Source organism: Flavobacterium xanthum, assembly GCF_900142695.1.
GTDB lineage: Bacteria > Bacteroidota > Bacteroidia > Flavobacteriales > Flavobacteriaceae > Flavobacterium > Flavobacterium xanthum.
Genome location: NZ_FRBU01000006.1, coordinates 1 through 57671, shown reverse-complemented (window position 1 = coordinate 57671; position 57671 = coordinate 1). Strand labels below are relative to the sequence as shown.

At 35.1% G+C, this 57671-nt stretch carries 57 protein-coding genes and 1 pseudogene (1 of these 58 running past the window's edge); 37 read left to right on the top strand and 21 right to left on the bottom strand.

Going from position 1 to position 57671, the window contains the following annotated elements; translation table 11 throughout:
* The 9 genes from BUC11_RS04000 to BUC11_RS03960 all read left to right on the top strand — a co-directional run.
* Positions 1 to 1547: the 3' portion of an energy transducer TonB gene (locus tag BUC11_RS04000; protein WP_073352243.1), read on the top strand. It extends 577 nt beyond the left edge of the window; only the last 1547 of its 2124 coding nucleotides appear in the window; its start codon lies off the left edge, out of view; the stop codon is at positions 1545 to 1547.
* Positions 1548 to 1652: 105 nt separating this feature from the next.
* On the top strand, positions 1653 to 2555 hold the full coding sequence (cyoE, locus tag BUC11_RS03995; RefSeq protein WP_073352140.1) for a heme o synthase: 903 nt from the start codon (positions 1653 to 1655) through the stop codon (positions 2553 to 2555).
* A 2-nt stretch (positions 2556 to 2557) separates the two neighbouring features.
* A complete protein-coding gene (locus BUC11_RS03990) occupies positions 2558 to 3145 on the top strand; it encodes a cytochrome c oxidase subunit 3 (RefSeq protein WP_073352137.1) in 588 nt (195 codons plus the stop codon).
* Positions 3146 to 3187: 42 nt separating this feature from the next.
* Positions 3188 to 4165 (top strand): cytochrome c oxidase subunit 3, encoded by a 978-nt coding sequence (locus tag BUC11_RS03985; protein WP_073352135.1) that lies wholly within the window; start codon positions 3188 to 3190, stop codon positions 4163 to 4165.
* Between the two features lie 18 nt (positions 4166 to 4183).
* Positions 4184 to 4534, top strand: a complete 351-nt coding sequence (locus BUC11_RS03980) for a cytochrome C oxidase subunit IV family protein (protein ID WP_073352133.1) — start codon at positions 4184 to 4186, stop codon at positions 4532 to 4534.
* A 78-nt stretch (positions 4535 to 4612) separates the two neighbouring features.
* The gene (locus BUC11_RS03975; RefSeq protein ID WP_073352131.1) at positions 4613 to 5254 is read left to right on the top strand and encodes a hypothetical protein; all 642 of its coding nucleotides are present in this window, start codon (positions 4613 to 4615) and stop codon (positions 5252 to 5254) included.
* Between the two features lie 12 nt (positions 5255 to 5266).
* Positions 5267 to 5953, top strand: coding sequence for an SCO family protein (locus BUC11_RS03970; protein WP_073352129.1), 687 nt, complete (start codon positions 5267 to 5269; stop codon positions 5951 to 5953).
* A gap of 1 nt (position 5954) precedes the next feature.
* A complete protein-coding gene (locus BUC11_RS03965; RefSeq protein ID WP_073352127.1) occupies positions 5955 to 6539 on the top strand; it encodes a DUF420 domain-containing protein in 585 nt (194 codons plus the stop codon).
* Complete coding sequence (locus BUC11_RS03960) at positions 6529 to 6777, top strand: hypothetical protein (RefSeq protein ID WP_073352124.1); 249 nt, start codon at positions 6529 to 6531, stop codon at positions 6775 to 6777. The genes BUC11_RS03965 and BUC11_RS03960 overlap by 11 nt, the downstream gene beginning before the upstream one ends.
* A 28-nt stretch (positions 6778 to 6805) precedes the next feature.
* On the opposite strand, the gene BUC11_RS03955 is transcribed toward BUC11_RS03960, so the two are convergent.
* Entirely contained in the window at positions 6806 to 8215 is a 1410-nt protein-coding gene (locus BUC11_RS03955) for a DUF4403 family protein (RefSeq protein WP_139259419.1), read from the bottom strand.
* A gap of 193 nt (positions 8216 to 8408) precedes the next feature.
* Here BUC11_RS03955 and BUC11_RS03950 point away from each other — a divergent pair, with 193 nt between their 5' ends.
* The 3 genes from BUC11_RS03950 (at position 8409) to tsaB (ending at position 11913) form a co-directional block, all read left to right on the top strand.
* Positions 8409 to 9845 (top strand): TolC family protein, encoded by a 1437-nt coding sequence (locus BUC11_RS03950; RefSeq protein WP_073352122.1) that lies wholly within the window; start codon positions 8409 to 8411, stop codon positions 9843 to 9845.
* A gap of 6 nt (positions 9846 to 9851) precedes the next feature.
* On the top strand, positions 9852 to 11159 hold the full coding sequence (locus BUC11_RS03945) for an efflux RND transporter periplasmic adaptor subunit (protein ID WP_073352120.1): 1308 nt from the start codon (positions 9852 to 9854) through the stop codon (positions 11157 to 11159).
* Positions 11160 to 11241: 82 nt separating this feature from the next.
* Positions 11242 to 11913: a tRNA (adenosine(37)-N6)-threonylcarbamoyltransferase complex dimerization subunit type 1 TsaB gene (gene tsaB / locus BUC11_RS03940; RefSeq protein WP_073352118.1), complete on the top strand. Its 672-nt coding sequence runs from the start codon at positions 11242 to 11244 to the stop codon at positions 11911 to 11913.
* Positions 11914 to 11936: 23 nt separating this feature from the next.
* Here the strand turns inward: tsaB and BUC11_RS03935 are convergent, their stop codons facing one another.
* From BUC11_RS03935 to BUC11_RS03920, 4 genes are all read right to left on the bottom strand, one after another.
* Positions 11937 to 12791, bottom strand: coding sequence for a mechanosensitive ion channel family protein (locus tag BUC11_RS03935; RefSeq protein WP_073352117.1), 855 nt, complete (start codon positions 12789 to 12791; stop codon positions 11937 to 11939).
* Between the two features lie 80 nt (positions 12792 to 12871).
* Positions 12872 to 13708, bottom strand: a complete 837-nt coding sequence (locus BUC11_RS16895) for a hypothetical protein (RefSeq protein ID WP_073352115.1) — start codon at positions 13706 to 13708, stop codon at positions 12872 to 12874.
* Between the two features lie 382 nt (positions 13709 to 14090).
* Positions 14091 to 14291: a dodecin family protein gene (locus tag BUC11_RS03925; protein ID WP_066080331.1), complete on the bottom strand. Its 201-nt coding sequence runs from the start codon at positions 14289 to 14291 to the stop codon at positions 14091 to 14093.
* Between the two features lie 111 nt (positions 14292 to 14402).
* Positions 14403 to 15302, bottom strand: coding sequence for a NifU family protein (locus BUC11_RS03920; protein ID WP_073352112.1), 900 nt, complete (start codon positions 15300 to 15302; stop codon positions 14403 to 14405).
* 171 nt (positions 15303 to 15473) lie between these two features.
* Between BUC11_RS03920 and BUC11_RS03915 the strand changes: the two genes are divergently transcribed.
* Both BUC11_RS03915 and BUC11_RS03910 read left to right on the top strand, forming a co-directional pair.
* Entirely contained in the window at positions 15474 to 16472 is a 999-nt protein-coding gene (locus BUC11_RS03915) for a PorP/SprF family type IX secretion system membrane protein (RefSeq protein ID WP_073352110.1), read from the top strand.
* A 14-nt stretch (positions 16473 to 16486) separates the two neighbouring features.
* The gene (locus BUC11_RS03910; RefSeq protein WP_073352108.1) at positions 16487 to 17005 is read left to right on the top strand and encodes a gamma carbonic anhydrase family protein; all 519 of its coding nucleotides are present in this window, start codon (positions 16487 to 16489) and stop codon (positions 17003 to 17005) included.
* Between the two features lie 9 nt (positions 17006 to 17014).
* Here the strand turns inward: BUC11_RS03910 and murI are convergent, their stop codons facing one another.
* The 8 genes from murI to BUC11_RS03870 form a co-directional block, all read right to left on the bottom strand.
* Positions 17015 to 17794, bottom strand: a complete 780-nt coding sequence (gene murI, locus BUC11_RS03905) for a glutamate racemase (protein WP_073352106.1) — start codon at positions 17792 to 17794, stop codon at positions 17015 to 17017.
* A 108-nt stretch (positions 17795 to 17902) separates the two neighbouring features.
* On the bottom strand, positions 17903 to 18403 hold the full coding sequence (locus tag BUC11_RS03900) for an OmpH/Skp family outer membrane protein (RefSeq protein WP_073352104.1): 501 nt from the start codon (positions 18401 to 18403) through the stop codon (positions 17903 to 17905).
* Between the two features lie 21 nt (positions 18404 to 18424).
* The gene (locus BUC11_RS03895; protein ID WP_073352103.1) at positions 18425 to 19435 is read right to left on the bottom strand and encodes an OmpH family outer membrane protein; all 1011 of its coding nucleotides are present in this window, start codon (positions 19433 to 19435) and stop codon (positions 18425 to 18427) included.
* Between the two features lie 36 nt (positions 19436 to 19471).
* Positions 19472 to 22201: a BamA/OMP85 family outer membrane protein gene (locus BUC11_RS03890; protein WP_073352099.1), complete on the bottom strand. Its 2730-nt coding sequence runs from the start codon at positions 22199 to 22201 to the stop codon at positions 19472 to 19474.
* Positions 22134 to 22874 (bottom strand): isoprenyl transferase, encoded by a 741-nt coding sequence (locus tag BUC11_RS03885; protein ID WP_073352097.1) that lies wholly within the window; start codon positions 22872 to 22874, stop codon positions 22134 to 22136. Before BUC11_RS03885 ends, BUC11_RS03890 begins: the two co-directional genes overlap by 68 nt.
* Positions 22875 to 22878: 4 nt before the next feature.
* Positions 22879 to 23553 (bottom strand): type IX secretion system protein PorG, encoded by a 675-nt coding sequence (gene porG, locus BUC11_RS03880; protein ID WP_073352095.1) that lies wholly within the window; start codon positions 23551 to 23553, stop codon positions 22879 to 22881.
* Between the two features lie 167 nt (positions 23554 to 23720).
* Positions 23721 to 24605 carry an NAD kinase gene (locus BUC11_RS03875; RefSeq protein WP_073352093.1) on the bottom strand — a complete coding sequence of 295 codons (885 nt, stop codon included), beginning with the start codon at positions 24603 to 24605 and terminating at the stop codon, positions 23721 to 23723.
* 78 nt (positions 24606 to 24683) lie between these two features.
* On the bottom strand, positions 24684 to 25343 hold the full coding sequence (locus BUC11_RS03870; protein WP_073352091.1) for a CBS domain-containing protein: 660 nt from the start codon (positions 25341 to 25343) through the stop codon (positions 24684 to 24686).
* Between the two features lie 114 nt (positions 25344 to 25457).
* On the opposite strand from BUC11_RS03870, the gene BUC11_RS03865 reads away from it, so the two are divergent.
* The 22 genes and pseudogenes from BUC11_RS03865 to BUC11_RS03760 all read left to right on the top strand — a co-directional run bounded on the left by BUC11_RS03865 (position 25458) and on the right by BUC11_RS03760 (position 48860).
* Positions 25458 to 26171 carry a pyridoxine 5'-phosphate synthase gene (locus BUC11_RS03865; RefSeq protein ID WP_073352089.1) on the top strand — a complete coding sequence of 238 codons (714 nt, stop codon included), beginning with the start codon at positions 25458 to 25460 and terminating at the stop codon, positions 26169 to 26171.
* 83 nt (positions 26172 to 26254) lie between these two features.
* Complete coding sequence (locus BUC11_RS03860) at positions 26255 to 27013, top strand: alpha/beta fold hydrolase (protein WP_073352085.1); 759 nt, start codon at positions 26255 to 26257, stop codon at positions 27011 to 27013.
* A 53-nt stretch (positions 27014 to 27066) separates the two neighbouring features.
* Positions 27067 to 27411 carry a phage holin family protein gene (locus BUC11_RS03855; protein WP_073352083.1) on the top strand — a complete coding sequence of 115 codons (345 nt, stop codon included), beginning with the start codon at positions 27067 to 27069 and terminating at the stop codon, positions 27409 to 27411.
* Between the two features lie 85 nt (positions 27412 to 27496).
* Positions 27497 to 27868 (top strand): hypothetical protein, encoded by a 372-nt coding sequence (locus BUC11_RS03850; protein WP_073352239.1) that lies wholly within the window; start codon positions 27497 to 27499, stop codon positions 27866 to 27868.
* Between the two features lie 151 nt (positions 27869 to 28019).
* Positions 28020 to 28895 (top strand): DUF3347 domain-containing protein, encoded by an 876-nt coding sequence (locus BUC11_RS03845; RefSeq protein ID WP_073352081.1) that lies wholly within the window; start codon positions 28020 to 28022, stop codon positions 28893 to 28895.
* Between the two features lie 21 nt (positions 28896 to 28916).
* Complete coding sequence (locus BUC11_RS03840) at positions 28917 to 29387, top strand: TlpA family protein disulfide reductase (RefSeq protein WP_073352079.1); 471 nt, start codon at positions 28917 to 28919, stop codon at positions 29385 to 29387.
* A gap of 6 nt (positions 29388 to 29393) precedes the next feature.
* The gene (locus BUC11_RS03835) at positions 29394 to 29924 is read left to right on the top strand and encodes a heavy-metal-associated domain-containing protein (protein ID WP_073352077.1); all 531 of its coding nucleotides are present in this window, start codon (positions 29394 to 29396) and stop codon (positions 29922 to 29924) included.
* Positions 29924 to 30733, top strand: a complete 810-nt coding sequence (locus tag BUC11_RS03830) for a hypothetical protein (protein ID WP_073352075.1) — start codon at positions 29924 to 29926, stop codon at positions 30731 to 30733. The genes BUC11_RS03835 and BUC11_RS03830 overlap by 1 nt, the downstream gene beginning before the upstream one ends.
* 34 nt (positions 30734 to 30767) lie before the next feature.
* Complete coding sequence (locus tag BUC11_RS03825; RefSeq protein ID WP_245793729.1) at positions 30768 to 31478, top strand: DUF3347 domain-containing protein; 711 nt, start codon at positions 30768 to 30770, stop codon at positions 31476 to 31478.
* The gene (locus BUC11_RS03820) at positions 31479 to 31949 is read left to right on the top strand and encodes a heme-binding domain-containing protein (protein WP_073352073.1); all 471 of its coding nucleotides are present in this window, start codon (positions 31479 to 31481) and stop codon (positions 31947 to 31949) included.
* 5 nt (positions 31950 to 31954) lie between these two features.
* Positions 31955 to 35179, top strand: a pseudogene (locus BUC11_RS17135) (efflux RND transporter permease subunit).
* The gene (locus BUC11_RS03805) at positions 35166 to 36419 is read left to right on the top strand and encodes a TolC family protein (RefSeq protein WP_073352066.1); all 1254 of its coding nucleotides are present in this window, start codon (positions 35166 to 35168) and stop codon (positions 36417 to 36419) included. The pseudogene BUC11_RS17135 and the gene BUC11_RS03805 overlap by 14 nt, the downstream one beginning before the upstream one ends.
* A gap of 2 nt (positions 36420 to 36421) precedes the next feature.
* Positions 36422 to 37666, top strand: coding sequence for a heavy metal-binding domain-containing protein (locus BUC11_RS03800; RefSeq protein ID WP_073352064.1), 1245 nt, complete (start codon positions 36422 to 36424; stop codon positions 37664 to 37666).
* Positions 37667 to 37668: 2 nt separating this feature from the next.
* The gene (locus BUC11_RS03795) at positions 37669 to 38883 is read left to right on the top strand and encodes an efflux RND transporter periplasmic adaptor subunit (protein WP_073352061.1); all 1215 of its coding nucleotides are present in this window, start codon (positions 37669 to 37671) and stop codon (positions 38881 to 38883) included.
* Between the two features lie 164 nt (positions 38884 to 39047).
* Positions 39048 to 39527 (top strand): DUF305 domain-containing protein, encoded by a 480-nt coding sequence (locus BUC11_RS03790; RefSeq protein ID WP_073352059.1) that lies wholly within the window; start codon positions 39048 to 39050, stop codon positions 39525 to 39527.
* A 46-nt stretch (positions 39528 to 39573) separates the two neighbouring features.
* Positions 39574 to 40092 (top strand): helix-turn-helix domain-containing protein, encoded by a 519-nt coding sequence (locus BUC11_RS03785; protein ID WP_175547725.1) that lies wholly within the window; start codon positions 39574 to 39576, stop codon positions 40090 to 40092.
* An 85-nt stretch (positions 40093 to 40177) separates the two neighbouring features.
* Entirely contained in the window at positions 40178 to 42991 is a 2814-nt protein-coding gene (locus tag BUC11_RS03780; protein WP_073352055.1) for a heavy metal translocating P-type ATPase, read from the top strand.
* Positions 42992 to 43150: 159 nt separating this feature from the next.
* A complete protein-coding gene (locus BUC11_RS03775; RefSeq protein WP_073352051.1) occupies positions 43151 to 43600 on the top strand; it encodes a universal stress protein in 450 nt (149 codons plus the stop codon).
* A gap of 761 nt (positions 43601 to 44361) precedes the next feature.
* Entirely contained in the window at positions 44362 to 47010 is a 2649-nt protein-coding gene (locus tag BUC11_RS03770) for a multicopper oxidase domain-containing protein (protein ID WP_245793726.1), read from the top strand.
* Between the two features lie 616 nt (positions 47011 to 47626).
* A complete protein-coding gene (locus BUC11_RS03765; RefSeq protein WP_073352050.1) occupies positions 47627 to 48280 on the top strand; it encodes a membrane or secreted protein in 654 nt (217 codons plus the stop codon).
* 26 nt (positions 48281 to 48306) lie between these two features.
* Positions 48307 to 48450 (top strand): hypothetical protein, encoded by a 144-nt coding sequence (locus BUC11_RS16890; protein WP_175547724.1) that lies wholly within the window; start codon positions 48307 to 48309, stop codon positions 48448 to 48450.
* Positions 48451 to 48497: 47 nt separating this feature from the next.
* On the top strand, positions 48498 to 48860 hold the full coding sequence (locus BUC11_RS03760; RefSeq protein ID WP_073352048.1) for a DUF302 domain-containing protein: 363 nt from the start codon (positions 48498 to 48500) through the stop codon (positions 48858 to 48860).
* Between the two features lie 73 nt (positions 48861 to 48933).
* Here BUC11_RS03760 and BUC11_RS03755 read toward each other — a convergent pair whose 3' ends face one another.
* From BUC11_RS03755 to BUC11_RS03735, 5 genes are all read right to left on the bottom strand, one after another.
* Positions 48934 to 50382 (bottom strand): flavin-containing monooxygenase, encoded by a 1449-nt coding sequence (locus BUC11_RS03755; RefSeq protein ID WP_073352047.1) that lies wholly within the window; start codon positions 50380 to 50382, stop codon positions 48934 to 48936.
* A gap of 163 nt (positions 50383 to 50545) precedes the next feature.
* Entirely contained in the window at positions 50546 to 51682 is a 1137-nt protein-coding gene (nhaA, locus tag BUC11_RS03750) for a Na+/H+ antiporter NhaA (RefSeq protein ID WP_073352045.1), read from the bottom strand.
* Between the two features lie 370 nt (positions 51683 to 52052).
* Positions 52053 to 52805, bottom strand: a complete 753-nt coding sequence (locus tag BUC11_RS03745; RefSeq protein WP_073352042.1) for a COG4705 family protein — start codon at positions 52803 to 52805, stop codon at positions 52053 to 52055.
* A 180-nt stretch (positions 52806 to 52985) separates the two neighbouring features.
* Positions 52986 to 53384 (bottom strand): NUDIX hydrolase, encoded by a 399-nt coding sequence (locus tag BUC11_RS03740; protein WP_073352040.1) that lies wholly within the window; start codon positions 53382 to 53384, stop codon positions 52986 to 52988.
* 128 nt (positions 53385 to 53512) lie between these two features.
* Positions 53513 to 54130 carry a DsrE family protein gene (locus tag BUC11_RS03735; RefSeq protein ID WP_073352038.1) on the bottom strand — a complete coding sequence of 206 codons (618 nt, stop codon included), beginning with the start codon at positions 54128 to 54130 and terminating at the stop codon, positions 53513 to 53515.
* 316 nt (positions 54131 to 54446) lie between these two features.
* On the opposite strand from BUC11_RS03735, the gene BUC11_RS16740 reads away from it, so the two are divergent.
* The gene (locus BUC11_RS16740) at positions 54447 to 55982 is read left to right on the top strand and encodes a hypothetical protein (protein ID WP_073352037.1); all 1536 of its coding nucleotides are present in this window, start codon (positions 54447 to 54449) and stop codon (positions 55980 to 55982) included.
* Between the two features lie 450 nt (positions 55983 to 56432).
* Here the strand turns inward: BUC11_RS16740 and BUC11_RS03720 are convergent, their stop codons facing one another.
* The 3 genes from BUC11_RS03720 to BUC11_RS17070 all read right to left on the bottom strand — a co-directional run.
* The gene (locus BUC11_RS03720; protein ID WP_139259418.1) at positions 56433 to 56798 is read right to left on the bottom strand and encodes a hypothetical protein; all 366 of its coding nucleotides are present in this window, start codon (positions 56796 to 56798) and stop codon (positions 56433 to 56435) included.
* A 139-nt stretch (positions 56799 to 56937) separates the two neighbouring features.
* Positions 56938 to 57486: an REP-associated tyrosine transposase gene (locus BUC11_RS03715; protein ID WP_073352032.1), complete on the bottom strand. Its 549-nt coding sequence runs from the start codon at positions 57484 to 57486 to the stop codon at positions 56938 to 56940.
* Positions 57470 to 57671 (bottom strand): hypothetical protein (locus BUC11_RS17070; protein WP_217651034.1); only part of this gene is annotated, 202 nt, incomplete at its 5' end. The genes BUC11_RS03715 and BUC11_RS17070, both read right to left, overlap by 17 nt.

The following is a 57671-nucleotide window of genomic DNA, read 5'->3' as shown; positions in this document are numbered from 1 at the left end:
ATTATGCGCAATTTGATGCTTCGTTAAATCAGATGGGTAGTAACAACCACACTGCTTCAAAACCCTATACGTATGCTGAAGTATCAAAATATTATAATCTAAAAGAGGTACAGGAAAAGTTAAAAAAGAAAGCTACCACTTGGTGGGCACGCAAATTATGGAATGAAAATACAGTAGAAATTCAAGGGGATGACTATTGGTTTACGTTGAATCCTATATTTGATCTACAGGTTGGCAAGGCTTCAGGAAGCGAAGCTTCTTACACTTACGTAAACACACGTGGAATTAATTTTCGTGGTGGACTGGGCAAAAAGCTCAATTTTACCACGACCGTTTTTGAAAGTCAGGGTCGTTTTGCAGATTATTACAATCGGTATGCAGAATCGATAAAGCCAGCAGGAGGAAATCCTGCGATTATTCCCGGGATGGGAATTGCAAAAGATTTCAAAACAGATGCGTATGATTTCCCTTTGGCAGAAGCCAATTTAACTTTTGCTCCAAGCAAATATATTGATTTGCAATTGGGTTATGGTAGGAATTTTATTGGAGATGGATACCGCTCTTTATTAGAAAGTGATGGCGCTAGTCCGTATCCTTACTTTAAATTGAATACTAATTTTTGGAAAATAAAATATACCAATACATATATGTGGCTCAAAGATGTTCGTCCAGAGGTTACATTAGAAAGAACGTATGCTACAAAGTTCATGGCAAATCACTATTTAAGTTGGAACGTCTCCAATAGATTGAATCTGGGTTTCTTTGAATCAGTGATTTGGACGAATACCAATGACAGAGGATTTGATGTGAGTTTTGTAAATCCAATTATTTTTTACCGTTCTGTTGAATTTGCTTCTTCGGCTAGAAGCGGAAATGCTATTCTAGGGTTAACCTATAAATACAAATGGAGCAATCAGATTAATTTTTATGGCCAGTTTATCTTGGATGAGTTTTCTTTAGGAGATGTTAAAAAAGGAGATAATAGTTGGAAAAATAAATATGGATATCAGTTGGGAGTCAAATATTATAATGCTTTCAAAATGGATGGTTTACTGCTGCAATTAGAGTACAATCATGTTCGACCATACGTCTATTCTCACAGCATGCCAATTACAAATTACGGGCATAATAATCAAAATATTGGACATCAATGGGGAGGTAATTTTAAAGAGTTGATCGCTATTGCACGCTATAATAAGGGAAGGTATTTTGCTGATGCAAAAATCACTGCGGGAACACGAGGATTGGATTTTGATTCAATCGAAAATGGTTTTAATTATGGAGGGAATATTTACAAGGATTACGATGAAAATAGACCATTTGATAGTGGGGTAAAAGTAGGGCAAGGAAATAAAACTGCTGTCTTTATTGCTGATTTTCAGGGAGGATACTTAGTAAATCCGACAACTAATTTAAAATTATTTGGAAGTTTTATTTATAGAAGTTTTGACCCAACTAAAAACACAGCGACTGCTTTTAGTGAAAGCACGAATTGGCTCACTGTAGGGTTGAGAGCGGATATCTTTAATTGGTATTTTGACTATTAATTGTTATTTTATTGTTTAGTACTCTTTTTATGAATTGTTTTTTGTCAAATCCCTTTTGATAGCCTACTTTTGCAAAAGTTATTACAAAGTAAATAATCCTAAACATTGAACGCAACACAAAGTACACTTTCTTTAAAATCCGTTTATATTGATTTCCGCGAAATCACTAAAGCACGGCTTGCTATTAGCGTTGTTTTTTCGTCTATAGCTGGATATATGCTTGGGATTAATGATTTGCAATCTTTAGGTTGGATCACACTTTTGAAATTAGCTGTTGGTGGTTATTGCATGGTGGGAGCTTCTAATGCTTTTAATCAAGTTATTGAAAAAGATTTAGATGCCTTGATGGATCGAACAAAAAACCGTCCGGTTCCAGCTGGCAGGATGTCTCGCGGTACCGCTGTGGTTATTGCAAGTCTTCTGACGATTATTGGGATTGTGTTGCTTTATACAATCAATCCGAAAACGGCCATGTTTGGTGCCATTTCAATATTTTTATATACGAGTGTTTACACACCTTTAAAAACCATGACTTCGTTGTCTGTTTTTGTCGGTGCTTTTCCAGGGGCAATTCCTTTTATGTTGGGTTGGGTTGCGGCTACTGGAGAATTTGGAATAGAAGCAGGAACGTTATTTTTAATACAATTTTTTTGGCAATTTCCTCATTTTTGGGCGATTGGCTGGTTTTTATATGAAGATTATGAAAAAGCAGGTTTCTTTATGTTGCCTACAGGTAAAAAAGATAAAGGAACCGCAATGCAAGTCATTCTATATACAGTCTGGCTTATTTTAGCATCGATTTTGCCAGTTTTTGGATATACGGGACGTTTGTACATAACGCCAATTGCAGCTGTTGTTGTATTTTTACTAGGGTTGTGGATGTTGTTTTACGCCGTTCAATTGTATAAATTAAGAACTGCAAAAGCTGCCCGAACCTTGATGTTAGTGAGTGTGTCTTATATTACGTTATTGCAGTTAGTTTATATATTAGATAAATTTTTAAGATAGTTATGGAAATGATAATGACAGTAGAGGAACAAAAATCCAGAACAGCACGATCATACAAATTGATTTTGTTGTTTGCAATGGTGAGTATGACCATGATGTTTGCGGGACTTACGAGTGCTTTCGTAGTGAGTAAATCCAGAGCAGATTGGTTGAAAGATTTTCAATTGCCAACCGCTTTTTATTACAGTACAATTGCCATTATAGGGTGTAGTGTGACTTTTCACTTAGCTAAAAAGGCAATTCAAAAAAACAATCAAAGTAAAACGACAATTTTTCTTTTGACTACATTAGTTCTAGGAATTTTGTTTGTAATTTTGCAGTTCGTAGGTTTTGGACAAATAGTAGATAATGGGTATTATTTCACGGGAAGTGGAAGCTCAATAACAACTACTTTTTTATATGTAGTTACTGTTGTGCACTTGATTCACCTTGCTGGTGGCGTGATTTCACTGCTAATTATAATTTATAATCATTTTAAACAAAAATACAATTCATCTCAAACCCTTGGAATTGAACTTGGTGCAATGTACTGGCACTTTCTTGACTTATTATGGGTTTATTTGTTTTTGTTTTTATATTTCTTTAAATAAGAAAAAAACGTAAATTTGGGAACTTTTTAACGAATAACTTTTATGGAAGCGACAGTTACTACTGCTAATAGTGAAGAAAAAACTTGGGGAGGCGGCAATGAGCCAATGGGAGCAAGTTATGGTAAATTAATGATGTGGTTTTTTATCGTATCAGATGCCTTAACGTTCTCTGGATTTCTTGCAGCTTATGGTTTTTCTAGATTTAAATTTATTGAAACATGGCCATTGGCTGACGAAGTGTTCACTCACTTTCCGTTTATGCATGGAGTATCTGCTCCGATGTATTATGTTGCATTAATGACTTTTATTTTGATTTTTTCATCTGTGACAATGGTTTTGGCCGTGGATGCAGGGCATCAAATGAAAAAAAACAAGGTAGTTCTTTATATGTTTTTGACCATTATCGGTGGTTTGATTTTCGTAGGATCTCAAGCTTGGGAATGGAAAAATTTCATAAAAGGGGAATATGGTGCTATTGAGACAAAAGGAGGTAGTTTACTTCAATTTGTTGATAAAGAAGGACACCGTGTAGCTCTGGCTGATTTTGCAATGACTTTGCCAGAAGAAAGAGAGCAATTGACAAGAAGTAAAGGGAAATGGTTCATGAGTGAGGGATCTTTACCCTCTTATTCTGTAGCTGAAGTGCAAGCAGGTTTTAAAGCCCACCCAGAACTTTTGATTAGAACTGAGGTTGTAACCAAAGAAAAGCAAAAAACAATTCTTTCGAGAGAAGAATCGGTGGCAAGATTAAGTCAGGCCCATTATGTCGTTGAAGGGGCTAATTTGCAACGAAACGAGTATGGAAGTAAATTATTTGCTGACTTCTTTTTCTTTATCACAGGATTTCACGGGTTTCACGTTTTTTCTGGAGTGATTATAAATATTATTATATTTTTCAATGTGCTTATTGGAACATATGAAAAAAGAAAAAGTTATGAAATGGTTGAGAAAGTTGGTCTTTATTGGCATTTTGTCGATTTAGTTTGGGTATTTGTATTCACCGTTTTCTATCTAGTTTAATTTCAAAAAGTAATTATCATGTCACACGAACACGTATCGAACATAGGTAGAATCTGGAAAGTTTTCGGAATATTGTCTGCCGTTACAGTAGTAGAAGTTTATTTGGGGATTTTAAAACCAGATGTTCTTTTTATGAATGATTTTTTAAGTATGAACTTACTTAATTGGATCTTTTATGCCCTTACTATTTTTAAAGCATATTACATTGTATGGGCATTTATGCACATGGAAGGTGAAAAAAGTACCTTAAAAAGTGCAGTTGTTTTTCCAGTAATTTTTCTGATTTTATATATACTCTTCATCCTTTTAACCGAAGGGGATTATATTTACGGGGTTTTTAAAAATTCTACTATCAAATGGAATTTTTAACAAGATATTAATTCAAAAATAGGGTATCCGTCTTGGCGGATACCTTTTTTATTTTATAGTAATAATTGAAACAGCATAATGAAAAAAAATATTGTTCTTTTCGTTCTATTTATTTTACCTATCGTTGCTTATCTCTTTTTCGCCTCCGGCGTGAATGGTTTTACCAAACTTCCAACTGTTACACCTAATACAGCTGATTTAGGTAATTGGCACTCTTTAGATGGTAAAAAAGTTACTTTGAATGGTAAAGTAACTGTTCTTGGTTTTTCTGGAACAGAACTTTTAAGAAATAGAGGTAATTTTTTTAATCTAAATCAAAAAATTTATCAAACGTATCACACGTTTAAAGATGTACAATTTGTTGTCATTTGTCCAATTGGAACTGAAGCAGATGCTAAGAAAGTAGTAGATGCATTAGCTGCTTTTACGGATGTTGCACAATGGCGTTTTGTATTTGCCTCGCCTGCTGAGATTACTTCTTATCACTCCCAATTAAAATTGGTTGAAAAATTAGACGATAAATTTGGAACTCCTAAAGTCTATATCGTTGATAAAAAAAGAAATCTTCGAGGTAGAAAACTGGTGAAAGATACTAAAGAAGGATACAACACTTTTCATCCGGCAGAGTTGAGTAATGAGATGCTAGATGATTTTAAGGTTATTCTTTATGAATATCGCGCTGCACTCAAGAAGAATAATAACGCTACTAGAAAAATTTAATTTTAACTTACGATGCTTAAAAATAAATCATACATAGGTATTTCATTTATTATTTTAATTTTTGGTATTTATGCCGTTCCTAAAATAGTAGAAAGAATAAAGAATGATAAGGTGGTTCAAGGCGACCGATTAGACCGAGTGAATCCAATAACGGCTAATGAGGATCAATTGATCAAAATAGGGCCAGCTCCCAAATTTGAATTAATTAATCAGGACAATCAGAAAATAACTAACGAGTCCTATAAAGGGAAAGTATATGTGTTGGAATTCTTTTTTTCAACCTGTCCAACGATTTGTCCCAAGATGAATCAAAGTATGCTTCTTATTGAAAAAAAATTCTTTGGTAATCCAAATTTTGGAATTGTATCTATTACTATCGATCCTGAACACGACACGCCACAAGTATTAAAAGATCACGCAAAATTATTGGGCGTTAAGTCTTCAAATTGGAATTTTTTAACTGGAGACAAAGCGTATATTTTTAATTTAGCCAATAAAGGGTTCAATCTTTATGCCGGTGAAAATAAAAAAGTAGTTGGTGGTTTTGAACATTCAGGGTTATTTGCCTTAATTGATAAGAATGGTAATATCCGATGTAGAAATGATGATTTCGGAAATCCCATTTTGTATTATGATGGTTTAGATAAAAAAGGAGTTAGAAACATTCAACAAGATATTAATATTTTATTAAAAGAGTAAAATGAAAGAGCAATCTTTAGAAAAGAAATATAGTAAGTTAATTGTAGCGGTATCTATCATAATACCGGTTGCTGTCGCTATTCTTTTTGGAGTTAAATTAAAGGATTTTGGTTATATTGTAGAACCTCTTTCTTTTTTACCTCCTATTTACGCTACTACAAATGGAATAACAGCTGTGTTGTTAGTTGCTGCAGTTGTTGCAATTAAAAATGGCAATAGAAAAATTCATAGTATTTTAATGAAAAGTGCTATTGCTTTGTCTCTTGCATTTCTTGTAATGTATGTGGCTTATCACATGACTAGTGATTCAGCTGTGTTTGGGGATTTAAATCACAACCGCATCTTAGAAGATACTGAAAAGACAAGCATAGGATCATTGAGGATTGTTTATTTGCTAATTTTAGTTACTCATATTATTTTATCAATTGCTATCATTCCAATGGTGCTGATTACTTATGTTAGAGCATTGGCACAAAATTTTGAGATGCACAAAAAAATAGCTCGGATTACTTTTCCAATCTGGTTGTATGTTGCCATTACAGGAGTAGTTGTATATTTAATGATTTCGCCTTATTATGTATATTAAAGTAAAAAATAAAGCTCAGAAGATCGTAGTTTGCGTATCTCTTTTTGTTTTCAGTCTCCTTTCAGTTACTGCAAATGCACAATGTGCCATGTGTCGTGCTGCATTAACTAGTGAAGGAAATACGGCAAAAGCAGCGGCTGTAAATGATGGAATTGTGTACTTAATGGTAATCCCTTACATTCTTGTTGCAGGGATAGGATATGCTATTTATCGTATGAAAAAGAATAAATCAAGTTAAGAATTTCGTCTTCTTTTTTTTTCTAAAATTACTTTAGTCCATTGATGGTTACGTTGGCGCTTCCATTAATTTTTATGAAGGCAATAATAGCTTGATTTGTTAATTGAATTTTTTGAAATTGAATCTCCTCCATTTTACCGTTTATAAAAACTCCTTGCATAGGAGAATAATTTTTTAAATAAGTCATCATATTTTTTTGACCTTCTTCTAGATTTTCTTTTACAGAGTAACGGCAACTTTGTTCGATTTTTTTAAGCACTATTCCCTGTGCTAGCCAATTAGCTGTTTGCATTAATTTGTTTTTAGTGTCTAAAGCATAACTTAATTGATCAAAAAATATTTCTTTGGTTTGTTCATTATATTTTGGAAATCCGGAAAGATAAATCGTTCCGTTTACGGATCCTAAAAGATCTAGGGCAATTATCATTTTTCCGTTTTTATGCCAAATAGCTACATTTTGAACTTTTACCTTCTTTGAACCTGATCCAAATTCCTGTCCAGAAAAATTGTTTGTCATAATTTTAGAGGCTTCTTGATAGGTTGAAATAGCGACAATGTTTGCGGAAAGATTTTCGGGGATTTTGGTAACTGTCTTCAAGGTGATTTTGGATGCGTTGAATTTTGTTTCTGGTTTTTTTCCAATTAATGTTTCCATGTTACACTTCATCCCCATTTCTAGTACGAAACTGTCATTTTTTAATTTAGCAGTAGTGGAATATATTTCAATTGGAACAATTCGCAGCCAACTTTCATAGGTATCATTCATTAAAAATGGCGTGCAAATTTTTTCTATTGCAGTCAGAACATTGGGTTTGAAATCCATAGATTTTGAGATAGCTTCGTCAATTTTTCGTTCTATTTTTGATTTAAATAGTTTTATTGCAGGATTGATCAAATAAGTAACAGTAACATTTTTTCCAAAAACAGTCATTGTAGGGCTTTCATTCCACTCTAGTGATTTTAGCTCTGTTTTTGTATTTAGTTTCCAATTTGTCAAGGCAACATCGCTTACTAAGTTGACAACACCATCAAGATGAAATTCACGGGTATCATACATTTCTATCCCCATTTTTTTGGTGCCAATTCTATATTTAATAATAGCTTTTAATGGTAAAATAGTACTTATTTTTTCGCCTTTTCCATCGAGATTGTTTTTTATTGTAATTGGAGCAAGTTTCCAAACCTTCATTTCTATGTCGTCATCCTCGATAGTGTTGTCTTCGTAAATTAAACCATTTAAGAGCACATTGGTTTGATTCTCGATATCTTTTATTTTGACCGTGATGGGTAAATTTATGTATGAAATTACGTTTTCATATTGCAAAGGGGTAGCGTCATCTGGTTCTGGTTTTAATGCCGCTATTTTAGTGGTTGTACCGCAACTTGAAAGGAATAAAAAAATAGAGATCACGAGGACATTGAGATTGAATTTCAGCATTTTTAATTTGGTTTAAAGTAGCAAAATTAACAAAAGAATTCTTTTTTTATGATTTTTTGTAACAAATGGTAATTTCGAAAGTCTAATTGTTTTGTAATGGATTTAGAAAAGTAAATTTTTATTTTATTTCATGGATCTATAGTAGAAAAAGTTAAATTTGTTTGCAGTATACTGCACTTTTATTCAAAAATGTATGAAAATAGGAAGTTTTCTCAGTTTAATTACCTTACTATTTTGTTGCTTAACAAGTCAGGCACAAAATAAAAAGTGGACCTTAGAAGAGTGTGTACAATATGCTGTCCAGAATAATATATCCATAAAACAGACCGAGCTGGATTCTAAAACAGCACTTATCGACAAGAGGGGAGCAATTGGGAACTTTTTGCCTTCTTTGAATGTTAACGCGTCTCACTCATGGAATATTGGTTTAAATCAGGATATTACTACTGGTTTGCTTCAAAATCAAACCACCCAGTTTACCTCGGCTGGTGCCAATGTTGGGATAGACATCTATAAAGGTATGCAAAACCAAAATACGCTTCGTAGAGCAAATCTTTCCATAGTAGCTGCCAAATATTCATTGTTAAAAATGCAGGAAGATATAGCGCTGAATGTAGCAAACGCTTTTTTGCAAGTGCTTTTTAACAAAGAGAACCTAAAGGTTCAAAAGCAACAGCTAGGAATTAATGAAAAACAATATGCTCGTTCTGAAGAGTTAGTGAATGCAGGATCGATTCCTCGCGGTGATTTATTGGATATTAAAGCTACTGTAGCATTGAACAATCAAAATGTCGTAGCTGCCGAGAATGTATTGCTAATCTCTAAATTGAGTTTAGCCCAACTATTACAATTAAAAGATTTTGAGAATTTTGATGTGGTAGACGATAGTGATTTTGGAGATGAAAATAATATTTTGGCACAAACTCCAAACGCAATTTATGATAAAGCTTTAGAAGGTAGAACCGAATTGAAAATTGCTAGAACTAATTTGGAAATTGCGGAGAAAAATGTAGCCATAGCTAAAGGCGCGTACCAACCTACATTACAAGGATTTTACAGTTTTAATTCTAGAGTTTCCTACAGCGACAGAGTGACAGGTGTAGCACCTAATACTGCAAATCCTACTTCAATTTTAGGTTTTGTAGAAGGCACAAATCAAAATGTTTTGAGTCCAAATTTCACAAGGGTATTGGGAGGTCCAGCACCATTTTTTGATCAATTTAGCAACAACAAAGGACAATCTTTTGGCGTCCAGTTATCGATTCCAATTTTTAATGGATTTTCTGCTCGTAATAATGTAGAGCGCTCTAAAGTAAGTTTAGAAAGATCTAAAATTGCCGTTGAACAACAAGACCTTGACTTGCAGAGAAACGTTTTTACAGCTTTTGCAGATGCTAAGGGCTCGCTTAATGCAAATGAAGCAGCTGTTGTGGCTCTTGAAGCAAGACAGGTAGCCTATAATTACGCTAAAGAAAAATACGATGTAGGTTTAATGAATTCCTTTGATTTCAACCAATCGCAAACCTTATTGACTAATGCGCAGTCAGAAGTCATTAGAACAAAGTACGATTACATTTTTAAAATTAAAATCTTAGAATTCTATTTTGGAATTCCTCTCATCAAAAACTAATTTATTATGTCTAAAAAAACAATTTATATCTTAATAGGCGGAGCAGTAGTGATCATTGCTGGACTTATAGTGCTTTCAAAATCAGGAGTAATCGGTAATAAAGATAAGGGAACTGAAGTAGAAATAGCTCAAGTTATCCCTACAACTATTGTTGAAACTGTTTCGGCTACAGGGAAAATCCAACCAGAAATTGAAGTGAAAATTTCATCAGAAGTTTCAGGAGAGATTATTTCATTAAATGTAAAAGAAGGTCAAGTCGTTAAAAAAGGAGATCTGTTGGTTAAAATAAATCCGGATTTATATACTTCAGGTTACAATCGTTCGGTTTCAAATTTATCTGGAACTAGAGCTAATTTAAGCCAAGCAGATGCTTCTTTCAAGGAATCAAAATCCAATTATGACCGAAATAAAACATTGTTCGAAAAAGGAATTATTTCAAAAGCAGATTGGGATAAAGCTGTTGGCTCTTATGAAGTAGCAAAAGCATCGAAACAAACGGCTTATTTTAATGTTCAAAGCGCAGCAGCAACTGTAAATGAAGCTAAGGATAACTTAGGACGTACCACAATTTATGCGCCTGCAGATGGAACTATTTCCATGTTAAACGTCGAATTAGGTGAGCGGGTTTTAGGGACACAGCAAATGACAGGAACAGAGATCCTAAGAGTAGCCAATCTCAATAACATGGAAGTTGAAGTAGATGTAAATGAAAATGATATTGTAAAAATTAAAGTAGGAGACGAAGCAAAAGTGGAAGTGGATGCGTATTTGAAAAAACAATTCAAAGGAATCGTAACTAGTATTTCTAATTCAGCAAGTTCTGCTCTTACAGCTGATCAGGTGACTAATTTTAAAGTAAAAGTGAGAATTCTTAAGGAATCGTATGAAGACTTATTAGAGGGAAGACCAGATACGTACTCTCCTTTTAGACCCGGTATGACTGCAACAGTAGACATCATTACCGATACAAAAAGTAATGTATTGTCAGTGCCAATCAGTTCTGTTGTAATAAAATCGGATACAGCGGCTGTAAAGGAGATTAAAGTGGTTGATCCCAATGAAGATCAAAAAGGAGCTGCGCCTAAGAGCGATAAAAAGTTCGAGTGTGTTTTTGTGAAAGTTGGTGATAAAGCTAAAATCAGAATCATTAAAACCGGAATTCAAGACGACACAAACATCGAAGTTTTGGCTGGTCTTCAAAAAGGAGACGTGGTTATTACAGGCCCTTATTCAACGGTTACTAAGGATTTGAATTCAGGTGATAAAGTGGCATTACTAAGTGATAAAGATAAAAAAGGCGAAAGTAAAAAATAAGCCTTAGCATAATAATTTTGAAATCACAATCATAAAATATAATTTTGTGATTGTGATTTTTAATTTTAAATAAAAACTAGTATTGGGCTATATATTAAACATTGAGACGGCAACGAAGAACTGTTCTGTTGCTCTTGCTAAAGAAGGGAAAACGATTTTTTATAAGGAAATAGCTGAAGAAGGATATTCACACGCAGAACGTCTCCATGTATTTATTGAACAAATAATTAAAGATGCAGGGATTACATTGAATGATCTTTCTGCTATAGCAGTAAGTCAAGGTCCTGGTTCTTATACTGGATTGAGGATTGGAGTTTCAGCAGCAAAAGGCCTTTGTTATGCCTTAGATATTCCACTAATTGCTGTAGATACTTTGCAAGTATTGGCTTCACAAGTGACTATTTCTGATGGATTAATAATTCCAATGATTGATGCAAGAAGAATGGAGGTATATAGCGCCATCTTTTCGCCTAATTTTGAAAAAAAACGAGAAGTTCTCGCTGAAATTATTACTGAAAATTCCTTTGACGATTTAGAGGATACACTCTATTTTGTGGGAGATAGTACTGAAAAATGTAAGTTGGTTTTAACGAAAGGGAATTGTATTTTTCTAGAGGATATAAAATATCCTTCTGCTCAAGAAATGAGTGCATTGAGTTATGCAAAATTCAAAATAAACGACACCGTGGACGTCGCTTATTTTGAACCGTATTACCTGAAGGATTTTTTGGTTACTGCTCCTAAAAAACAATAAATCTTTCTACTACGAGCTATTTTTTAATTTTGCTGTTTTGGGTCAACTGCAGTACTGGTTTTGGTTGTCGATTCCTTTACAAACGGTTGGAAACAAATACCTGCTGCATCAAAAGCTTGTTTGCAATTTTCTAAAGTGTCTGAGTAAACATCCCAAAAGTCTTCATTTGTAGCCCAAGGCCTCACCGCTAGTTGTATGCCGCTGTCTGTTAAGCCTTTTATGGATACTTGGGCAGCTGGTGTTTGTAGTATTTTGGGATTACTGTTTAGAACGGAGGTTATTATATCTTTTGCCTTTCTAATATCGGTGTCATAGGAAATGGATATGGTTAAATCTGCTCTTCTTGTGTTTTGAAGAGAGTAGTTGATGATGTTTCCATTGGATAATGATCCGTTGGGTATAAAAATGGTTTGATTATTAAAAGTGATTAGTTTGGTTACGAATATTTGTATTTCGCAGACTGTTCCTGTTACTCCCTGTGCTTCAATCGTATTTCCAACTTTAAACGGTTTGAAAAGTATAATCAACATTCCCCCAGCAAAATTAGATAAAGAACCTTGAAGTGATAAACCTACTGCAAGTCCCATGGCACCAAGAATAGCTACAAAAGAAGAAGTTTCAATCCCTAACTTGGAGATAAACGAAACAAATAAGATGACTCTTAATACCCAAAGTAAGATATCTGCTAGGAATTTAGTTAATGTTGGTTCCAAGTCTCTTTTAACCATTAACCTTCTGATGAATCTATTAATGAGTCGGATGATATAGAGTCCTGCAAATAGAATAATAAAAGCAGAAATTAATTTTGGAGAATAGTCAACTAGTACTTTTATAAAAGTGTTGGCGTAATCTGTAAGTTCCTTCGGGTTTAGATTCATTTTATTTAAATAAAAAACCTTCTCAAAGGAGAAGGTTATGTTTGAATAGCAAAAATACAAATAAATTATTTTTTAATAAATTAATCTGCGTCTTCTTCTATTTTATTTATTGCTTTTGCGGTAATTATTTTTGCTTGATCATCGGAATCCTCCACAAAAGTGCTTGTTTTTTCAACACTATTTTCAACAATATCTGAAATAGTTATTTTAGCAGTATCAACTAAGTCCTCTGTTTTTTGAATAGTTGGATCGGTTTTTTCTTCTATTGTGTCCAAAGTATCTGAAAAATTCGTCGCTAGGTCTTTGGATACTTCTTCTGTTTTCATACCTATTGTTTCCGTTTTTTCTTTTACTATTTCTATGGTATCGGATAGAGCAGTTTTGGCTTCACTGGACAGATTTTCTACTTTATCTGTTGTCAATTCTGCCGTTTCTTTCAAGGTATCTTCCGCAGTTTCTAATGCGTTACTTGATGTACTGGAATAGTGACCCACAGTTTCTTTATCTTGAGTGGCAAAATTTTCTACTTTCTCGGCAATTGGAGTAGTTGTTTCTTTTACTTTTTTTAGGGTATCTTCAGCAAAATTTTCTGCTTTTTCAAAATAAGGCGTTGCTGTTTCCTTTACTTTTCCAAATGTTTCCTCTGCAAAATTTTCTGCTTTTTCAAGGTAAGGTGTTGCCGTTTCTTTTACTTTTTCAAATGTTTCTTCCGCAAAATTTTCTGCTTTTTCAAGGTAAGGTGTTGCTGTTTCTTTTACTTTTTCAAATGTTTCCTCTGCAAAATTTTCAGCTTTTTCCAGGTAAGGTGCTGTCGTTTCTTTGGCTTGTTCAAAAGCAGTATCTGCTTTTTCTGCTAAATCGCTTGCTGTTTCTTTGGCTGAGCCAAATAATTTTTTAAAAAATGAAGGTAGTCCCATATTGTTTTTATTTAATTTGCCTTACAATAGTAGTCATTTTTTTTTAAGATTTCCTACTTCGGGTATTAATAATTTGTTTATAATCAGCAAATTGCGTTTAAAGTATTTAGTTTCACTTTGGATAAAACTAAATTTTTCGGGAATAATAGCAGTTATTTATGAAAGTGAAGTGAAGCTTTTTTGCACGGTCCACTAAAACAGTCTTTATAATTTAGGGGCTTTCTGTGGTTTGTGTTATATCTAAAGCAGCTTTTCAAGAAATAAGGAAATTATTCTAAAGGCTCGAAATAATAAAGGACAATCAGACAACCGAAAGATTTAAGTGGTAACAAATAAAAAAAGCGTTTCTAATGAAACGCTTTTGTTTAGTTTTTGTATTGATCTATTCGAGTTCGAAAGTTAATTTTAAGTTGACCCTAAATTCCGTAACAGCGCCATTATTGACCACTGCGCTTTGTTCTCGAACATAGACCGAACGAATGTGTTTTACGGATTTTGCGGCTTTAGCCACTCCCTTACGAGTAGCATCTTCCCAACTAATTTCTGAGTTTGAAAGTACTTCTATTACTTTTAATATTGACATGATTTCTAGGTATTTAGTGAAGCATAAATTTACCTATTTTTTTTGAATTCAATCTTTAAAAGAGAATTTATTTTTAGTAACTATCAATAAAACAGTAGTTTATGAGTTTGTTTAGGCGTTTATGGCTTCAACTTTGATGCTTTCGTCGTTTAACATGCTTTTCAGCATATTTTCGATTCCACTTTTTAACGTGAAAGTGGATGATGGACAACCACTGCAGGCGCCTTGCAAAATCACTTTTACAGTTTTGTCCTTTTCATTGTACGAATCAAAAGCAATGTTTCCACCGTCAGCTTGCACAGCAGGTTTTACATATTCTTCTAGTATGTTGATGATTTGTTGAGAGGTAACATCTAGATTGTCAAATTCTTTTGCTTTTGTAGTTTCCTCAGCGGTGACGGTCGCAACATAATTTTCATCTAAAACAGTTCCCCCATTTTCGATATATTGTTTAATGAAGCTTCTTAATTCTAAAGTTATTTCCTGCCATTCATTGATTTCATACTTCGTCACTGAGATGTAATTTTCATCAATGAATATTTCTTTTACATACGGGAACTTGAACAGTTCTTTAGCTAAAGGTGAAGCAGCAGTTTGATCAATATTTTTGAATTCAATGGCGTTTTTTGTTAGCATCTTGCTTACTACAAATTTTAAAGCGGATGGGTTTGGCGTTGTCTCGCCATATACCGTAACGGGCTGTTTTTTAGTTTTATTTTCATCAACAGAGATGATTGTTCCACCATCGGTGACAAATTTTTCCATTTGCTCGGCCACCGCATCTTTAACATCTTCCCATTCAACAATATTGTATTTTTCGATTGCGATAAAATTACCAGAGATGTAAATTGTTTTTACAAAGGGTAAATAGAATAGTTGTTGCGCTAGTGGTGACGTTTTTGCTTCGTCAATATTCTTGAACTCAAAACTTTCATTTTCAGTGATAAAATCTTGAAATTCAAACTTTAATATCGTTGGGTTTTGTGTTTCTTTTATAGTAACTTTGTTCATGGCTTTTGAAATTTTTACAAATTTAGTAAAGTTATTTTCTACGAATAACTATATTTGATTTTTTAATGAATAAATTAACTTTAGTTTAATTTGAGATAAGGCATTTGATCGTTTTTAATACGAAACTTTATATTGATTTAGAAATTATTCATTTAACCAAAAAGTATTTCAATGTATCATAAAATTAGAATTTTAGCTACCCTATTCTTTATATCTCATTATTCTTTTTCACAAGAAGGAATTCCGGTTTATTCCGATTATTTGTCAGATAACTATTATTTGATACATCCTTCTATGGCTGGAGCTGCAAATTGCGCTAAAGTTAGACTAACTGGTCGCAAGCAGTGGTTTGACCAAGAAGATGCCCCAGAATTACAAACCCTTAGTTTTAATGGTAGGGTAGGAGAAAATGCAGGGGCAGGTGTTATTCTTTTTAATGATAAAAACGGATATCATTCCCAAAAAGGAATTAAATTTACTTACGCCTATCATTTAATGTTTTCCAGAGATGAAATTGATTTGAATCAATTGTCATTTGGTATAAGTGCAGGTTTTATTCAAAGCCAGCTCGACGAAACTGAATTTAGACAATCGGGTGATTTTGATCCCATTATTGATGGAACTATAGTACAGAAAGATGCTTATTTTAATGTTGATATTGGTGCATCTTATAATTTTCTAGATTTTTATGCACATGCTACAGTTAAAAATGCGATAGAGACGAGAAGAGATATTTATACAGAATATGAAAGTGATAATTTAAGAAAATATTTACTGAGTGCAGGATATATCTTTGGAGATCGTGATCGAATATTATGGGAACCGTCTCTTTTATTTCAAATGGTAGAAAAAACTAGAGAAAAAGCGATTGATATCAATTTGAAAGCATATAAAAATCTAGATTTTGGAAGAGTTTGGGCTGGATTGTCCTACCGAAGAAGTTTTGATGGAGCCGAATTTTTGGTTGGAAATACAGTTTCTACTCAAAAATTGCAATATATAACCCCTATAGTTGGAGTTAATTTTGATAAGTTTATGTTTGCTTATACCTATTCTCAATTGTCTGGAGCCGTTAAGTTTGATAACGGTGGTTATCACCAAATTACTTTAGGAATCGATTTATTTTGCAGACCTGTAAAATACGATTGCAACTGTCCAGCAATTAATTAATTCAAAATTTAATTATGCTTATTAAATCTGTAAACGGTAAATCGCCCGCTATTCCTGAAGATTGTTATGTAGCCGAAAATGCAACTATTGTTGGTGACGTTACTTTTGGATCAAATTGTAGTGTTTGGTTCAATGCGGTTATAAGAGGCGATGTTAACTTTATCAAAATCGGGAATAAAGTAAACATACAAGATGGAGCCATTATTCATTGTACTTATAAAAAACATCCAACTGTAATTGGTAATAATGTTTCTATTGGACATAATGCAATAGTACATGGTTGTGTGGTTCATGACAACGTATTGATAGGAATGGGAGCTATTGTAATGGACAACTGTGTGATTGAAAGTAATTCTATCGTTGCTGCAGGAGCTGTAATAACACAAAATACAGTTGTGGGAGCAGGCTCAATTTGGGCTGGTGTTCCTGCAAAAAAAGTAAAAGACATCGACCAATCTGACTTTGCAGGAGAAATTGAACGCATTTCCAACAATTATGTAATGTATTCCAATTGGTTTAAGGACGAAGAATAACTAAATTCTCTAGAAATCTTTTTCTATTGCAGTATACTTATTTTCTAAAATCTCTTTTAAAACTTCTGAATTGATATTGGTATAAAAAATAGGCTCGGTTTTCTCGGCCGAAGAAAAACCTATTCTTTCGGCTAATATTTTTTGAGTCTGTTTGGCAACAGCTTGACCTGAATCAATAATTTGAATGTGATCGGGGAGTATTTTTTTTATTTGTGGTATAAGATAGGGAAAATGACTGCAGCCCAACACTAAATAATCCATATTGGCTTCGATCATTGGAGTAAGATACGATTGCAATAATTGAGTCATTTCTGGTGAATTGATTTCGCCATTTTCAATAAGTTGGACTAATCCATGACCCACTTGTTCAATTATTTTAGTATCTTGATATTTCGCTACCGCCGTGTGAAAAAGTTCACTATTTAAAGTGCCTTGTGTTGCTAGTATACCTATAATTTGTGTTTTAGAATTTGTAACTGCCGGTTTTATAGCGGGCTCAATTCCAATGAAAGGAACATCATATTTCAATCTTAACTCTTGAATGGCGTTAGTTGTGGCAGTATTACATGCCACTACAATTAATTTGCAATTCATTTCTAGCAGAAATTCTGTGTTTTTCATGCTCAATGCAATTATTTCCTCTTTGGATTTTTGTCCGTAAGGAGCATTTTTACTGTCTGCTAGATAAATAGTTTTTTCGTTAGGAAGCAATTGATGTATTGCTGACCAAATAGAAGTACCACCAATACCGGAGTCAAAAATCCCTATGGGTTGATTGTTGCTGTTCATAGTAACAAAGTTACATCCTACGATTTAGAATTCCTACGATTTGATTTAAACAAAAAACTGCTCAACCTGATAAGAGATTGAGCAGTTTTTATACGATAAATAATTCTTTTAGAAACCTAAGTCTTTTTTTACATCCATAGTCAAGTTTGGACCATCTGCAAGTAAAAGTGAAGAACCGTCTAATACATATTGGAATCCTTTTGCTTTACCCACTTTTTGGATTGAAGCTCTTACTTTTTCCATTAATGGTTTTACGATATCAGATTCTTTTTGTTGCAATTCTTTTTGAGCATTGTCTCTATAGTCAACAATTCTTTTTTGCATATCCTGCACTTCTTTAGAACGCTCACCATTTACAGCTTCAGTTACTGTTGCAGCTTCTGCTTCGTATTTTTTTAATTTTCCTTGGTATTCTTCAACCATTTTTTTGTAATCAGCATCGTAAGTCGTACTCAATTTATCTAATTGTTTTTGAGCTTCTAACATTGCCGGCATTTTTGTCATAATTTCACTTACATCAACATGTGCTGTTTTTGCTTGTGCATTCATTGTTTGATTTGCTCCTAACATTAAAATTGCAGCAATTAGTAGAGTTTTGATTTGTTTCATCGTTTTTAAAATATTAAGTAATTAATTATTGTTTGTATTTTCTTTTAATTTTTCTTGTTTTGCTTTTTTCAGCGCTTCTCTATCTTCCAGTATTTTTTGTCTTCTTTCTTCTAATGCCTTTTTGCGATCTTCAAAGACTTTTTTGCGGTCTTCCAATAATTTTGCCCTTGCATCCGCTTGCTTTTGTCTTGCCTGATCAGCAGCTTCTTTGGTTGTGTCAACGCCAGTTTGGGTTGCTGTACTTCCTTCTTTAGCTACATTTGCAGAAACCGTGCCATTTTTTTTAGCCTCTCTGTCGTCTTGAATTTGTTTCCTTTTGTCGTCAAATTCTTTTTTCTTTTGTTCTTGAAGCAATTTTCGATCTTCCAGAACTTTTTCTCGTGCAGCTTTTTTCTCCTCTAAGAGTTTTTGTCTGTCGGCTAGTGCAGGATTGCTGTCTAAAGCATCTTCTTTTAGCTCTCTGGCTTCCGCTTCTTTTTGTTGTTTTTTAGTTAGCTGTTCTCTTTTTTCAGTGCGGTTTAATATCCGTAAAACTTGCTCGCTAATGTCAAATCTTTTGGCTGCGAATAGCATCGTCAAGTCAGAGGCTTTGTCAAATATAAAGTCGTACTTAAGACGCTCTGCGATATCTTGTACGGCGGTAAATACTTGATCCTGTATTGGCTTTACCAGAACAGATTTTTGTAGTATTAAATCGCCATTGGCACCAAATCTTTTTTGTTGGTATTCTAAATTTTCGTTTTCAAGGAAACTAATCTCTGTTTCTCTTTCGTCAATTAATTCTTTTGTGAGTAATGCTTTTTCTGCTTTTAAAGCCTCTTTTAGTTTACTAATTTCAATTTTTTTAGTATCAATTTCCAGTTTCCATTTTTGAGCTTTCTGTTCTAATTGGATCTTTGCTTCCGTATAATCAGGTACATTTTGTAAAATGTATTCCATATCAATATAGCCCAGTTTATTTCCTCTGGCTTGTCCTTCCATTGTTTGTACAGCAATGAAGGCTAAAAATAGACATAAAAATTGTTTTGTCATAACGGTTTTCTATTAGAAATTGTCAACCAATTTTTTTTAGAATTGTTGTCCAATGATAAAGTGAGTTTCCCATCCATTCGCTTTCGCTTGTCCTGGTAACGCATCAAAACCATGTCCAAAATCAATTCCCAATAAACCAAATGCTGGCATAAATACACGCAACCCAACTCCAGCGGAACGATTTAGGGCAAAAGGATTATAGGTTTTAAAATCTGCAAAAGCGGATCCTGCTTCCATAAATGCCAATGCATAAATTGATGCGGATGATTTTAAGGTAATAGGATAACGCAATTCCATTGAAAATTTATTAAAAACAGTACCTCCAATTTGTTCTCCGGCAGCATTTGTAGGAGTCAAAGAGTTATTAGGATATCCTCTTAATTGGATATTCTCTCTACCGTCCATTTGAAAGTTAGCTAATCCATCACCACCAAGAAAGAATCTTTCAAATGGAACAGCACCTCTATTTTGATCGTATGCGCCAAGGAAACCAAACTCGGTCAATGTTCTAAGGACTAATTTACCATAAATTTTGGTGTACCAGTCTGCCTTGAATTTTATTTTATAGTATTCTAGCCAATTAAATCGTTTTTGATCGACTTTACTAACATCCGCAGCTGCTAGTCTAAAGTCTGTTACCTTATTTCCATTGATGTCAATATAATCACCTATGCTAACGATGTTTCCATTTGCATCAGGTACATTTTGTCGATCGACAGTGTTTTTCAATTTGTATTCTTCTTGATCTCCTAGTGTTGCGTAATCCACTCCATTAAACAAGGAATAAGGAGGGGTTAATTTTGCTGAAAGACTAAATTCTGAACCATAGGTTGGAAATATTGGATTCACACCTTTACTGCTTCTGGTAAGTCCTACGGTATAGGCAAGGTTTCTAGAGGTTCCATTCCCAAAAGTAAATAACCCGGTGTTGTAATTGTTTAATGCATAATATTGGTAGCTCACAGACTGAGACAGTACGAAATAATCATCTGGCACAGTAAGTCTTTTAGCCAAACCTACCGATAAGGTTAGGATGTCAAAACTTTTTGTTTTATCTGCTCTTTGGGTTACAAAATTATTTAAAAACTGTTTACTATAAGATAGCGATGTGCTAAACGATACTGGTTTTTTACCTCCGAACCATGGTTCTGAAAACGATACACTGTAGGTTTGAAAAAACGTACTAGCTTGTAAACGCAAGGATACTTTTTGACCGTCTCCCATAGGAAGTGGTTTATAGGCATCTTTGTTAAGCAAATTTCTAGCTGAAAAGTTGTTGAAAGACAGTCCAAGTGTACCAATAAAACCGCCACCGCCATAACCTCCTTGTAGTTCAATTTGGCTGGAACCTTTCTCAACAAGATTGTATTCAATGTCTACAGTTCCTGCACCAGAATCTACATTTTTGAATTTAGGATCAATCGCTTCTGGATCAAAAAATCCTAATTGTCCTATTTCTCGAATGGTTCGTACTAGCTCATCTTTACTGTATTTTTCTCCTGGTTTTGTTCTTAATTCTCTGTAAATTACTCGGTCATTTGTCTTGTCATTTCCTACTACTGTGATTTTATTAAAGTAAGCAATTGGACCTTCAGTGATTCGGATTTCAAAATCAATAGTGTCGTTGGCTGTTTTTACTTCAACAGCATTTACATTTGAAAATAAATAACCACTGTTTTGGTATAAATTAGTAATATCCTCTGCATCTGGTTTAGACTTATCTGCAATTCTTTTTTCCAAAAGCACGCCATTGTAAGTGTCTCCTTTATTTACGCCTAATATTCGACTTAATCCTTGATCAGTATAAACGGTATTTCCTAAAAATTTAATTTCTCCAAAATAATATTTGTTCCCTTCTTCTAGATTTATTGTAATGTTTAGAGCATTTTTATTTTTGTCAAAAGAAACAGAATCTGAAATTATTCTAGCATCTCTATATCCTTTTTCTTTATAGGAAGCAATTACTTTTTCTAAATCGGTTTTGTATTTATCTTTTATAAATTTAGATGCTTTTAGGAGTCGGAACGGGTTTTTTTGTTTTGTATCCTTCATTGCTTTGCGCAATTTTTTATCAGATATTTTTGTGTTGCCAACAAAATCTATACTCTGGATTTTTACTTTTTGACCTTTGTCAATAGTTACAAGCATGTTGACTTGGTTTGCTGTGGCAGTGTCTTTTACAGTATTGATGTTTACTTTTGTGTTGTAGTAACCGTCTTTTTTATACTTGTTTTCGATGTAGTTTTTAGTAGTAGTGACTAAGTTTTCATTGACTACTTTTCCTTTGGTCAATGAATTATCTTTGATTAAACCTTCCGTTTTAGTTTTCTTAACGCCAACAAATTTAACCTGATTTAATTTGGGTAATTCGATAATATTTAGATCAAGGTAAATACTGTCATTTTGGATTTTATTTACATAAAAAGAGATTTCGTCAAAGAGACCTAATTTCCCCAATTTTTTAATAGCAGCACTAATTTCTTCACCTGGAATTGTGATTTCCTGTCCTTTTTGTAAACCAGAAAAAGTTACTACAGTTTGGGAGTTAAAACTGATATCGCCAACTATGGCTACATCTGCTAGAATGTATTTTTTACCCTGATCAAAAGGAACTCTTTCTTGTGCTTTAACTTGTGTAAAACTTCCAAAAATCAAAACGGTAAGGGCTATTTTTATGCTTTTATTTAACACTAAAAAATTATTTAATTTGTTCACTTGTTTTTCCAAATCTACGTTCTCTTTTTTGATAACTAACGATAGCCTCATATAAATCTTGTTCTTTAAAGTCTGGCCACAATATGTCAGTAAAATACAATTCTGCATAGGCAATCTGCCATAACAAAAAGTTACTTATCCTATGTTCTCCACTTGTTCGTATTAATAAATCTACGTCCGGTAAATTTTGCGTGTAAAGATGCTCATTAATAATGGAATCGTCAATAGCGTCTATTGAAATTATATTATTTTTAACTTTACTACATATATTTCTTACCGCTGCAACTAATTCTTCCCTAGAACCGTAGCTTAACGCCAAGGTTAGCGTCATTTGTGTGTTGTCTTTTGTTTTGTCAATTACATCAAGAAGTTCTTTTTGAGCTGATTTTGGTAATTTGTCAATATTCCCAATAGCATTTAGCTTGATGTTGTTTTTTTGCAATGTAGTGAGTTCTTTTTTCAAGGAGTTGATCAACACTTTCATCAAGGTGTCAACCTCTAGTTTCGGCCTGTTCCAGTTTTCGGTTGAGAAGGCATATAAAGTAAGGAATTCGATGCCTAGCTTGGCACTGGCTTCTATAATTACTTTTACTGATTTTGTTCCGCTTTCATGACCTAAAGCTCTCAAAAGTCCTTGCTGTTTTGCCCAACGCCCATTTCCATCCATGATGATGGCTAGATGTTTTGGCAGTTTTGCCACGTCAATATTCTGTAGTAAATTCATCTCTTTATTCTGCACAATAACAGGGTTTTTGGCCAAAAGTGTACGTTAAAGTAACTCCTGTGAACACGTACCAATCATTGTTATTTATATTTCCAAAATTTTGATTGTAACTTCCATCTATATTATCAGTCAATGTATATCTTGCTCCGGTTTCTAATGCTATTAGGAAACGGGGCGAGATGTTTGACTTGATTCCTACAATCATTGGTATAGCTACTGATTTCCTTCTTTCTGTTCTGCCTTTAACCGAATTTCCCGTTTGAGTATCAGTTAAGGTATATTTTGTTAGAAAATAACTTAACCCAGAGAACACATAGGGAGTGATTTTAACACTTGATTCATGAAGGTTGAAATCAAAAAAATTGAATTCAATACCTGCAGATGCTTCTTTTAAATTGTTTTCAAAACGATAGCCTCTTTGATTTCTGCCGGCTTCTTTTGAATCTAAATCACTTGAAGTGATTTCAGATTGTGTATAAGAAAATCGGAAAGCATGTCTCGGACTTTTATTCCATTTATAAAGAACTCCAAAAGCAGGTTCATTAGGTGAGAGGTAAGTTGTAGGTCCCACATCTCCAATATAATTACTTCCGCCTAGAAAAACACCAATCTCATGTATCTGAGCTTGGACGCCCATCATTGAGAATAAGCCAATAAATAAATAAAAAATCTTGTTCATTAAATCAAAAATTGCGTGCAAATATAATAATTATCATTTCGTTTCAATACCCATTCTGCTAAATGTGGTTTTTTTTACTAATTAGTGTAGTAACAACCGCTAAATATGCATTTGTTTCATTTAAACGGTAAAATTTGATAAAATCGTATGGCTCTTGAAAAATAGATTTAATTCCGCTTGTCTTCTCCCCAAAGTAATTTATTGCGCAACGTTTTTAAAAAAGTCTCTTCTGGAATTTCCACCATGTTTATTTGAAAAGGAGTTTTCTTTAAAGTTAGTATGGATTCATTTTTTACAGAGGTGACTCTGGAATCTAAGGAAACTAAATAGTTTTCTTCTCTTCCTGTAACTTTCAATCGAATTTCAGTTTCATCAGGCACTACCAATGGTCTGGCAGTTAAATTATGTGGCGCTATGGGTGTGATAACTAAGCTTTTGACATCAGGAGTCAAAATGGGGCCGCCACAACTCAAAGAATACCCGGTAGAACCAGTGGGAGTCGATATGATTAAACCATCTGCCCAATACGAGTTCAAATATTCATCATTCAAATACGTGTCAATCGTAATCATCGAGGTAGTGTCTTTTCTACTAACTGTAATTTCGTTCATCGCAAAGTTGATTTCTTCAATAGATTCATTTGGTGGCGAACAACTTAAACTCAACAAGGCTCTTTTAGAAATAGTATATTTTTTATCTATTACAAATTGCATAAATTCAGCAATGTTCTCCTTTTGAACAGTTGCCAAAAAACCTAATCGTCCAGCATTTATTCCTAGAATTGGAACGCCTGAATCCCGCACTAATGTAGCGGCTCTCAAAATAGTTCCGTCTCCTCCTATGCTAATCAGCATATCAAAACTGGAGTCGATTTCTGTATGAGAACTGAACGTTTTATATTTTTTTTCGACAATCTTTCGTTCATTAAGCATCAACAAAAAATGAGACTCGATAATCATCTCTACCTTATTTTTATTGAAAAAGACAAAGATGTCGTTTATAATGGGTTCGGTACTATTTTGATAATATTGGCCGTAGATAGCTACTTTCATCTTTTTATTGAATCTTTTAATGGTGATGTGTTTATTTTGACATGTAACGGACTAAACCAATAATCAGTCAAATGAGAACTATATATTAAGGTATTTATCTAAATAATCAGAACGTTCCTTTAAATTACTGATGTAGCTGTCTTCCTGATGCTCTGAGATGATTTCATAATCGTATCTTCTAAAAGTTTGGATTATTTCGTTCATGGCGCCCAACGTTATTTTTAGGGTCACTTCCACGCTTTCCACATCTGCTTCAGAAATGAATAAGCCCAAAAGCTTGCCATTATTACTTTCTACAATTTGGGTAATTTGGCTCATCGAATAATCTAAAATTGGTTTTTTGACCACAATAATGGCACCCGGTTCCTTTAAGAAAGGGGTTTCGTGAAAAAATTTCAGAATATCTTCTATTTCATAGTACCCTACATAGACATTGTTTTCATCTAAAACAGGAATTAAATTGGTATGATTTTTTGCAAATACTTCCAAAACATCAAGCCAGATAGTGTTGGTTCTAGCAAAAAAACCTTCAAGTGTAAACCGATAATCATTCACTTTCTTCTCAGGGTCAAAAGTTTCTATGTCTTCTGCTGCAATACTTCCAATATAAATTCCTTCCTCAATTATTGGAAAATGCGAAAAGTGACTGCCGTCAAAAAAAGCCTGAACAGTTGAAATACTTTCCTGACTGTCAATCGCTCTAAAATCGTTAGTTATATATTCTGTAATTTCTGTCATAAATCAATTGGCAATATTCGATGCAAAATAATCAAAAATAAGCAAAAACTCCTAGATTTAACTTTGTATTTTTGCTTCAAGTAAATAGTAGTATCAAAATAAAAAGGAGTTTTAATGACAAAGTTAAGTGTAAATATCAATAAAATAGCCACTTTGCGCAATGCTCGTGGAGGAAATGTGCCCGATTTATTAAAAGTTGCAGCCGATATTCAAAAGTTTGGAGCACAAGGAATCACGATTCATCCGCGTCCGGATGAACGTCACATCCGATATCAAGATGCTCGAGATCTCAAATCAATCGTGTATACGGAATATAATATAGAAGGGAATCCCGAGAAAACTTTCCTGGATCTTGTTTTAGAAATAAAACCTACTCAAGTGACTTTGGTGCCAGATGCAATAGATGCTATAACCTCAAATGCGGGTTGGGACACTATTAAGCATGGCTCCTATTTAACTGAAATCGTTCAGGAATTTCAGCGCAATGGAATTAGAACCTCTATTTTTGTAGATCCAGTTTTGGAAATGATCGAAGGAGCAAAAAAAATTGGAACTGAAAGAATCGAATTGTACACGGAAGCATTTGCGCATCAATTCGGTTTGGGGAATCAAAACGCAATTTTACCCTACACAGAGTCCGCTATTTTGGCTAATGAACTTGGACTGGGCATTAACGCAGGCCATGACCTTAGTTTGGATAACATCCAGTTTTTTAAACAAAATATTCCGGGATTACTCGAAGTATCCATAGGTCATGCGTTAATTGCTGAAGCCATTTATCTGGGGCTGGACAATGTGGTTAATATGTATTTGCAAAAATTAAAATAGTATATAAAAAAACGATTTATGAATCTGGATAGACCAAATTGGAATCAACTATCTAAAATCATTAATCCACAATCAAAAATCACATGTTATATTCAAAGATAGAAGGAACAGGCAAGCCACTATTAATTCTTCACGGATTTCTGGGAATGTCGGATAATTGGAAAACACTAGGAACGCAATTTGCCGTTGATTTTCAGGTTCATATTCTTGATTTACGAAATCATGGACGAAGCTTGCACGCGGAAGACTTTAGTTATGAAATCATGGTTCAGGATGTTGTCGAGTATTGTCAAGGTCATAAGCTAGAGAATATTGCTATTATAGGACATTCCATGGGCGGGAAAGTAGCGATGCTATTGGCAATATCACATCCTGAATTAGTAAGTAAATTAATTGTTGCGGATATTGGACCAAAATTTTACCCGCAACACCATCAGGAAATTCTGGAAGGCCTAAACGCCGTTGATTTTTCAATAAAACCAAGCCGAAGTGATGTTGAAGAAATCATGTCGAAGTTTATTCCTGACTTTGGAACTAGACAGTTTTTGATGAAAAGCTTATATTGGCAAGAGCCAGGACAATTGGCTTTCCGCTTTAATTTAGCCGTTTTTAATGCTAAAATGGAAGAAATAGGAGTTCCGCTGCCAGAGAATGCCATTTTTGATAAACCTACGTTATTTATTCGTGGGGGGAATTCTAGTTATATTTTAGATAGCGATTTTGACACTATAAAACATCATTTCCCGCATTCAAGTATCGAAACTATTCCTAAAGCAGGACATTGGCTTCATGCTGAAAACCCAGCTGAATTTTATCAAAAAGTGACTTCCTTTTTAAAATAAATACAATTCTTTTAAATTTTTACTACATTTATTAAACTTTAAAACAAAACTCCATGAACTTACTAATTAAAATTCTTGTTACTTCGGCCTTAGTTTTGCTAATTGCGAACTTTATGCCTGGGGTTCGTGTGGATGGATTTACTACCGCGTTAATCGTAGCAATTGTTCTGGGCTTGCTCAATATATTTATCAAACCAATATTGGTTATTCTTACCTTACCAGTTACTATTCTTACCTTAGGTTTGTTTTTATTGATTATCAATGCACTAATGATTTTGTTGTGTACAAAAATCGTAGGTGGATTTAGTGTGGATACCTTTTTGACCGCCTTATTTTTTAGCATCATATTGTCAATATTACAATCTATAATGAATGGGATATTAGGAGACGGAAAATAACAAATGCTATTTTAACATGTATTTGGGAATAAATTTATTTCCTTTATTTATTAATTATTTACCTTTGTCACCATTAAAATTTGCAATGTCTAAAAAGTTTTACATACTGCTAGTAGTTATGATCGGTTTCTTTATGACACCGACCGTGGCTTTGGCATGTGGAACAAAAACTGAAAAAGAATGTTGCAAAAAAGAGTCTTCTCCAAAAAAGAATAAAAAAGAGTGTTGTAAAAGTGAAAAATCTTCAAAAGAGAAATCACATGAAGGTTGTAATGGTGCTTGCAAAAGTATTACCTGTAGCAGTTCAACCGTTTATTTAGGAATGACTTCAATTCATTACGCAGAATTTAACGATCAGCTCTTTAGTTTTTCAACTAAAAAGCAAAATTATTATTACTCAGAAATCTTCATTTCCTCTGATTTCCGTTCTATTTGGCTTCCCCCTAAAATAAGCTAAATTCCTTTTGTGACAGCCGAAAGACTGTTTATTTCAGTCTGTTTTAGGCTGTGAAAAAATCAATAAATTTTGTCGAATACAATTTAAATATAGCTGTGCAGGCTATGGTTTACTTATTGTTCCGACTATTTCACTTCAAAATTAATATACAATGAACTCAATAAAAAAAATATTGATGGCAATTACATTATTGCTTTCAGTCACAGTTGCGAGCGCGCAAATTAAAAACAGTAAAACAGAAACCGTTAAAATATATGGAAACTGTGACATGTGTAAAAGCACTATCGAAACTGCTGGAACTTTAAAGAAAGTGGCAAAGGTAGCGTGGAACAAGGACACAAAAATGGCAACACTAACGTATGATTCTACTAAAACGAGTCAGGACGAAATCTTAAAAAGGGTTGCTTTAGCGGGTTACGACAGCGATAAATTTCTTGCTCCAGATGATGTTTACGACGCCTTACATGGCTGCTGCCAATATGAAAGACAAGCTAAGGTAGCTCTTCCTACAGAAATGAAAATGGAAACAGTAGCTGCAGAAAATCATTCAAATCATGCCAATCACACTGAAAATACAGTTGTAAAAGATCAAGTAGACACACCTTTAAAAGTTGTGTTCGATACTTATTTCTTGTTGAAAGATGCTTTGGTAAAAACAGATGGAAAAGCGGCATCCATTATCGCTAAAGACTTTCTGACGGCTGCAGATGCTGTTAAGATGGACGAGCTTGCGATGGATGTTCACATGGTTTGGATGAAAGAAATGAAAGGTTTAATGTCTGGTGCCAAAGAAATTGCGGCAACGCAAGACATAAAAAAACAAAGAGAATTTTTTATTCCTTTCTCAAAATCAATGTACGAATTGATTAAAGTGGCTAAATATGAAACACCAGTCTATCTTCAGTTTTGTCCAATGGCAAACGGCGGTAAAGGTGCGAACTGGTTGAGCAAAGAAAATGCAGTAAAAAATCCATATTACGGATCTCAAATGATGACGTGTGGTAAAACCGTTGAAACGATTCAATAAGTATTTAAAAAGAATACAAAAATGAAAAAAATAATCCTGGTTTTCAGTTTAATACTTAGTTTTTCAGCTGCCCATTCACAAATGAAAGTTGGAGCTAATTTACCTGATTTCCAACTTAAAAGCAACGAAGAGACAACCGTTAATCTGGCCTCTTTAAAAGGGAAAACAGTATTAATTGATTTTTGGGCTTCTTGGTGCGCACCATGCAGGCTGGCTAATAGAAAGTTGGCTCCATTATACAATCAATATAAAGAGGAGAACTTTGAAATTGTTGGAATAGCCCTCGACACGGATCAAACAAAATGGAGGAACGCCATTCAAAAAGATAAATTAGCGTACCAACAATTAATAGACCCCAAAGGCTTTGATGCAAAATCAGCAGTACTTTTTGGAGTGGAAGAATTGCCTAATTCTTATTTATTTGATACTTCAGGGACATTAGTAGCCATCAATCCAACTGTGGAAGAAATAATAATGCAAATTAAAAAATAAAGTAAAATGAAAAATATAAATTTAAAATTCATTCTGATTGCCTGCTTGGTTTTGATAGCAAGTGTAAAATCCTACTCCCAAATCTCAAAAGTAGAAATAATCGCTACCGGTTTAACATGTTCTATGTGTTCTAATGCTATAAACAAACAGCTGAAAGCAACAGTAGGTGTGGATAGTGTAAGCACTGACTTGAATACTAATACGTTCATTGTTTACTTTAAAAAGGACAGTAAAGTAATGCCTAGAGTACTAAAAGAAGGGGTTGAAAAAGCAGGTTTCTTTATTGGATCTTTAGTAATCACTCTACCTACAGAAAAACTAAAATCCGCAAGTGATAAAACGATTTCCTTAAATGGTTCAACTTTTATTTTATTGAATGAAGGGCTTAACGATAGTACTGGATCAACAAAATTAAAAATATATGACAAAGGATATGTAACCCAAAAAGAGCATAAAAAACTACTCAAAACGTTTTCTAAAGTAGTATCATATCCATTAGATAACGAAGACGATTATCATATTAAAATTATAATTTAATGAGAAAATTGTCAATTATTTGCATATTTTTTCTCCTGCAAGGATTAGCTGCTCAAGAACTTTTTGTTGTTACGGATCCTGCAAGTAATGTTCCTGCTGGTTCATTAGGGATTCGTTTAGGACAATCTATTTTTAAGGAACAAATGAAGTCTGGGTACAGCTACCATCTCATGCCCGAAATAACTTGGGGTGCCAATAAGAATTTGATGCTTAGAACATCAATTTTTGTGAGCAATAGAAATTCACAATTAGTTACAGAAGGTGGTAGTCTTTACGCTAAATATCGTTTTTTTTCAACGGATGACATGAACAGTCATTTTCGTCTGGCTGCTTTTGGGAGATACAGTTTCAATAATGCCGATATTCATCAGGAAACAATTGAAATAATGGGACACAATACTGGATTTGAAACTGGAATTGTTGCTACTAAATTAATCAAAAAAGTAGCCATTAGTTCGTCTGTTAGTTTTGAAAAGGCTTTAGATAACAAACCTAATTATCCTTATCCGTCCATGCAGGGAGACAATGCGACCAATTACAGTTTGTCTTTTGGAAAATTAATGTATCCTAAAAAATATACCAATTTTAAACAAACAAATATTAACCTTATGGTAGAATTTATAGGACAAACGATTAATGAAAACGGGAAATCATATTTAGATGCCGTACCAGCGATTCAATTCATTATCCAAAGTCAGGCACGAATCGATATTGCCTATAGGCATGAATTGTATAGTTCGATGCTTCGATCTGCACCAAATGGGATTTATTTGAATCTGGAGTATACTTTTTTTAATATTACAAAATAGTAAGGTTGAAAACCTAAATCAAAATTTAATCAAAATGAAAAATCAAATAAAAATGAAAAAAATAATTCTTTCAACAGTTCTAATGGCAATTGTAGTAGTAAGCTGTAATCAAAAAAATAAGCCAGATGAGTCCGTAAAGCCAGCAGCAACTGAAAACACATCACAATTGTATTCATGTCCAATGCATCCTGAAGTTACTGGGAAACAAGGGGATACTTGTTCTAAATGCGGTATGGAATTAACGGAGCCAGTAGTTAAAACGGAAGCTGTTTCTGAGGAAGTAAAAACAGAAAAGGGTGCAGTAACTCCCTTTTCTATAACTGTAGATGCAAATGTAAATGATTATTTGAAAGTTAAAAATGCACTTGTAAACGACGATTCAAATGGAGCAGCCGCTGCTGCTAAGGCGTTATTAGCAACCTTCAATGCAGCAAACACTACTTCAATCGATGCAAAATTGAAAAAGGAATATATTGAAATTGCAGATGATGCCAAAGAACACGCCGAACATATTGCTGACAACGCTGGAAAAATAGAGCATCAAAGAGAACATTTTGCTCTTTTGAGTAGAGACATAAATGATATGATAAAAACTTTTGGAACAAATAAAAAGTTATATCAAGAGTACTGTCCAATGTATGATCAGGGAAAAAGTGGCTATTGGATAAGTGACTCGAAAGAGATCAAAAATCCATATTACGGCGCTGAAATGTTGACATGTGGGAGAGTAGAAAAAGAATTATAAATGAAACCAATCATAAAAAAAGGGGCTATCTTAAGTGTAGTCCTTTTTTTGTTGATGCAACTGTATCAACCCGCCCGTAACGTAGAGTATGGGCAGGTTTCACCTATGCATTTCACAAAATTGTACAAGGTTCCTGCTAAAGTTCAAGGCATTCTACAAACTTCTTGTTTTGACTGTCACAGTAATAACACCAAGTATCCTTGGTACTCCTATGTTCAGCCTGTACGAATTTTTATGGATAGTCATATTAACGAAGGGAAAGAAAATTTGAATTTCAGTGAATTTGGCACTTATTCCAAACGGAAACAACGAAGCAAATTAGATCGAATGATCAAACAAATAAAATCAGATGAAATGCCTTTGGCTTCTTATACCATGATGCATAAAAATGCCGTGCTCACTAGCGAGAGTAAAGCGATGCTGCTCAATTGGATCGAAGAAACGAAAGACAGTATTTCAGCAAATAATTAATCCTAATGGTAGAAAAATTAATATCATTCTCACTAAAAAACCGAGTGATTGTATTGCTCGTTTCCGCCTGCTTATTTGGTTGGGGGATTTATAGTGTGCAGCAAAATCCCATCGATGCCATTCCTGATTTATCAGAAAATCAGGTTATTGTTTTCACGGAGTGGATGGGCAGAAGCCCGCAGGTAATTGAAGATCAGGTAACCTATCCTTTGGTTTCCAATTTACAGGGAATCCCGAAAATCAAGAATATCCGAGCTTCTTCCATGTTTGGAATGAGTTTTATCTACATCATTTTTGAAGATAACGTAGATCCTTATTGGGCAAGAACCCGAGTGCTGGAACGATTAAATTATGCACAACGATTGTTGCCGCAAAATGTAGTTCCCACTTTAGGGCCTGATGGTACCGGAGTAGGGCATATATTTTGGTATCATTTGGAAACCAATGGGATGGATCTAGGTGAGCAAAGAGCATTGCAGGATTGGTATGTGAAATTTGCTTTACAAACCGTTCCGGGTGTAGCTGAGGTCGCTTCCTTTGGAGGTTTTGAAAAACAATATCAATTGGTTTTAGATCCTTTGAAAATGCAGTACTATAATGTTAGTATGATGGAAGTGATGAAAGCCGTAAAGACAAGCAATAATGATGTTGGAGGGCGGAAATTTGAAATGAGCAACATGGCTTATATCGTTAGAGGGCTTGGCTACATAAAAAACATCAAAGATGTGGAAGAAATTGCCATCAAAAATTACAATTCTGTTCCTGTAAGAGTAAAAGATATCGGTTCCGTTCAAATGGGTGGAGATTTACGTCTGGGTATTTTTGATGCGAATGGAGAAGGTGAAGTAGTGGGAGGAATTGTGGTGATGCGTTACGGCGAAAATGCTGATAAGGTTATCAAAGCAGTAAAACTGAAAATGAAAGAAGTCGAAAAAGGATTGCCGGAAGGGGTCTCCTTCAAAACGTCTTATGACCGAAGCGAACTAATTGAAAAAGCGATTGAATCTGTTAAAGGAACTTTAATCGAAGAAATGATTGCGGTGTCAATAGTGATTCTTCTTTTTCTTTTCCATTGGAGAAGTGCAGTGATTATTCTGATACAGTTACCAATATCTGTTGCTATAGGATTTATTTTGCTCCAAGCTTTTGGGATTTCATCCAATATTATGTCGCTCACGGGGATAGCCCTAGCTATTGGTGTTGTGGTTGATGATGGAATTGTCATGGTCGAAAATGCCTATAGAACCATCTCTGAGAAACAAGAAGAAATGGATAATAATCAATAATCAACGATGAAAAAGTTATTTAAAAAAATATTTAAAAAAGAACACGATCCATTGTTGGCTGATGAACGAATGAAGTTAATTGAATCTTCCTCTAAGCTCGTTGGCCCGGGAGTTTTTTATTCGACACTGATTGTGATTGCTTCTTTTTTGCCCGTTTTTCTGCTAACGGGAATGGAAGGAAAACTATTCAGTCCATTGGCTTGGACGAAATCATTTATACTGATCGTAGATGCGTTTTTAGCCATTACACTGACTCCAGTGTTAATCAGTTACTTGCTAAAGGGAAAATTACGTCCGGAGAATAAAAATCCAATCAATAGAAAACTGGAAAGTTGGTATACTCCAATTCTAGTTTTTTGTTTAAAATGGAGAAAAAGTGTTTTGGTGGTAAACTGCATTGCTTTAGTAATAGGAGGGTTGATGTTTACGCAGCTCGGCTCCGAGTTTATGCCACCTTTAGATGAAGGTTCGATTCTGTTTATGCCTGTAACCTTACCCGATGTTTCTAATTCTGAAGTGAAAAGAATATTGCAGGTTCAGGACAAAATAATAAAATCAATTCCCGAGGTCACTCATGTTTTGGGAAAAGCGGGAAGAGCCAATACGGCAACGGACAATAGTCCTATAAGTATGGTTGAAACGATTATTTTGCTTAAACCTCATAACGAATGGAGAGCGGGTAAAACGAAAAGTGATATCATCGATGAAATAAATAATAAACTGCAAATACCTGGGGTAACCAATGGTTTTACACAGCCTATTATTAATCGAATAAATATGCTTTCGACGGGAATCAGAACAGACGTTGGGGTGAAAATTTATGGAGCTAGTTTGGATACCATAGAAGCTTTGGCACAAAAAATTAAAAAGACATTAGAAGGAACCGAAGGAGTGAAAGATTTGTATGCCGAACCAATAACCGGTGGGAAGTATATCGACATTGAAGCAAAGCGAGAAGCAATTGGTAGATACGGTCTGACGATTGATGATGTGAATAATGTTGTTGAAGCGGCAATTGGAGGAATGACATTGACGACCACTATCGAAGGGAGACAACGCTTTTCTGTGAATGCGAGATATGCGCAGGAATACAGAAATAGTATTGAGTCGTTGAAAAAATTGCAAGTGCAAACAATGGAATACGGACCAATACCATTAGATGCTGTCGCTGATATAAAAATAAGTGATGGGCCGCCAATGATAAACAGCGAAAACGCCATGCTTCGTGGGAGTGTTTTGTTTAATGTTAGGGAACGTGATTTAGGGAGTACGGTAGAGGAGGCACAAGATAAACTCAATACTATGATGACGAAACTGCCAAAAGGTTATTATGTCGAATGGAGCGGACAATGGGAAAATCAAATTAGAGCCAACAAAACATTATCACTGATATTGCCTATCGTTGTTCTTATCATATTCCTGATTTTGTATTTTACCTATAACTCGATGAAGGAAGCTTTGATAACGATGATAACGGTTCCTTTTGCTTTAATAGGAGGGATTTTTATGGTTTATTTTTATGGAATTAATTTATCCGTTGCCGTGGCAGTAGGTTTCATCGCACTGTTTGGGATGGCAATAGAAACGGCGATGATAATGACTATTTACCTGAATGAGGCCATGAATAAAATGGTTGCAAAATATGGTAATAGTAGTGAGACAATTACTATGGCTATTTTAAGAGAGTACATTATCGATGGTTCGGCAAAAAGGCTGAGACCAAAATTAATGACGGTGTCGGTTTCTCTATTTGGATTAGTACCCATTCTTTGGGCAACAGGAACGGGCGCTGATGTGATGATTCCCATTACGGTTCCGCTTATTGGAGGAACAATCACTTCTGTTATATATGTATTATTAGTAACCCCTATTGTTTTTGAATGGACAAAACAACGTGAATTAAAAACAAAAGGCAAAATAGATCTTATCGATGCGACACATTAAATATTATATCATAATCAGTTGTTTGCTGTTAAACGCCACTGTTGCAGTAGCGCAAACACTTTCGTTGGATGCTGTTTTGACCATCGTTAAAACGAATAATCCGCAATTAAAAATGTACGATGCCGATATACAGAGCATGGATGCAGCGGCAAAAGGGGCAAATAGTTGGATGGCACCTCAAGTGAACACGGGCTTGTTTATGACTCCTTATAACACTAAAATGTGGAAGGGAGACGAAATGAATCCTGGTATGGGTGCATATATGATAGGTGTTACACAAATGATTCCTAACGCTTCAAGGCTAAAAGCCGATTCTAATTACATGAATGCCATGTCTTCGGTAGAGGCAGAAAATAAAAATTATACCGTGAATCAGTTGAATGCGTTAGCAAAAATGAATTATTACCAATGGATTGTATTGGATAAAAAAATAAAAATAACCAATGATAATTTATTGCTTTTAGAGTATATGATCAAAAGCATGGAGATACGCTATCAATATAATATGGACAAATTGCCTACTTATTATAAGGCAAAGTCACAATATAGCGCTTTAGAAAGCATGGTCGTAATGCTGAAAAATGAGATTTTGCAAAAGAAAATTACGCTGAATACTTTGATGGCAAGAGACAAAAATACTGTTTTTGAAATCGATCCCAATTATGCTTTAAAGGAGCACAATTTTATGAAATCGGATACGGTGTCGCTTTCTGAAAACCGAAGCGATGTAAGAGCTATTGAGAAAACAATTGCTTTAAATCAGTTGAAAATAGAAACCGAGAAAGCAAAATTGTTACCCGAGTTTGGTGTGAAGTATGATCACATGTTTGCCTTCGGGAATGGTCCGCAACAATTTTCCTTGATGGGAATGATTACAATTCCCATGCCTTGGTCATCAAAAATGAATAAAGCGAACATCAACAGTTTTAAGTTAAAAAATGAAAGTTTGGATTGGCAAAAGCAAATGATTCTGAACGAAGCAACAGGAATGATTTCAGGGATGCAAGCGGAGCTTAGTAACTTAAAGAAGCAATATGAAATTGCCGACAAAAGCATTATTCCGGCATTGCGAAGAAATTATGACACTTCAATAATAGCTTGGCAAAACAATACAGGAGATCTATTTGTGGTGTTGGATGCCTGGGAAGCCTTGAATATGGCGCAAATAGAAAAGCTAGACAAGTTGCAGGCCATATTGAGCACTCAGGTAGAAATTGAAAAACAACTGGAAACGAAATAATTATGAACAAATACATAAAATATAGTTTGCTGGCTATTGCCGTTTTAGTGGTTGGATTTGGAGTCTATTATAGCGTAAATAAATTCAATAGTCAAGCAGATCACGAGCATCAGGCGGAGGTATATACCTGTTCGATGCATCCTGAAATTATTAGGGACGAGCCTGGAAAATGCCCAATTTGCGGAATGACTTTGATAAAAAAAGTAACTGAAGCGCAACCGACGGAAAGCCACTCGATCGACCATCTATTGCGACCAACGGATAGCTTCGTCGTAGGAGACTTTCAAACTACAACACCAAAAGACACCGCTATTAGCAGTGAAATAAAGCTGCCTGGAATTGTAGCTTATGATCCTAATTCATCGGTAAATATTGCAGCAAGGATAAGTGGCCGAATCGAAAAAATGTATGTGAATTATAAATACCAAAAAGTAAATAAGGGACAAAGACTTTTTGATTTGTATAGTCCGGAATTATTGACAGCACAGCAGAATTTCATTTATTTAGTCACCAATGATGCTGAAAACGCATCCATAATAAAGGCTTCGAAACAGAAATTACTGCTTTATGGAATGACTTTAAATCAGATTAATTCATTGGCTGCAGCCAAAAGAACAAATCCTGTGATTACTATTTATAGTCCCACCAATGGAATAGTTCAAGGAACTGAAAGTATGACGACTGCTGCCGAAGGATCCATGCAAAACAATGCCACAACAACTTCTTTAACATTGAAGGAAGGGGATTATATTAAACAGAATGAAGTTGTTTTTAAGCTTGTGAATACAGATAAAGTATGGGGTGTTTTCAATGTGATGCAGGGACAAAGCAGTTTGATAAAAATCAATCAACCCATTCGGTTTTCATCAGAATTAGAGGAGAATGATTTTATAAAGGCCAAAGTTAATTTTATAGAAACTCAGTTCAGCGCAACTGATAAGACGAACAGGATTCGAGTGTATTTAAATAATAACAATCTGAAATTCCCAATAGGCTTGCGACTTCAAGGGATTGTCGAAACAAATCCTATACAAGGAATTTGGGTTCGTAAGCAAGCATTAGTTAGCATCGGCAGTAAAAAAGTGGTTTTTATTAAAATGGAGAATGGTTTTAAAGCAAAAGAAATAAAAACAGGAATTGAAATCAATGATTTTGTTCAGGTTATTGAAGGCTTGTCTGTAAAAGATGCAATTGCTGACAATGCACAATATTTAATGGACAGCGAAAGCTTTATTAAAACAGAATAATCATGCAAAAGATAAAAAAATTCAGTTTCCTGTTCCTGACATTTGTTGTCGTAATGGGATGTAATACTAAAAATAAGGAAGATCATAGCGCGCATCAGGATGGAGAAAGTATATTATACACCTGTTCCATGGATCCTCAAATAAAGGAAGACAAGCCTGGGAAATGTCCTATTTGTCATATGGATTTGACCCCAATGAAAAAAGACAATTCGGCCTCTAATGAAATTGCCCTAAGCGATCAACAAATAAAACTGGGAAATATAAGCACTCAAAATATAGAGGAAACAAATAGTAGTCTGAAAGAAAACTATACGGGCGTTTTGACAATTAATCAGGAACAAATCAAAACCATTTCAGCAAGAGCGATGGGTCGAATTGAGAAATTATATTTTAAAACTACGGGTGATTATGTTAATAAAAATCAAGCCATTTACCAGTTGTACAGCGAAGATATAGCCATTGCTAAACAGGATTATTTTGCAGCATCTAAACAATTGACTATGCCTGGTGATTTTGGGAAAAATGCCAAAAACATGTTGCAAGCTGCAAAGCAAAAGTTGTTGTTCTATGGTTTGTCGAATGCACAAATTGAGAGTATTAAAGACAATGCCCAAATATCACCATACACTACTTTTTATAGTACATATAGCGGATATATTTCGGAGATAGCCGCTACAGAAGGTAGTTATATCATGGAAGGCGGCGCAATAATTAAGTTGGCTGCCTTAAGTACGCTTTGGCTTGAAACGCAAGTAAACGTGAACTATGCAAAATCATTAAAAATTGGACAAAGTGCTACGGTTTCTTTTACAGATTATCCTACTAAAGAAGTGAAAGCTAAAATTTCATTTATTAATCCGGAGATTAATCCAGATTCTAGATTGCTATTAATTCGAATGGAAATTGCCAACCCGAATTTGTTTTTAAAACCAGGAATGCAGGCAGTAGCTAAATTAACTCAATCTAATAAGAAAGGATTATTTATTCCAACAGATGCTGTTATTAGGGATGAAAATGCCACGTATATATGGGTTGAAAAAAGTCATGGTATTTTTGAAAACGTGATGGTTGAAACCGGGGTGGAAGCCAATGGAATGATCGAAATCAAATCGGATTTAGATAGTACGAAAAAAGTCGTTGTTAGCGGTGCTTATGCCATTAACAGTGAGTATATATTCCGCAAAGGAAGTGATCCCATGGCGGGGATGAAGATGTAATGTGTAATAAACTGTTTATTAATAGGTTAAAATGTTAAAAAAAGCTAACTTAGTTCTGTTATGATGGGCTTTAAAAGCATTTTTGATAATAAAATAATTATAAAAAGGACGTTACCCGAAAGTTAAATTGATTAACGATCAAAAACTCTAATTAAAATAGAATCATGGAAGAAAATAACACACACTTAAAAACTAATCCTTATGTAAAATTTGCCTTAATAATGGCGGTTTCATTTGTCGTTATGTATTTAGTTATGTTTTTAAATGTTGCTGAATTCAGTCACATCTATAATAGTATAACTCGCTTTTACATGACTACTTTAATGATTGCAGCAATGGCAATTACAATGTTACTATTAATGTGGAAAATGTATCCAAACAATAAAGTCAATGTAATGATAATAGTCTTTGCCGCTACTACATTTCTAGGAACACTTTTTCTATTAAGGACACAAACCTTTATTGGAGATATACAATATATGAAAGCGATGATTCCTCATCATTCATCAGCCATTATGACTAGTAGTAATGTAGATTTTAAAGATCCAGAAGCTAAAAAATTAGCTGAAGATATAATTGCTGCTCAAGAAAGAGAAATTAAGCAAATGAATGAAATGATTATTCGTCTCGAAAGCAAAAAATAATAAAGTGAAAATTTATATAAAAAACATGGTTTGTGGCCGTTGCGAAATGGCGGTGTCGGCAGAGTTGGAAAAAATGGGGCTTTCTATTATTGCAATGCAATTAGGGAAAGTAGAAATTGCAACTGATTTGGACGAAAGTCAAATACAACTGCTGTCACAGAACCTGAGTTCACTCGGTTTTGAACTGTTAGATGATAAGGAAAATAAGACTGTCGAAAGGATTAAGAATTTAATAATCGACTTGGTCCATTATAAAAAGGAACAGCTGAAAAGTAATTTGTCCAATTATTTAGCCGCCGATTTAAGGCAAGATTACAGTATTTTGAGTAAGCTTTTTTCAGAAAAAGAAGGAGCAACAATCGAACATTATTTTATTACTCAAAAAATTGAACGGGCAAAAGAACTATTAATCTATAACGAAATGACGTTAAGTGAAATCGCAGTTCAGCTCAATTATAGTAATGTAGCGCATTTAAGCAATCAATTTAAAAAGACTACTGGTTTTACCCCGACCCATTTCAAGCAATTGAAAGATAAAATGAGAAAACAGATTGACGATTTGTAATCTTACAAAGGTAATTCAGAATTGTGTAACAACATAAAGTAGAATCCTACGGATATTTGTACTGTTAATTTAAAACTGCAAAGAAATGAAACATACCTATATCATTACCGGAATGAGTTGCGATGGTTGTCGCGGTAAAGTGGAGAAAACACTGAATGCTATTAAAGGGGTAGAGGCTATTGTTTCGTTAGAGCCCCCAATAGCTACCATCACAATGGATAAACACATTCCTACTACACAGTTGCAAGAAGCTTTAACCGCTGCCGGAAATTATTCTATTGAGATGAGCCAGCTGGTAGCTGTTGAAGAAAAAACTACAGAAAAAAGTACAGAGGAACCAGCTGCGAAATCTTGCTGCGGTACTACAAAAGATCAACAAAACAAAGACAGTCACCAACATCATAAAGACATAGCCAGCATATCAGAGAATGCGGCAGGAAAATATTATTGCCCTATGCATTGCGAAGGGGATAAAGTGTACGACAAAGCGGGAGATTGTCCCGTTTGCGGAATGCATTTTTTAAAAGAACCTGAATTGAGTTCAACCAATGCTGCAGCTGATAAAAAGGTGGAAGAGCCAGTAGCAAAATCGTGCTGTGGTACTCCAACACATCAACAGGAGATAGGCAGTCATCAACATCATAAAGAGGAAACAAGCATTCCTTCTAATGCGGCAGGAAAATATTATTGTCCCATGCATTGCGAAGGGGAGAAAGTATATGATAAAGCAGGTGATTGTCCTGTTTGCGGAATGGACTTGGTAAAAGCACCCGATTTAATTCCGACGAAAACAATGTACACCTGTCCCATGCATCCTGAAATAATCCAAGAAGGGCCGGGTTCTTGTCCGATATGCGGAATGGATTTAGTACCTATGGAGCCTAGCGAAAGCGAAGACAATAAGACGTATCTTGACTTAGTTCGTAAAATGAAAATAGCCGTTGTTTTTACGTTGCCTATTTTTATAATTGCAATGTCAGATATGATACCCAATAATCCGCTGCTGAAAATAATGGACACTTCGAGTTGGAATTGGGTACAATTTGCCATGTCGCTTCCGGTTGTTTTTTATGCTACTTGGATGTTTTTTGTACGAGCCTGGAAGTCGGTTATTACTTGGAACTTAAATATGTTTACCCTGATCGGAATTGGTTCTGGTGTGGCTTTTCTATTTAGCCTGTTTGGCTTATTTTTTCCGGAATACTTTCCAAATGAATTCAAAACGGAAGGCGGAACGGTGCATCTGTATTTTGAAGCAACAACGGTAATACTAACCTTGGTTTTGCTAGGTCAGCTGTTAGAAGCAAAAGCACACAGCAGAACCAGTGGTGCCATAAAAGAATTATTGAAATTAGCACCCACGGTGGCCACTTTGGTCATTGACGGAAGCGATAAAGTCATTTCTGTTCATGATATCAAAAAGGGTGATTTGCTTCGGGTGAAACCAGGTGAAAAAATTCCTGTTGACGGAAAAATTACCGACGGGGAAACCACCATCGATGAATCCATGATTTCGGGTGAACCCATTCCTTTGGATAAAAAAGCAGACGATGCAGTTATTGCAGGTACAATTAACGGGAACAAATCTTTTGTGATGCTTGCTGAAAAAATTGGTTCAGAAACTTTGCTTTCGCAAATTGTACAAATGGTAAATTCAGCCAGCCGCTCCAGAGCACCAATACAGAAATTGGCAGACAGAATAGCGAAGTATTTTGTGCCAATAGTAGTGGGCGTTTCAGTAATTACCTTTTTTGTTTGGGCACAATTTGGCCCCGAGCCAGCAATCGTTTATGGATTTATTAATGCGATTGCGGTTTTGATTATCGCTTGTCCTTGTGCATTGGGATTAGCAACACCCATGTCAGTTATGGTAGGAGTGGGTAAAGGAGCACAATCTGGGGTTTTGATAAAAAATGCGGAAGCCTTAGAAAATATGAATAAGGTAAATGTTCTAATTACTGATAAAACGGGAACAATTACCGAAGGAAAACCTTCTGTAGAAAAGGTATTTTCGACTGAAAATAAAGAGGACGATTTGTTGCAAATGATTGCTTCGTTGAATCAGTATAGTGAGCATCCTTTGGCGCAAGCCGTAGTCAATTTTGCGAAAGCGAAAAAGGTTACTTTATTGGAAGCGAAAGATTTTGAATCCATTACTGGAAAAGGAGTGGTTGGAACCGTAAATGGTAAAAAAATTGCACTTGGAAATGTAAAATTGATGGAGCAAAACAATTCAAAAACTTCAGATGATTTAACAGCTAAAATAGTAGCCGAGCAGAAACTAGGAAAAACAGTGTCTTATATTTCGGTAGACAATCAGGTTTTGGGTTATGTAGCAATAACAGATGCGATAAAAAGTACGAGCGTGGCAGCAATAAAGGAATTAATGAGTCAGGGAATCGAAGTGATTATGCTTACGGGCGACAATGAGAACACCGCCAAAGCAGTCGCGGACGAATTGCATTTGAGTTCGTTTATAGCGGGTTGTTTGCCAGAGGATAAATTAAAGGAAATTAAAAGGTTGCAAGACCAAGGCAAAATTGTGGCTATGGCAGGAGACGGAATTAATGATGCTCCAGCATTGGCGCAAGCCGACATTGGTATTGCGATGGGAACCGGAACCGATGTAGCAATAGAAAGCGCCAAAATAACCCTGGTCAAAGGAGATTTGCAAGGGATTGTCAAGGCTAAAGAATTGAGTCATGCCGTGATGAAAAATATCAATCAGAATTTATTTTTTGCTTTCTTTTATAATGTACTCGGAATTCCAATTGCAGCAGGGGTTTTATATCCTTTTTTCGGTCTTTTGCTTTCGCCAATGATAGCGGCTCTGGCAATGAGTTTTAGTTCGGTTTCTGTTATTGCAAATGCACTGCGGTTGAGAAATTTGAAGCTCTGAAAAAGGAGTTAAACTTATTTTTTGTAAAATTGAAATGATTTTGCAATCGGTATAATTATATCAAATCGCAACTGATTCTGTTGCCAAAAGGTTAACTTTATAGTTTAGTATTACTTTGTAACGATCTGATTGTAAATAATTAATTAAAAAATTAGTCAAATGAAAATAATTTTAGCCACCGACGGTTCTCCTTTTAGTCTAGCAATGATTAAGGAGTTCGCAAGTAGGCCTTTGCCTTCCAATACCACAGTGAAAATCATTTCAGTTTATGAAGGAACAAACTTAATGAACTTGGCTCCTATGGGTGTGCTGACAGAACATTACGACAATGAAGAGATAAATTCATCAAAATTCGCAGATAATGCTGTTGCTGAAGCTTTAAAAATTATTAGAAATAAAAAACCAGAACTTTCAATTGTAACTTCAATAATAGAAGGGGTGGCTAAAACTGTTATTGTTGAAGAGGCCGAAAAGTTTGACGCAGATTTAATTGTCCTTGGATCGCACGGTTATGGTATGATTGATCGTTTTTTATTAGGGTCGGTCTCACAGTCTGTAGCATTACATGCAAATTGTTCTGTTGAAATTGTACGAAATAAAACAAAATGACAGCAGTAGTTTGTGCTCAAAATAAGGAAATAATAGGTTATATAATGGAAATATAAAACGGTTATAATTTATGAAAATCATGTAAACCGCTTTAGAAGTAACGTTAGTGCTTTGCCTAGTTGGTCTTTTTTATTCTTTTCAATCAACGCATCAGGTTCTTTCAAAATCAGACAAGAGATTGGGAATTAGGAATGAAATTGCAAATGACGATAGTATGTCCGAAGATATGATGGGAATACTAATGAGTCGCAAAAGGGTAAAATGATGAAGCAGGAAATGGAAATGATAATGGTCAAGGCGAATCATGCCAAAATGATGGCTATGATGAAATAAAATCCTATGTGGGAGAAAGATATGATGGCGGAAATGATGAAAGTATGATGTCAGGAAGGATCAAAATGATGCAAGATAATTTAGAAATGATCAAAAATATAATATCAGAAATGTTGGAGAAAGCTAAAGATTGATAATTAGATGATGTGCGGAATGTGCAAATCGATGGTGGATAATGCAGAAATGTTCAATAAAAGAAAAAATGGAAAAGAGTAAAATGAAAACGATAGAAAAAAAATGGAAAAAAAGAAAATCCTAAAGCGCAACAGTAGCTTTTAGTATCAATGATGAATCATGATGCCTCTGATGATAGCGGTGAAATGCAACTATATTGGTACGTTTCAGTATTGGTATTTGTTGCTTTTGCACCAATAATCTTCTGTTAGTTCAGAAAAATAAAATAATTAGTATCCAATAGAATTATCAAAATGAGAAGAATAATAATAGCAATGTTCCTATTGATTTTTTATTCTGTTGCGCAAGCACAGTATGTTAATGTATCAAAAAGTGTAAAGGAACAGCAAGAACAGCCCACAACTTATACTTGTGTAATGCACCCAGAAATACATGCGAAGGAACCTGGTAAATGTCCTAAATGTGGGATGGATTTGATTAAAGAGAAAGCAAAACCGGTAAAAAAATCGGTGCGAAAAAAGCAGGCGGCAAAACCACTACTAAAAGCAGCGGTATCAGTAAAAGCAAAGACTGTTGAGTCTAAAGCAGCAACGGATGCTATTCATGGTAATCATGCTACTGTTTCTGGAACAAATACGACGGTCAAAGAAGGGATTGTTAAAAAAGTAGTTAAAAGTGCGCCGCCAAGAACAATTCGCTACGACCTACATGTTCGCGATACGATTGTCAATTTTTCAGGCAAAGAAAAAAGAGCTATTGCGGTAAATGGACAAATTCCTATGCCTACATTAACTTTTACTGAAGGTGATACAGCCGAAATTCATGTTTACAATCATCTGAAAGAGTCGACCTCTTTACACTGGCATGGTTTGATGTTGCCTAATAAAGAAGATGGTGTGCCTTTTTTGACGCAAATGCCTATTGAACCAGGAGCGGAATTTGTGTATAAATTTCCAATAATTCAATCAGGAACACACTGGTACCACAGCCATAGTGGTTTGCAAGAGCAAATAGGAATGTACGGTTCTATGATTTTAAATAAAAAATCAGATGATCCAACCTTTAGAAATGGAATAGATGATATTCCGCAAATCCCGGTAATTTTAAGCGAATGGACCGATTATAAACCGGAGAATGTGCATCGGATGTTGCACAATGCTTCCGATTGGTTTGCTATTAAAAAAGGAACTACGCAAAGTTATGCCGAAGCAATTAAGGCAGGACATTTTCAAACCAAATTAACCAACGAATGGAAACGAATGTTGGCCATGGATGTAAGTGATATCTACTACGATAAATTTCTAATAAATGGACAGAATGAAAGTCAACTTTCGCAATTTAAAGCAGGTGATAAAATACGTTTACGAATTTCTAATGGTGGCGCCTCGTCTTATTTTTGGTTAAACTATGCCGGTGGAAAAATGACTGTAGTGGCTAATGATGGCAATGATGTCGAACCTTTAGAAGTGGATCGATTAATCATTGGCGTTTCTGAGACTTATGATGTCATTGTTACAATTCCTGCTGGAAATGCTTCGTATGAATTTTCAGCTACGCCTGAAGACAGAACTAAATCAGCATCAATTTATATTGGTCAAGGGATTAAACAATTAATTAGTCCAATGCCAAAACTAAAATATTTTGAAGGCATGAAGATGATGAATAACATGATGAATATGGACGGAACTATGAATGACATGGGAATGGACATGTCTATGCAAAAAATGGATATGAATACGGTGATGTATCCAGAAATAGTTGGGGTTGCAGACAAGAAGTCAATGAAAATGGATGCTGGAATGGACCATTCTAAATCAGACAAAGAGCCAATGAAAATGGATGCTGGAATGGACCATTCTAAATCGGACAAAGAGCCAATGAAAATGGATGCTGGAATGGACCATTCAAAACATGTAATGAATAGCGATATCACTACCTTGAATTATGGAATGCTAAAATCTCCTACGAATACTACACTTGACAAAAACGCTCCTGTTCGAGAAATACGGTTCGAATTAACAGGGAATATGAATCGGTATGTGTGGAGTATGGATAATAAAGTACTTTCAGAAGTAGATAAAATTTTAATTAAAAAAGGAGAAATTGTTCGCATCACGTTGTTCAATAATTCTATGATGCGTCACCCAATGCACTTGCATGGACACGATTTTAGAGTGTTAAACGGACAAGGGGACTACGCTCCATTAAAAAATGTATTGGATATCATGCCTATGGAAACAGATGTGATTGAATTTGCAGCAAATGCTGATGGCGACTGGTTCTTTCATTGCCACATTCTCTATCACATGATGGCAGGTATGAATAGAGTGTTTAGCTATGAAAACTCGCAACCAAACCCCTATTTACCCAACAAAGCAGTAGCCTATAAAAAGTTGCAATCAGAAAGTAACGGACTGCATTTTATGGCAGAAAATGATTTTGCTACTAACGGAAATGATGGGCAAGCAATGGTACAAAATGCGCGTTGGAGTTTTGCTACAGAATGGCGCTTAGGATATCATGATGATCATGGTTATGAATCAGAAACACATATAGGTAGATACATTGGAAGAAACCAATGGTTTATGCCCTTTATTGGTTTTGATGCTCGATACAGAAAGCTAGGTTATAATGAAGTAGAGAAAAATGTTTTTGGTCAAAAGAGCACTAAAGACAAACGTATTCAAGTAAGTTTAGGTTTTAGTTACACACTGCCACTACTAATAACTGCACAAGCTGAAGTGTATCATGATGGGAATGTTCGTTTTCAGTTGATGCGGGAAGATATACCAGTTTCCAAACGACTGCGAGCGGCCTTTATGGTTAATACTGATAAAGAATACATGGCAGGATTAAAATATATTGTAGGTAAAAATCTTGGAATCACCACCCATTACGATAGTGATATGGGAGTGGGTTTTGGGTTGAATGTCAATTATTAAAAAGAAAAAATCTTTAACATTTTGCTTTCAAAAATTGAAGTTTAATTGAATCGCTCTAAAAAAAATATCCTTTTAATTTGCTGTGATAGCAACAGTGAATACAGATCACAAAAAGGAATTGATCTAATGACGGGAAAATGCTGTAAGAACGTGTATGTTAAACTAGACTGTATATGAAGTGATTAAAACGCCTAGGTATGCTAGTTTAGTGCTGCTATAATAAGTTTTTAAAACACTTTAAATAATAAAACAATTATAAAAAAGACGTTATCCAACAATTAAATCGACTAGCAATTATGAACGTTTATTAAAAAAATAAAACTATTGAGCAAAACGATTCACACTCAAAGGATAAGCTTAATGTGAAATTTGAATTACTAATAGCTTTTTCGTTTATAATCGTGCATCTGGTTATGGTTTTAAATGTTGTTGTATTTAGTCATAAATACATTGGTTTAACTCGCGTTTGAATGACTTCTTTAATGATTGCCGCATTAGCGATGAGCCTTAGTTCGGTTTCCGATAGTATAAATGCAGTGCGACTGCGAAATTTGAAGTTGTAGCGCAGTAAAGTTTACGTTTAATATAAAATTTTTAATCTTTAAAATAAAACACCATGAAAACACTACAAAAATTTGCATTCGCATTTGGATTGATTGGACTATTGTATTCCTGTCAGTCAACGAATCAAGTACTCTCAAAATCAGATAAGAGAGCCGAAATCATGAACACTATCGCCAATGACGAAATGATGTCAAAAGAGATGATGGGCGCGTTGATGAGCAGCAAAAGCGGAAAAATGATGATGATGAAAGAAAATCATGATAAAATGATGGAGATGATGAAAGAGGATCCCGAAATGATGAAAAGCATGATGCCCGAAATGATGAAAATGATGATGGGCAATCCTGAAATGATGAAAGGCATGATGGCAGACATGATGAAGAATAATCCGGAAATGATGAAAGAAAATCATGCTAAAATGATGGGGATGATGAAAGAAAATCCTGGAATGATGAAAAGCATGATGCCAGAAATGATGAAAATGATGGCGGATAATCCAGAAATGATGAAAGGCATGATGAAAGGCATGATGGAAAAAGCTAAAAATGATGATACTATGATGTCCGACATGTGTAAATCGATGATGGATAATCCAGAAATGATGAAAATGATGGAGAAAATGAAAGCAGAAAAAATGGACAAGATTAAGATGAAAGCAACAGATAAAAAAACGAAAAAGAAAGAAGATCATAAAGTACATCATTAATTTTTTAACACTAATACGATAATATTATGAATAATACAGGACATGAAGGCATGCATATGGATGGCTACTCATTTATGGGAATGCATTGGTTTTGGTGGGGCTCCATCTTGATTTTTGCATTGCTATTATTAGCAGCAGCGCATCTCTATAAAAAAAGTAAAAGAAAATAATTGAATTTTAAAACTAAACAGCCAAGGAATATTATTTTAGTAAGACAATTAGGGATACTTTCGATAATACCCTTCAAAAAGTTACTGAGGCTCTTAAAGTAGAAGGATTTGGTGTCTTGACCGAAATTGACCTAAAAGCGACTTTAAAGAAGAAATTGGATGTAGATTTTTACAACTATACCATTTTAGGGGCGTGTAATCCATCGTTTGCATATAAAGCCCTATTGGCAGAAGATAAAATAGGAACGATGTTACCTTGCAATGTGATTGTTCAAGAAAAAGCAAAAGGTCGGGTTGAAGTATCTGCAGTTGATCCTGCCGCGTCGATGCAAGCGGCAGATAACGTTGCACTTACCGAAATCGCAGAAGAAATTAGAAATAGACTGCAAAAAGTAATTGATAATTTGTAATTTTTACTCAGTAAGTTCAATAGCGTTTGAAATTATTAATTTAAATATTGAATTTGTATCGAGAGTCTAATTTTTAAAAAAACGTAAGTCGTTTGTCTTTCACGGAATCCAGTCGGAGCATTTTATGATCCAAAACATAGTTTTGATAAATGCGCCATGGGGCTTTATTTCCTTGACTGGGAAGCAGATTCGCTGATCGGTTGATGTATCCAGAGTTGAGGTTGAGTAGCGGAACCGGTTTTAAATCAGTTTCAATTACTTTTGCTTCTACCGCTTTGTAATTGTGTTTGTCTAAATATTTTAAAACCCGTGAAATATATTCGCTGGTTAAGTCACTTTTCAACGTCCACGACGCATTGGTATAACCAACAAAAATAAAGAAGTTGGGCAGGTCACTTAACATTAGGCCTTTATAAACAAAAGATTTAGAAACATCAAAGGGCTCTGAATCCAGTAGAATTTTTACTCCTCCGAAGGCCACTAAATTAAGTCCTGTTGCCGTGATGATAATATCAGCCGCTAATGTCTCGCCCGATTTTAATAAAATTCCATTGGGTAAGAAACGATCGATATGGTCTGTAACCACTGTCGCTTTCCCTTTCCTGATGGCTCTAAAAAAATCTCCGTTTGGGGCAATGCAAAAACGCTGTTCCCATGGGTTGTAGTTGGGAATAAAATGAGGGTCTACTGGAAAGTCACCCAGACCTTTTTTAGCACCTTTGATGATGAAGTTTTTCATCGCTTCTGGAAATATCTTGCAGAGATTAAAAAAGATAATCGAGTAGAAAATATTCTTGTAGCGGATTAGCCGGTATGCTATTTTTTTTGGGAATAGGCGTTTCAATCGGGCGGCGATCTTGTCTTTATTGGGCAAGGCGGCAATATAAGTTGGCGATCGCTGCAACATTACAACCTGAGCTCCTTCGGTAGCAAGTTCAGGTACGATGGTAACCGCTGTGGCTCCACTTCCAATTATTACCACTTTTTTATTGGCAACAGCTAATTTGTCAGGCCATTGTTGAGGATGGATTATTTGACCTTCAAAACACGACTGATCTTTAAATTCGGGGGTGAAGCCTTTGCTGTAATTATAGTAACCGCTGCAGCTAAAGATAAACTGGCACGTGTACACTGTTTGTTCCGCTGTGGAACTGTTTACAGTAGTTACCGTCCATAATTTTTCTTTGGTATCAAAGTTATACGAAACGGCACTTTGTTGGTATCGGATATGATCTCTTACTTGATATTCGTCGGCAGCTTCATTCAGGTATTTCAAGATTGAAGGCCCGTCTGCGAACGATTTTTGGTCTTCCCATGTTTTAAAGGAATATCCAAAAGTATACATATCCGAATCAGAACGGATTCCCGGGTATTTAAACAAACTCCAGGTGCCTCCAAGTTCCGCTCTTGCTTCTAAAATCACATAGGTTTTATCGGGATTTTTACGGGACAAATGACAGGCAGCGCCTATTCCGGATAAGCCAGCTCCTATGATGATACAATCGGTATGTGTCGTGTTCATGTTGTTATTTTAGAAAGAAATACTGCTACAAAATACAAAATAGAATCAACAAAAAACACCACAACATTTTCAGGGGTAATGGTGTTATAAATTTATAAAAAGTCAGGGGGCAATGTCAAGCCAGGCCATGCTAACTGCTGTAACCATGATTTGTAAATACGGGCTATCGCGTTTTTAAGGTCATCTTTAGAAATAAAAAGCCTATAATTCCTGCGGTGAGTGAAGCAATTATGACCGCTATTTTGGAACTGTTAATAAGGGTTGCATCATCATAAGCAAGGATGGTTATGAAAATGGACATTGTAAATCCTATCCCACCTAAAAGTCCTACGCCAAAAATATTTTTCCATTTTAGGTCTTCTGGAAGTTTGCAAAGTCCTAGCGAAGCACCCAAAAAAGCAAAAGCAAAAATACCCAAAGGCTTTCCTATTATAAGACCTGCAATGATTCCAATACTATTGGCTTCTCCTAATCCGCCTTGCCAATCAGGTCCTATTGCTATACAAGTATTAGCAATCGCAAAAAGAGGTAATATTACAAATGCCACAGGCTTATGTAAAACGTGTTGTAAAATATAGGAGGTCGAATTTTTATCTCCGTTACCAAAGGGTATGGCGAAAGCCAGTAAAACCCCCGTAATTGTAGCATGAACCCCTGAATTATACATAAAATACCACATGGCAATACCCCCAAGTAGGTAGGGAATTAGATTTTTAACTTTAAGACGGTTCAGTAAAAGCAAAATACTGAATAGCGCTAATGCGATCAATAGGTTAGTCCAAATGATCGTTTTGGTATAAAAAATAGCGATCACTATTATTGCTATCAGATCGTCTATAACAGCTAATGCTGTAAGAAATATTTTTAGTGAAATGGGTATTCGATTCCCTAATAAGGATAAAATTCCTATGGCAAATGCAATATCCGTTGCCATGGGAATTCCTGCTCCTGATTGCGTAGCTGTGCCATAATTGAATAAAAGAAAAATAGCCGCAGGAAGTAGAAAACCGCCCATAGCACCAATGAGAGGAAAAGAAGCGTTTTTTATATCCGAGAGTTCGCCTTTGTAAATTTCGCGTTCCAGTTCCAAACCAATAAGTAAAAAGAAAATTGCCATCAATCCATCATTTATCCAATGGGTGATACTGTGTCCACCAACATCAAATTGCCAAAAGCCAATGTAGCTCGACTGAATGGGAGAATTAGCCAACAAAAGAGAAATAATGGTAACAATCAGTAGAATTATACCTCCTGCTTTTTCACTTTCGTAAAATTCTTTAAATAGTTTCGATAACTTCATTACTCTTTTTTTTGATGAAAATTTTAGATCAGCTTGCCGTTGTTTTTGGATTTTTCCAATAAAGTGCTGCTTATTTAGGATTACTTCGGGTAGATAAGTCTAAAAAAGAGTCGTCTTTCCTCGTTTTATCAAATATACCAATTAATATTATAAAAAAATAAAGGATTGCTTTTGTTTCCTGTCAAAAAGAGTTTCCAGAACTGGCATTTTAGCAGGCATTAATTTCTGTTCTTAGTTCTTTGAGTACACTATTCTTACTTCGCTGGGAAGATAAATGTAATTAAGAGAATGAATTTGGTTTAGAAATGGTTATCACAAGTACGCTAATTGCAGTACAATCTTTTCTTATGACACAATGATTATGTGTTTTTTATGCGGGTTGTTTTTTAAGAACTAATTTACCGGTTGCAATTACAACAATAAAAACAAAGACTAAAACCAGACTTGCCTTTATATTTCCTAGATTCATTCCTTCTGGTTTTGTCAAATAGTCGCCCATTGTCGCGCCAATTGGGTGTGTCAAAATGATAGCCAACCAGTATAAAAGTTCTCTTGCTACTGTAGTAAAGAACACCAGTAAAACAACAACCATCAGTAGGCCTACTAAAAGTAACGTTCCGCCGGCAAAACCCAAAGGCGTGTCGTGGGCTAATAAATCACCAAATGCTGTACCTAGTGTGCTGGACGTCAAAATAGCCAGCCAATATAAAAATTCAGTTCTTTTACTCAATCCACCTTCAATCGTATCTGTTTTGGAATACCATTTCCAAATGCCAAAAGTGAAGGCCAATGCAAAAACTAACAAAACGGTGGCATAAATATATCCTGTTTCCTGCGTTACCCCTAAATAAGTCACCGATAAGGTTCTGGAAAGAAAGTCGGAAATAGTAGTGCCTAATGTACTTGCTACTGTTATTACGGTCCAATATAGAAGTGGTTTTTGGTTTTTTGAATATATGGAAATGCTTAATACAATAAGGAACAGAATGAGCAAGGCAACTGTTCCGCCGCCGTAACCCAAATTAAAAGTTTGAGAGATTAAATCCCCTGCAGTTTCTCCCATGGTATTGGCACTGATAATTAATGCCCAATAAAATGCATTGATTTTAGGAATGTGTTTCAAAATTTACAGTTCATTAATTGACTATTTATGATAATGGTCAATGTAGTTGTTTTGTTCTAATTATGTTTAATCTCTCGCTTGATTTGCGCCAATAATTTAAAAGAGTTTAGTTTATCTAATCATGGAATTACCCTGAAGCGGCTTGCGTTGCATGTGCGCCGTCATGGCTGAGTAGTGTTATCAATCCAATAAATCCTGCTGTTTTAATGCGTCAAAAATCAATTGATCCACTTCTGAAATTTTGTCTTTGTCAGCGTATTTAAGCCACCTAATTTCTTCAATTTCTGAACTGGCTTGCAATTCGCCAGAATACGAGCCAGAGTAGCAAGTCATTTTTACCAGAACACCTGCTGGATGTCCATGTGCTTGAGCCTCAAATACACCAAAGTACGTCAATTTGTTTGTGTCAATATGAACCGTTAGCTCTTCTTGGATTTCTCGGGCTAGTGCTTGGTGGTCCGTTTCTCCTATTTCTCTTTTGCCGCCAGGAATGTAATATTTGTCTTTTCCATAACTTTTTGTAGAGAGAATGGATTTGTTTTGTAATTCTATCCAAGCCAGTTTGTCAATAGATTTCATTTAGAAAAAGTCGTTTTAATAGTGATGTTTCGCGAGAGTAAGACACAAACAAGGTGCGCTTTTGATTACAACGGTAGGCCTGCTAAATTATTTCTGTTATACTTATTGTGGGACGCCAAATAAATTATTTAATGCGCCCCGCTGATCGCAAAGGACACATATCCAGCAGTTAGGTATTTTGTCAAGGCCACCTTTGCTGCCTCAGCAATGAATATATTTTTATACAATTCGGCTCCATCAACACCTCTGAGATTCATTGTCTGCCCACAAAGAACAAAATGCACTCCAACTTTTTGCATCTGATCTATCAAATCAGCATTGGGATTCGAACAGTTGAATTTTTTCTCATAGGCTGCGCTATTTAAAACGGATAAAATAGCAGCTGAATGCACAATTACAACAGATTTTAGGTTTTTCGGCTGAATGCCGGCCGCCGCATGTAGATTTAAAATCCGTGCAATTTCTTCCAGCCCTTCATTTGGTTTGTCAACTATGCCAGTGGCCGTACCGTTTTGGGTAAGGTCAAAAAGTAACTTGTACACCGTATTGGCTTCGGGTTTATCGGTTACATTTTTTACCGGTATGACACCAGTCCACTTGGATCCTTTTATTAATGGATATTCTAATACTGGAATAAAAGGATCCATTTTAGCCGCTGCGCTCTCACGAGCAGATGTTTGTGCATTGGAGAAAAGTGAAGAAAGAATGAAACAGAACGGCAACAAATTGTTTTTTATGAATTTCATTTTAAAAGATTTTTTGAAGAATTGAATTGATTAGCAAATGAAACAACTGAATTTTTAATTACTACTGCTAAGATAGTTTTTTAAAGTGAAAGATTAGAGTAGTGAATTATAGATACGTTCTAAAAACAGATTCAGATAAGTAAAGCTGCCATTTTATCAATTATTATTTAACTGTTTTAAAATTAGCAGCTCTTAAAAGAATCGCGGTAACTGACTCTTTTAAAGCCTATTGTATTTATTTCAACGAAATAATAGTTGCATTTAAAAAATAATAGAATTAAGTTTGTTTAATAATAACCAAAAAACTATAAACAAAATGAAACATTTTAAACAAAAATTAGTAGTACTTTTAATGGTATTGCCCTTTATTTTTAGTAGTTGTACCAAAGATGATGTGCCAGCACCCACCGTTGTAAACTCAAAAGTTTATGATTTGGGAGCAGATGGGACTTCAGGAGTAACGGGAACGGCAACGATTATTGAAAAAAGCGATGCGACTTTAAGCATTGAGTTAGAGTTAAAGAATACAGTTGCAGGAGGTTTACATCCCGCGCACATTCACTTAAACACGGCTGCTGAAGGAGGAGATATAGCGCTTACGCTAAAATCGGTCGATGGTGCAACTGGAAAAAGTACAACAACATTCAAAGCATTGGATAACGGCAGTGCAATTACCTATCAAGCGTTGCTTGATTTTGATGGATATATCAATGTGCATTTGAGTGCAGATAAATTGTCCACTCTTGTAGCGCAAGGTGACATTGGACAAAATGACCTTACTGGAGTTTCTAAAGTGTATCCTTTAGGCAGTGTTGCTGTTCCAGCGATATCTGGGACTGCTACATTTTACAAACGAGTAAATGGAGAAGCATTAGCGGTAGTACAATTACAAAACACTCCAGCTGGCGGGTCACACCCGGGTCACATCCACGCCAATACAGCTGCTCAAGGAGGTGGAATTGCTTTTTCTTTTAAGCCCGTAAATGGAGATACCGGATTGAGTGTAACCAACGTAGCTAAACTAGATAATGGTACTGCTTTCGGGTATGATCAAGTACTTGCTTATAATGGGTACATCAACTTTCATTTAAGTGCTACTGCTTTAGCTACGCTGGTTGCTCAAGGGGATATTGGTCAAAATGAATTAACAGGCAAAAAGGTAAGTTATGTATTAGCCCAAAAAGACGTTGCGGGTATCAACGGTGCGGTTGAATTTGCAGAGCGTGTCAATCAAACGACTTTAGTAACTATTAAGTTGGTAGGTACTCCTGCTGGTGGAAGTCATCCGGCTCACATCCATGAAAACAATGTTGCTACATCGGGTAATATCATTGCTGGTTTGAATCCTGTAAATGGGAACACTGGAATTAGTAAAACACAAGTAGCTACCTTAGTTGGCGGAGCTGCAGTGACCTATACACAGTTTTTAACGCGAGCTGCCTACGTGAATGTGCATTTGAGTGATGCTAATATGGCTACAATAGTGGCACAAGGCAATATTGGCTCAAGCTTAGGGACTGCAACAGGCGAAACAAAAACCTATACGGTAACGAATAGTGGTTCTAGTTCTTATGTTTTTAACGGTGAAGGATTAACAAACGCAAGTAATCCTAACTTTACGTTCAAAAGAGGAGGAACCTATACTTTTAATGTGAGCACGCCAGGCCACCCGTTCTATTTAAATACTGTTCAAGGTACTGGAACTGCGAATGCGTTTAGCTCAGGAGTTACAAACAACGGTGCAGTATCAGGATCAGTAAAGATCGTAGTGCCTGCAAATGCACCAAATACCTTGTACTACAACTGTGAATTTCATGGTTTGATGACGGGTGTGATCACGATTACCAATTAGTTTTAAATTTGTACAAAGTAAAAGGGGTATGGTAAAACATTCCCCTTTTTTAATTTATGAAAAACAAGAAATAGAAGCTCAGCTAATTTAATTTTCTTAAACATTTTTTTGAGTCGTAGTTTCTTTTGTCCTTGGGTAGCTAAAGATGCTTGTTTATTTCACAACTCATTTATAATTTATAAAATCAATCTTTTTTATCTTGTTGTTCTGTGTGGTGTTGCTTTCTGAGAGCAGATTCATCTCCTAACTTCATTCCGTTTGACATTCCGATCATAAAGGCAGTAATAAATAGCATTAGATTTCTTTTTATCCAAAGAGAAGGTCGCTTAGAGGACTCTAAACGTGTTTTAGTTTTGTGTTTATACATTTTGTAAATGATAAATGATTATACATTTTTTTTATCATCGCTATGCAATAAATTGCATAAATGCTTAGAAAAGAAAAGCTGTTCTAAGCTATGTATAAACTGGAATACCGATCGCTTGAAGTAATTATTTTGTTCAAAAAAGCCTGTTGCGCTTTGATTGCCCTAATATTTTGATAAAGTGTAATTCGTAATTTTAGTAGCACCATAATTTGAAGACTGGAAACGTCTTTAAATTTTAGCTGTGTAAAAGGAATTGGTGATGAAGTGTTCTCAGAAGAAGTTATCTGATTGTATCGATATGTTTTGGAGTTACTAAAATCCGCTCTCGCCTGAGCACAGGAAACCTGATCGTAAGCTGCTGTATTAGACTGAGAATCTAAAGTACAATCATAAGCCATCAGGCCAAAAGCCAGAAAGAGCGAAATGAGATATTTTAAAAACGTTTTCAATCTATTTAGTTTGAATGATAAATTTAAATAGTACACTTTGTAAAGTCCTAATTATTGATAGGAATTTGCGACTAAAGTAAGATTTATTTTGGAATTACTGCTATTTTTAAAAATGCCCCGCTCGTGCCCATTATCAAAATCAATTCAAATCAATTTCTAAAATCGTTTGGTCATTGTTTCCATAATTTCTCGCACTGCTATACTTCCAATCTATTGGATCTGTTACAAAGCCAGATTCTACGGGATTGTAATGTATGTAATCAAGTTTTTGTTCAAAAACCTTTAAGGACCAAATTTCAATTGGATGATTATCCTGCTGCCAAAATTGTCTATTCGTCACATTACTATTCTTTTTTCCTGCTCGTTCCATCATCCAGAGCATCCATTCCCTTCGGCTTTCTTGAGTGTTTTCTTGGATTGTTTGGATCATTTTTTTTGATGTAAATCCTTTGAAATCTCTCATCAACCCTGATGGATCGCCATTTCCGGAACGAAATATTAAATGGATATGACTTGGCATAATGCAATACCCATAAATTTCCATTGCTTTATTTTTTCTGCAAAAGTTTAGTGATTCAATGATATTCCCAAAATACGAATCTCTAGTAAATACATCTATCCAATTTACTGTGGCAAAGCTTACAAAATAAGCTCCTGTGCTTTCTCCAAATTTATATTTTGTACTCATAGATTAAGCTTTTTGTTTTTCTAACTCTTGTTTGTGGGCACGAGCGGGACGCTCGCGCTAGCGGGGCAAACTGAAATTTGTTCGCTATGGCGATGATTTTAGTATCTATTGCAAGTCCGAAAATCAGGCGAAAGCTACGGCACAAGTGATTGCCAAATTCTTGAAAACGAAGCTGAAACTGACCA

Bases quoted from the DNA above. Each gene is read 5' to 3' on its own strand.
- BUC11_RS03935 (WP_073352117.1), bottom strand. From the start codon at position 12,791: ATGAATCTAAACCCGAAGGAACTTACAGATTACGCCAACACTTTTATA.
- BUC11_RS03740 (WP_073352040.1), bottom strand. From the start codon at position 53,384: ATGAAATCTATTGACAAACTGGCTTGGATAGAATTACAAAACAAATCC.
- BUC11_RS03965 (WP_073352127.1), top strand. From the start codon at position 5,955: ATGAAAGAGCAATCTTTAGAAAAGAAATATAGTAAGTTAATTGTAGCG.
- BUC11_RS03870 (WP_073352091.1), bottom strand. From the start codon at position 25,343: ATGACAGAAATTACAGAATATATAACTAACGATTTTAGAGCGATTGAC.
- BUC11_RS03990 (WP_073352137.1), top strand. From the start codon at position 2,558: ATGGAAATGATAATGACAGTAGAGGAACAAAAATCCAGAACAGCACGA.
- BUC11_RS03825 (WP_245793729.1), top strand. From the start codon at position 30,768: ATGAAAAATCAAATAAAAATGAAAAAAATAATTCTTTCAACAGTTCTA.
- BUC11_RS03875 (WP_073352093.1), bottom strand. From the start codon at position 24,605: ATGAAAGTAGCTATCTACGGCCAATATTATCAAAATAGTACCGAACCC.
- BUC11_RS03755 (WP_073352047.1), bottom strand. From the start codon at position 50,382: ATGAACACGACACATACCGATTGTATCATCATAGGAGCTGGCTTATCC.
- BUC11_RS03860 (WP_073352085.1), top strand. From the start codon at position 26,255: ATGTTATATTCAAAGATAGAAGGAACAGGCAAGCCACTATTAATTCTT.
- BUC11_RS03885 (WP_073352097.1), bottom strand. From the start codon at position 22,874: ATGAATTTACTACAGAATATTGACGTGGCAAAACTGCCAAAACATCTA.
- BUC11_RS03715 (WP_073352032.1), bottom strand. From the start codon at position 57,486: ATGAGTACAAAATATAAATTTGGAGAAAGCACAGGAGCTTATTTTGTA.
- BUC11_RS16890 (WP_175547724.1), top strand. From the start codon at position 48,307: ATGAATAATACAGGACATGAAGGCATGCATATGGATGGCTACTCATTT.
- BUC11_RS03980 (WP_073352133.1), top strand. From the start codon at position 4,184: ATGTCACACGAACACGTATCGAACATAGGTAGAATCTGGAAAGTTTTC.
- BUC11_RS03915 (WP_073352110.1), top strand. From the start codon at position 15,474: ATGTATCATAAAATTAGAATTTTAGCTACCCTATTCTTTATATCTCAT.
- BUC11_RS16740 (WP_073352037.1), top strand. From the start codon at position 54,447: ATGAAACATTTTAAACAAAAATTAGTAGTACTTTTAATGGTATTGCCC.
- BUC11_RS03780 (WP_073352055.1), top strand. From the start codon at position 40,178: ATGAAACATACCTATATCATTACCGGAATGAGTTGCGATGGTTGTCGC.
- BUC11_RS03985 (WP_073352135.1), top strand. From the start codon at position 3,188: ATGGAAGCGACAGTTACTACTGCTAATAGTGAAGAAAAAACTTGGGGA.
- BUC11_RS03800 (WP_073352064.1), top strand. From the start codon at position 36,422: ATGAACAAATACATAAAATATAGTTTGCTGGCTATTGCCGTTTTAGTG.
- BUC11_RS03970 (WP_073352129.1), top strand. From the start codon at position 5,267: ATGCTTAAAAATAAATCATACATAGGTATTTCATTTATTATTTTAATT.
- BUC11_RS03865 (WP_073352089.1), top strand. From the start codon at position 25,458: ATGACAAAGTTAAGTGTAAATATCAATAAAATAGCCACTTTGCGCAAT.
- BUC11_RS16895 (WP_073352115.1), bottom strand. From the start codon at position 13,708: ATGGGACTACCTTCATTTTTTAAAAAATTATTTGGCTCAGCCAAAGAA.
- BUC11_RS03850 (WP_073352239.1), top strand. From the start codon at position 27,497: ATGTCTAAAAAGTTTTACATACTGCTAGTAGTTATGATCGGTTTCTTT.
- BUC11_RS03925 (WP_066080331.1), bottom strand. From the start codon at position 14,291: ATGTCAATATTAAAAGTAATAGAAGTACTTTCAAACTCAGAAATTAGT.
- porG (WP_073352095.1), bottom strand. From the start codon at position 23,553: ATGAACAAGATTTTTTATTTATTTATTGGCTTATTCTCAATGATGGGC.
- BUC11_RS03785 (WP_175547725.1), top strand. From the start codon at position 39,574: ATGGCGGTGTCGGCAGAGTTGGAAAAAATGGGGCTTTCTATTATTGCA.
- BUC11_RS03820 (WP_073352073.1), top strand. From the start codon at position 31,479: ATGAAACCAATCATAAAAAAAGGGGCTATCTTAAGTGTAGTCCTTTTT.
- BUC11_RS03950 (WP_073352122.1), top strand. From the start codon at position 8,409: ATGAAAATAGGAAGTTTTCTCAGTTTAATTACCTTACTATTTTGTTGC.
- nhaA (WP_073352045.1), bottom strand. From the start codon at position 51,682: ATGAAGTTATCGAAACTATTTAAAGAATTTTACGAAAGTGAAAAAGCA.
- BUC11_RS03795 (WP_073352061.1), top strand. From the start codon at position 37,669: ATGCAAAAGATAAAAAAATTCAGTTTCCTGTTCCTGACATTTGTTGTC.
- BUC11_RS03920 (WP_073352112.1), bottom strand. From the start codon at position 15,302: ATGAACAAAGTTACTATAAAAGAAACACAAAACCCAACGATATTAAAG.
- murI (WP_073352106.1), bottom strand. From the start codon at position 17,794: ATGAACAGCAACAATCAACCCATAGGGATTTTTGACTCCGGTATTGGT.
- BUC11_RS03840 (WP_073352079.1), top strand. From the start codon at position 28,917: ATGAAAAAAATAATCCTGGTTTTCAGTTTAATACTTAGTTTTTCAGCT.
- BUC11_RS03960 (WP_073352124.1), top strand. From the start codon at position 6,529: ATGTATATTAAAGTAAAAAATAAAGCTCAGAAGATCGTAGTTTGCGTA.
- BUC11_RS03790 (WP_073352059.1), top strand. From the start codon at position 39,048: ATGGAAGAAAATAACACACACTTAAAAACTAATCCTTATGTAAAATTT.
- BUC11_RS03855 (WP_073352083.1), top strand. From the start codon at position 27,067: ATGAACTTACTAATTAAAATTCTTGTTACTTCGGCCTTAGTTTTGCTA.
- BUC11_RS03955 (WP_139259419.1), bottom strand. From the start codon at position 8,215: ATGCTGAAATTCAATCTCAATGTCCTCGTGATCTCTATTTTTTTATTC.
- BUC11_RS03895 (WP_073352103.1), bottom strand. From the start codon at position 19,435: ATGACAAAACAATTTTTATGTCTATTTTTAGCCTTCATTGCTGTACAA.
- BUC11_RS03765 (WP_073352050.1), top strand. From the start codon at position 47,627: ATGAAAACACTACAAAAATTTGCATTCGCATTTGGATTGATTGGACTA.
- BUC11_RS03890 (WP_073352099.1), bottom strand. From the start codon at position 22,201: ATGAGGCTATCGTTAGTTATCAAAAAAGAGAACGTAGATTTGGAAAAA.
- BUC11_RS03975 (WP_073352131.1), top strand. From the start codon at position 4,613: ATGAAAAAAAATATTGTTCTTTTCGTTCTATTTATTTTACCTATCGTT.
- BUC11_RS03735 (WP_073352038.1), bottom strand. From the start codon at position 54,130: ATGAAATTCATAAAAAACAATTTGTTGCCGTTCTGTTTCATTCTTTCT.
- BUC11_RS03805 (WP_073352066.1), top strand. From the start codon at position 35,166: ATGCGACACATTAAATATTATATCATAATCAGTTGTTTGCTGTTAAAC.
- BUC11_RS03770 (WP_245793726.1), top strand. From the start codon at position 44,362: ATGAGAAGAATAATAATAGCAATGTTCCTATTGATTTTTTATTCTGTT.
- BUC11_RS03900 (WP_073352104.1), bottom strand. From the start codon at position 18,403: ATGAAACAAATCAAAACTCTACTAATTGCTGCAATTTTAATGTTAGGA.
- BUC11_RS03845 (WP_073352081.1), top strand. From the start codon at position 28,020: ATGAACTCAATAAAAAAAATATTGATGGCAATTACATTATTGCTTTCA.
- BUC11_RS03830 (WP_073352075.1), top strand. From the start codon at position 29,924: ATGAGAAAATTGTCAATTATTTGCATATTTTTTCTCCTGCAAGGATTA.
- BUC11_RS03775 (WP_073352051.1), top strand. From the start codon at position 43,151: ATGAAAATAATTTTAGCCACCGACGGTTCTCCTTTTAGTCTAGCAATG.
- BUC11_RS03910 (WP_073352108.1), top strand. From the start codon at position 16,487: ATGCTTATTAAATCTGTAAACGGTAAATCGCCCGCTATTCCTGAAGAT.
- BUC11_RS03835 (WP_073352077.1), top strand. From the start codon at position 29,394: ATGAAAAATATAAATTTAAAATTCATTCTGATTGCCTGCTTGGTTTTG.
- BUC11_RS03945 (WP_073352120.1), top strand. From the start codon at position 9,852: ATGTCTAAAAAAACAATTTATATCTTAATAGGCGGAGCAGTAGTGATC.